Origin of the sequence: Microcoleus sp. PH2017_24_DOB_U_A (assembly GCF_020738205.1) — a bacterium.
GTDB lineage: Bacteria > Cyanobacteriota > Cyanobacteriia > Cyanobacteriales > Microcoleaceae > Microcoleus.
This window is the reverse complement of the sequence record NZ_JAEQCT010000056.1, coordinates 1-57,671: the sequence shown is the minus strand read 5'-3', so window position 1 is coordinate 57,671 and position 57,671 is coordinate 1. Positions and strand designations below refer to the sequence as shown.

Here is a 57,671-nt window from a genome sequence, read left to right as displayed (position 1 = left end):
GGCTGCGGATAGTGCGATCGTACTCAATCACCTGAATCAGTAGTTGCCCAAAAACTGTCTGCTGAAATACGCTATGGTAATTAAAATTAATACCTTAGACAGTTGTCAGTAAGGACAATCTCTGCACTGCACTTATAGCAATCTGCATTGCCTGCAATCAGTAAGTAAGTCATCGAAAAAAAAACCAGATTATCTTGTAAGGGCGGGTGCCGGTTAAAATTTTATGATAGAAGCGAGTAGAGTCGCCCTCTCACTCGCCCAACTCTTGTAATGTTTATTAGTAACCACCTACTGAGGCGGTGGAAATCCCTATTGCCTGTCCGAAGACAGGAAGGCCAGCAATCGCGATCGCCAACAGCCGGCATTGCTTCGCGCTCTCAAATCCGGTTAAAAAACTCTAATTAATACCAATCATGAAAAACATTGCTACTACGGAAATTAGAGGCTATCATCTGTTGTAGGGAAACGGCATTGCCGTATCCGGCATAGAGTTATGCAAATGAAAGATAATTTTTATATAATTAATCATTGTAGCAAGACTTTTTCAAATTGGTATAAGTTTGTAGTCACGAGGGAAGTCCTCAAAACTCTCAAAAGGCGATCGCCAACACTTTTATGATGAGTCAGGAACCGGATTTGAGACAACTCCCTCCTGTATCGCTCCAAGACTTTAAGATCTACTAATTTCCACGACCAATTTCAATTATTTTTAGGATGAATATGTTTCCTAAACCGCTGAATCGCTTTGCTACCAAAATTATCGGCAAAGCTCCATTACAAACTGTGCTCGTGCTTCCTTTTTTAGTGCAAATTGTTGGCACAGTAGGAGTTGTAGGTTGGCTGTCGTTCCAAAACGGTCAGCGGGCGGTTAACGATGTGGCCGCTCAGTTGCGGGGAGAAATTAGCGCTCGCATCAAAGACCGCATAGAAAATTATATGTCAATTCCCCACATTGTCAATCACCTGAACGTTCAAGGCGTAAAATTGGGGCAATTGAACCTAGAAGACAAACAAAAACTCGAACTTCATTTCCTCGAACAAATTCAATATTTTGATTCAATCAGCATCATTTATACAGGCAAAGAAAATGGAGACCACTCAGGAGCAATCCGCACTAAAGATCGGATTCTGATATCTGCTGCTGACAGATCGACTGGCAATAAATTAGCTCGATATACTGCTGACCCTCAAGGAAAACGCGTTAAATTAATCGAAATTTCTCCCGAAAAATACGACCCGCGAGTTCGTCCTTGGTACATAGCAGCGGCGCTAGCCAAAAAGCCTGTTTGGACTCCAATTTATACAGACTTCTTGACCAGAGAACTGGCAATTACTGCTTCTTTGCCTATCTACGACAATGATGGTAAGCTGTTAGGAGTAGCTGGCAGCGATTTGCTGTTTTCCAAAATCAAAGAATTTCTCGTCAGCCTCAAAATTGGCAAGTCGGGACAAACTTTTGTGATGGAGCGATCGGGGATGTTAATTGCCACTTCAAAGCCGGGTAAAGAATTTGCAGTACAAGGTAAAGAAGCAAAACGCATCAAAGCTTCAGCCAGCGAAAATCCGGTAATTCGCCAAACTGCACAGCATTTAGATAAATTCTACCAAAGCTTAGCTAAAATCAATAATTCTCAACAGCTTACCTTTGATGTTGACGGTCAGCGAAATTTTATTCAGGTAACTCCTTTTCAAGACGATCGAGGGTTGGATTGGCTGATTGTGGTAGTTGTACCCGAGTCAGACTTTATGCAGCAAATTAATGCCAATACCCGCACCACTTTTTTGCTGTCCGTTGCAGCTTTGATTGGGGCGACCATTCTTGGGATTCTGACTGCTAAATGGGTGGTGCGGCCGATTTTAAAATTGAATGCGGCGGCGAAAGCTTTGGCACGCAATGAATGGGATACAAAGCTCGCTTTGAATCGCGAAGATGAACTCGGAGAACTTGCCGCTGCTTTCAACAGCATGGCAGAGCAATTGCAGCATTCATTTACTTCGCTCTCGGAAAGCGAAAACCGAGTCAAACAATTTCTCGATGCAGTACCGCTAGGCATTTTTATTGTCGAAAAAAATGGTAAACCTCACTACATTAATCCTATAGGAGAGCAACTTTTTGGTCAAGGAATCATAGCAGCAGATGCCGAAAATTTGCGCCAAGCTTACAAAGTTTATTTAGCTGGAACCCAGGAAATTTACCCGGCGGAATACGACCCTATTTTAAATGCTTTGCAGGGCAAAAGTGTCACTGTCGATGACATGGAAATCTGCTCCAGTGACAAAACTGTTCCCCTACAAGTTTGGGGAACTCCTATTTACGACGCCCAAGGACATATTATCTATGGGATGTGCGCCTTTCAAGATATTACGGAACGCAAACAAGCGGAGCAACTGTTAAAAGAATACAACCAAAACTTAGCAGTCCAAGTTGCAGAACGTACCGCCGCTCTTGCCAAGGCAAAAGAAAAGTTTTCTAAAGCTTTTCGTTCTAGTCCAAATGCAATTACGATCACGAGAATCAGTGACGGTCGCCACATAGAAGTTAATGACAGCTTTTGCCAGATGATTGGCTACACGCACGACCAGATTATTGGTAAAACAGCCGTAGATCTAAATTTTTGGGCGAGTCTAGGAGAGCGCGATCGCATGATTCAAATGTTAAGAAACCAGACAGCCCTTCACAATTACGAGCTGAGATTTCGCAAAAAAAACGGTACAGAAAGAACGGCCCTGCTGTCTATTGAAACCATCGATATTGAGGGAGAAGCTTGTTTTCTCTCGATTTCGAGCGATATTACCGATCGCCAAAAAGCAGAAACCGCCCTCCGCGAAGCAGAAGAAAAATATCGCAACATTTATGAAAATGCTTTGAATGGCATTTTTCAAACTGCTGCTGACGGGACATACCTCAGCGCCAACCCCGCTTTAGCTGAACTCTACGGTTACGAATCGCCCGCAGAATTAATCGCAGCACAGCCGAATTTCAAGAACCAGCTTTACGTGAAACCCAACCGCCGCAGCGAATTTGTAGCGCTGATCGACGAGTACGGGATACTGTCTAACTTTGAATCGGAAATTTACCGCAAAGATGGTAGCATCATCTGGATTTCCGAAAATTGTCGGGCCGTGTGCGATCCCGCAGGAAATCTACTTTATCACGAAGGTTTTATTAAAGATATTACGGATAGCAAAGAAGCACAAATCAAAATGGAGCAGGCGAAAGAAGCCGCCGAAGCAGCCAACAAAGCTAAAAGTACGTTTCTCGCCAATATGAGCCACGAATTGCGATCGCCCCTGAACGCAGTCATCGGCTTTGCTCAAGTCATGATCCGCAGTAAAAATTTGTCTCCCGAAAATCAAGAAGATGTCGGGATTATCCTGCGGAGCGGCGAGCATTTGCTGACGTTAATTAACCAAGTTTTAGACTTGTCAAAAATTGAAGCTGGACGCACTACCATTAATGAAAAAAGCTTCGATTTATATCGAATCCTCGATGATTTAGAAGATATGTTTGCTCTCAAAGCTGAGGAAAAAGGCTTGCAATTAATCTTCGATCGAGATGCAGAAGTTCCCCATTACATTTCCACCGATGAAGTGAAATTGCGCCAAGTATTAATTAATTTGCTCAACAATGCAATTAAATTTACTTCACAAGGTGGAGTGTCGGTGCAAGTGAAAGGAGGAAAGCGGAATTTACACAAAAACAGCGCTGATGAAATGCCCGGCCGCTACTCGCTCCATTTTGAAGTTCAAGATACTGGTGCAGGCATTGCCACCGAAGAAATCCATCAGTTGTTTGAAGCATTTGTGCAGACAACAACGGGTAAAGATTCTCAAGAAGGGACGGGTTTAGGTTTAGCGATCAGCCGCCAGTTCGTGCAATTGATGGGAGGTGAAATTACTGTTAGCAGCGAGGTGGGCAAGGGTGCGCTATTTCAGTTTGATATCCAAGTTCATCTGGTGGAAGCTAGTGATATTGAAAGTAAAAAAGCTCTACGTCGAGTTGTTGCCCTCGAACCGAATCAGCCACCTTACCGCTTGCTAATTGTGGACGACAAACCTTTGAACCGCCAACTGTTAGTAAAACTTCTCAGTCCGTTGGGATTTCTGTTGAGAGAAGCGAATAACGGTCAAGAAGCGGTGGATATTTTTAGGGATTGGGAACCGCATCTAATTTGGATGGACATGAGAATGCCTGTAATGGACGGGTACGAGGCAACGAAACAGATTAAAACTACAACTGGCGGGCAAGCAACGGCGATTGTTGCCCTGACTGCTAGTGTTTTGGAGGAAGAACGGGCGGTGATTCTTTCGACGGGTTGCGATGATTTTATGCGGAAACCGTTCCGAGAGGAAGATATCTTTGCGGCCATGGGGAAACATTTAGGAGTACGCTATATTTATGAAGAGCCAACAGAGGTCAGTATGGGGGGTGCGGGGGAGTCTAGTCAGGATGTGCTGACACCAGAGGCGATCGCCTCTCTTTCTCCAGACTGGAGGGTTCAATTCAAGCAAAATATTTTGAGTGTAGACATGGAGGCGATCGCCAGTTCGATCGCACAAATCGGCACTATCAACCCCTCTCTGGCAGCCGCGCTTCAAGATTGCATTAATAATTTTGAATATGACAGAATTTTGACCACAATCGATCGCAGCGAACAATAGTAAATACCGATGACTTCAACTTTGCAGAACACCAATCGAGCTAATATTTTAGTAGTGGACGACACGCCACAAAACCTGCGGCTATTGGCAGAAATTTTGAGCAATCAAGGCTATCAAGTTCGCCCAGTTCCTAACGGCAAACTAGCACTATCTGCCGCTCAAAAAATGCCCCCAGATATAGTTCTGCTGGATATTATGATGCCGGATATGGATGGCTATGAAGTTTGTCAGCGACTCAAAGATTCTGAAGTAACAAAAGACATCCCGGTGATTTTCATCAGTGCGATTAACGATGTGATGGATAAAGTTAAAGCTTTTGCAGTTGGGGGAGTGGACTTTATTACCAAACCTTTTCAGGTTGAAGAAGTTTTAGCCCGAATCGAAACTCATTTAAAAATTTGTTCGTTGCAACAAAGTTTGCAAGAAAAAAATCAAGATTTAGCAACTGCTATCTACCAATTGCAAGCGACACAAGAGCATTTGATTCAATCGGAAAAAATGGCGGCACTGGGACAACTGATTGCCGGCATTGCCCACGAAATCAATACTCCGCTAGGCATCATAGGTTCATCTATTGATAATATTTCTAATTTTTGGGACGAAAATTTAGAAAAAATGCCTCAATTTTTTCAACAACTTTCTGAAGAAAGCCAAGCTTGTTTTTTAGCTTTGCTGCACAGATCTACAAATCACGAAACGCTATTTACTAGCAGAGAAAAGCGCAAAATTAAGCAGCAGTTGCGTAACGAGTTGATGGCAGGAGGCATTGAAAATGCTGAAGAAATAGCGGATAGTTTAGTTGACATGGAGATTTACGATCGCATAGAAGAATTGTTGCCATTTTTTAAATTGCCGGATTGGGAAGTGGTTTTCAATACTGCTTACCAGTTTGCGAGCTTTAAGAAAAGTATTAGCCTGATCCAAAGAGCGACAGCCAAGTCGGGAAAAGTAGTATTTGCCTTAAAAAGCTACGCTCATTTCGATAGCAAGCAAGAAAAAGTGCAGGCGAACTTGCATGATGGCATTGAAATGGTGTTAACTCTTTATCAAAATCAACTGAAACACGGCATAGAAGTAGTCAAAAACTATGGAGATTTACCGAAAATCATGTGTTATCCGGATGACTTAAATCAAGTTTGGACAAATCTAATTCACAATGCCCTGCAAGCAATGGATTATAAAGGTATTTTGACGATTGAAACTAAGCAGCAAGAGACAAATCTTGTCCTCAAATTTACTGATGACGGCAAAGGTATTCCCCCAGAAGTTATTCCCAAAATTTTTCACCCATTTTTTACGACTAAATCTGCGGGGGAAGGTAGCGGTTTGGGATTGGACATCGTGAGAAAAATTGTTGACAAACATGAAGGTACAATTGCTGTAGAGTCGGTACCTGGACAGACAAGCTTTACAGTCTCCCTCCCAATCTATTAAACTAAACTTACACCTGTTAAAAAAAGAATGCCACTGTCAGCAAGCACCAAACCCCGATTGTCATCAGTGATACCCAATCGAACATCCCCAATCCTCCAATGCCAAAATGGTATTATCCGCAGGGGCTGATTCCCGATAGCGACAGGGGCTGTCTCGCTGACAAACATAAGATTTATTGCGATTGACCGGGTTTCTTTTGTGAAGTTCTATTAAAATAAAATAGGGGACATAGATAGTGCATCCTCGCCCGAAATCAATAACATAGAAGCAAGTCATGTCGGTAAACCCATTAAAATAATAGCAGAGAGCAAAAGATGAATAAGCCTGTAATTCTTTGCGTTGACGATGAACCCGATATCTTGAAGACTCTCAAGATGCAGCTCAAGAATGAATTTAAAGATGATTATTTTTACGAATTAGCTGAAAGTGGTGATGAAGCTTTAGATTTACTGGAGGAGTTTCCAGCAGAAGCTGAGGTGATTGTGGTTGTTTCTGATTGGCTGATGCCGGGAATCAAAGGTGATGAACTGTTAATTAGAGTTCACCAAAAATATCCTAAAATCGTTAAGGTGATGTTGACGGGGCAAGCGGATAAAGAGGCTCTTCAGCGGGCAGTAAAAGAAGCCGATTTATACTGCTGTTTGTACAAACCGTGGAAAAGTAAAGAGTTAATAGATACGATCAAATCTGGGCTGGCAAAGTTATTATGAAAAAACCTGTGATTGTTTGTATTGATGACGAACCGGATGTTTTGAACAGTTTAAAGATTGAACTGAAAAAGGCGATCGGGGATCGGTGTATTATTGAAACGGCTGAGGGCGGGGAAGATGCTTTAGAGTTACTGGAAGATTTGCAGGCGGATGAATACGAGATTGCGTTGGTGCTTTCCGATTATATTATGCCGGATATTAAAGGGGATGAACTGCTTAAAAAAATTCACGAACGATCGCCCGATACGCTGACTATTATGCTGACTGGGCAAGCTGATCTGGAAGCTCTGAGCAATGCTATAAAGTATGCTAAATTGTACCGTTACATCCCTAAACCTTGGCATAATGAAGATTTAAAATTAACGGTAGTAGAAGCAATTCACAGTTACTTGCAAGACCAAAAGTTAACAGATGAAATCCTGAAGCGGCAAGAAGTAAATGCGGCGCTGTCGGCGAGCGAAAGCCGCCTGAACCAATTTTTAGCAGCTCTGCCCGTGGGGGTATCTGTTTACAATCCCGACGGCTCGATCGCCTATTTCAACCAAGCAGCGCGGGATTTGCTGGGTGCAGACACTATCCCGGAAAGCACTGCGGAACAATTAGCTGCAACTTATCAACTTTATGTTGCCAATACTGATGAGCTTTACCCGCCGGACAATCTGCCAATTTTGCGCGCACTCAAAGGAGAATTTGTCAAGGTTGACGATGTAGAAATCCGTCAAGATGGCAAAATAATTGCGATCGAGATCAATACTACGCCAATTTTTGACGCTAGGGGAAATATTGTTTATGCGATCGCAGCTTTTCAAGATATTACCGATCGCAAACGAGCCGAAAGAATACTAGCAGATTACCAGCACACCTTAGAAACCAAAATAGACGAACGCACAGAACAACTGCAACAAGCCGCCTTAGCTGCTGAAGCTGCAAACAAAGCTAAAAGCACGTTTTTGGCCAATATGAGCCATGAATTGCGGACTCCTCTCAATTCCATACTGGGGTTTGCACAAATCATGGAAGGCAGCTCCAATTTTACTGTCGAAAACCACGAAAATCTGAGTATTATTCGTCGCAGTGGCGAACACTTGCTGGCCCTGATCAATGAAGTTTTAGACTTGTCAAAAATTGAAGCGGGGCGGATGATACTTGACCCTAAAGACTTCGACTTATACCGCTTGCTTGACGATTTACAAGATATGTTTCAAATGCGGGCAAAGAATCAAGAGGTTCAGTTGCTTTTTCAGCGAGAAAATGACGTTGCCCAGTATGTGCGAACCGATGATGTCAAACTGCGGCAAGTGCTGATAAATATTCTCAGCAATGCAATTAAGTTTACGGAACAAGGTTCAATCGTTTTAAGGGTTTCACAATTAGAAAAATCGAGAATAGTTGACTTATTGAACAGTCCAACAGCTTGCATTGATACTACAAAAAGTATTAGAGAGTTTGCCACCGATAGAAGTGATGTGGCAACTGTTGTGCCCAGAGATGAGCCTGATGATTTAACTGACGATCGGGTAATTTTCCTTCAGTTTGAAATAGAAGATACAGGCGTTGGCATTGCTTCGGAAGAATTGGGGAATATTTTCAAGGCATTTGTGCAAACATCTTCGGGTCAAAGAACTCAGAAAGGTACGGGTTTGGGATTGACGATTACCCGTCAATTTGTCCGGCTGATGGGAGGAGAAATCGTCGTAGAAAGTGAATTAGAACGCGGCACAAGTTTTAAATTTGAGATTCCAGTAGGTGTGGTTGATGTTGCTAATATTCCCGCCCCAGAAATTAACCGCGAAGTTACTGGGTTGGAACCAAATCAACCCTGGTATCGAATTTTAATTGTAGACGATCGCGAAGACAACCGCCAACTTTTAGTCAAAATTCTTTCTCCCTTGGGTTTTGGAGTGCGAGAGGCTAGCGATGGCTGCGAAGCAATAGAAATGTGGGAAAATTGGCAGCCGCATTTAATTTTGATGGATCTGCGAATGCCAGTGATGGACGGCTATGAAGCTACTAAAGAAATTAGGAACAGAATACAGCAGCAAGAGCGACAAGAAAAGGGCTCTGTGATTCCGAAGATTGTTGCTTTGACAGCTAGCACTATTGAAGAAAAACGATCGTCTGCTTTATCTATAGGCTGCGACGATTTTATTAGCAAACCTTTCCACAAAACAGATATATTTGATACGCTTCACAAACATTTGGGGGTGAAGTATCTCTACTCTGACTCAACTGATTTTATCCTAACGGGCGATCGCCACAATCAATCTGACGCTCCATCTAATGCTGCGCTTGCTTATTTGCCTGCACTTCCCGCAGAATGGATAGAAAACATGAGGCAGGTAATACGTAGCGCTGATTTTGACTTAATTGCGAGGACGATCGAGGAATTAAGGTACGATCATCCTGAATTTACCGAAATCCTCCAGGATCATCTCAATAATTTTGACTACCAAAAAATTCTCACTTTAATTGCCGAGGCATAAAAATAGCATAGTAGAGGTGACAGTTGACAGTTGACAGTTGACAGTTGACAGTTGACAGCTACCCATAGCTGTCGATAGAAGAGGATTGAAGCAATGAATCATTCTACCGTTACCCAAAAAAGTTGGTAAAAAAATCGGTTGAAATCTGATTTTTTACCAAAATTGTAGCAGCAAAGAGAGAAGCAAAAAAAACTCCGGGAAGCAAAATCATGAAAAAACCTGTGATTGTTTGTATTGATGACGAAGCTGATGTTTTGAACAGTTTAAAGATTGAACTAAAAAAGGCGATCGGCGATCGGTGTATTATTGAAACAGCGCAAGGAGGAGAAGATGCTTTAGAGTTATTAACAGATTTACAGGCTGACGAACACGAAATAGCTTTAGTTGTTTCTGATTATATCATGCCGGATATCAAAGGAGACGAACTGCTCCAAATAATTCATGAACGATCGCCCAATACGCTGAAAATTATGCTGACCGGTCAAGCAGATTTGGAGGCAATCAGTCACGCTATCAAGTATGCCAAGCTGTACCGCTACATCCCCAAACCTTGGCAAAAGGAAGATTTGAAGTTAACAGTAGTCGAAGCAGTTCACAGCTATTTGCAAGACCAAAAGTTGGCTGATGAAGTTATTAAGGGGCGAGAAGCAAACAAGCAGTTGCAGATAGCCAACCAGGAATTGTCGGCAAGCGAAAGCCGATTGAATCAATTTTTAGCAGCTTTGCCTGTGGGGGTATCTGTTTACAATCCCGACGGCTCGATCGCCTATATCAATCATACCACCGAGCAGTTGCTGGATGCAGATACTGGGTTGGCAGACAGTATGCTAGGCAACAGTGTTGAACAATTAGTTGCAAGTTCTCAATTTTATGACGCCGAAAACGATCGGCTGTATTTCCCTGAAAATTTTCCGATCTTGCGGGCGCTGAGAGGGGAATATGTCAAGGTGAATGAAGTTGAAATCCTTCAATACGGGCTGACAATCACTCTAGAAATAAGTGCCAAACCTATTTTTGACAGCAACGGAAATATTGTTTTTGCGATCGCAGTTATTCAAGACATCAGCCAGCGCAAAGAATTAGAAAATTTCCTATCAAATTACCAGCGTACCTTAGAAGCTGAAATTGTAGAACGCACAGAACAATTGCAAAAAGCTGCCTTCGCCGCCGAAGCAGCAAACAGAGCGAAAAGTACCTTCCTTGCCAACATGAGTCACGAGTTGCGTACACCTCTCAATGCCATACTCGGCTTTACTCAAATCGTCGAACCCAGCCCGAATTTGACAGTAGACGACAGAGAAAATCTCAGAATTATTTATCGCAGCGGCGAACACTTGCTGACTTTAATTAATCAAGCTTTAGATTTGGCAAAAATCGAAGCGGGGCGGATGACACTTTTTCCGACTAACTTTGACCTTTACTGCTTGCTTGACGAATTGCAAGAAATGTTTGACCTGCGAGCAAAAAATCAAGATTTGCAGTTGATTTTCCAGCGCGATGCTGACATTCCGCAGTACGTGCGAACCGATGAAGTGAAGCTACGCCAGGTGCTAATCAATCTTCTGAGTAATGCGATGAAATTCACTCAAATCGGCGGGGTGTCAGTAAGAGTGCGCCGGAAGTTAGAAGGTATTTCAGCAGCGAATTCGATCGCAAATATAGCCAAAATAAGCGAGGAAGGGGAAATTGTCAGTCCCTTGAAAAATTCGACAGATTCAGATTTAGAAGCAAGCAATTATCCAGAAATTTCTATAATTTCCCGTCAGTCTGAAAGTAAAGTATTGGCAAAAACGGATAATTTAAATATTTCTAATTCTCTGTTTTTGGAGTTTGAAATAGAAGATACGGGAGTTGGTATTGCCCCAGAAGAAATGGGCAATCTTTTTCAAGCATTTGTGCAGACAGCATCTGGTCAAAAAGCTCAACAAGGTACTGGTTTGGGATTGACAATTAGCAACGAATTTGTACGGTTAATGGGTGGCGATCTAACTGTAGAAAGCCAGCTAGAACGGGGTACTATTTTTAGATTTGAGATTGAAGTTAGTGCAGTTGATTCCGCTGCAATTACTGTTCCAAAAAACATCCGTGAGGTGATTGGACTGGAACCAGATCAGCAATACTATCGAATTTTAGTTGTGGACGATCGCACAGACAACCGCAAACTGTTAGTCAAAATGCTTTCTGGCTTGGGTTTCGGAGTCGAAGAGGCTAGCAACGGCCGTGAAGCGGTAGAAATGTGGGAAAATTGGCAGCCGCACTTGATTTTGATGGATTTGCGAATGCCGGTGATGGACGGCTACGAAGCGACGATCGAAATTAGATCGAGGATACAGCGGAGAAAGGAAGAGGAACAAGGCGAGGGGAAGATGGATATTCCCAATCCTCAATTCCTGAACCCGAAGATTGTTGCTTTAACAGCTAGTACCCATGAAGATAAACGCTCTTTTTCTTTGTTGATGGGTTGTGATGACTTTATCAGAAAACCTTTCCGCAAAATGGATATATTTGATATGCTGAGCAAACATTTGGGGGTGAGTTATATTTATTCTGACTTGACAGGCTCTGATTCAATGGGCGATCGCAATAACCTATCAAATTCTTCTAATACTTTGTGTGCTTCTTTGCCCAACCTTCCCGCAGAATGGATAGATAATATGAGGCAGGTAATTCGCAGTGCTGATTTTGACTTAATTGGGATCACAATCGAGGAAATAAGGGCTGCTCATCCTGAATTTGCCGACATCCTTCAAGGTCATCTAGAGAATTTTGATTACCAAAAAATTCTCAACTTAATTCTCGAAGCAGAGAAATTCAATAGTACGGTTCATCAGTTGACAGTTGACAGTTGACAGTTGACAGCTACCTCTTCCGTCGATAGAAGAGGATTGGAACAATGAATCATTTTGTTTAATTTCCCCCTAAAAGGAAAGGCTTCAAACCCAATCTTTAGGCGTGAAGTTTGAAAAAAAAATATCTGGATGACTTATGGCTAAAAATAATAGATATAAGTGCTCGACTTTAGTGGTGGCAATATCAAAATTTTAGACTAGACTTGAATTGCAGTCATTCACAAACAATCTTGAAATCATCTGCATCGCTTACCAGTTTCTCTGTAAATCAAACCATGCAAAAGCTCTCAAATTTATCTGTGGTGTAAATCTCAAATCAACTTGCTGACCAAGAATTTCTTGATGGTACAAGCCCACGGATTTATCCGTGGAATTAATCCCAAATCGAAAATCTAAAATCCTCTCTTCCCCGGAATTTATCCGTGGGGTCAATCTAAAATCTAAAATCTAAAATCTAAAATCGATTGACTGGGGTGGTAAGGTAGTGAAACTGGCAAAAAAGCGAAACCAAACAACTATTTTTTGCCTTGGATAAGTAAATATTCAACAAAAAAAATGGCAAATAAATTTATGAAGAAACCTGTGATTGTTTGTATAGATGACGAGCCTGATGTTTTGGAAAGCTTAAAGATTGAGCTCAAAAAGGCGATCGGCGATCAGTGCATTATTGAAACGGCAGAAGGTGGAGAAGATGCTTTGGAATTGCTAGCAGATTTGCGGGCTGAGGAGCATGAAATAGCTTTGGTGCTTTCCGATTACATCATGCCGGATATTAAAGGGGACGAGCTGCTCAAACAAATTCACGAACAATCGCCCGATACCCTGACAATTATGCTGACGGGACAAGCCGATTTACAAGCTCTGAGCAACAGCATCAAGTATGCTAAGTTGTACAGATACATCCAGAAACCTTGGCAGGATGAAGATTTACAAATAACAGTGGTAGAAGCAGTACACAGTTATTTGCAAGACCAAAAATTAACAATTGAAACTATCAAGCGACAACAAGCCAACGAGGAGTTAAAGAGAGTCAATGCGGAGTTAGAGGTGGTAAACGCAGACTTGAAGCTAGCCAACGAGGAATTATCTGCGAGTGAAAGTCGGCTGAATCAATTTTTAGGAGCTTTGCCGGTGGGGGTATCTGTTTACAATCCCGATGGCTCGATCGCGTATTTGAATCATGCAGCGCAGGAATTGCTTGATTCACAAACTGTCCTCGCGAGGGCTGCCCAAACATGGCGTGGAATGGATCAATTTTATAACGGCGAGAGCGATCGCCTATATTTTCCTGAAAATTTTCCGATTTTACGGGCGCTGAGAGGGGAATCTGTCAAAGTTGATGATGTTGAAATCACTCAATACGGTTTGATAATTACTTTAGAGGTAACTGCTACGCCAATTTTTGACAGCAGCGGAAATGTTGTTTTTGCGATCGCAGCTATTCAAGACATCAGCGAGCGCAAAGAAGCAGAAAGAGTCCTAGCAAATTACCAGCGTACCTTAGAAGCTGAAATTGTGGAACGCACAGAACAACTGCAACAGGCTGCATTAGCTGCCCAAGCAGCAAACAGAGCGAAAAGTACGTTTCTCGCCAACATGAGCCACGAGTTGCGTACCCCCCTCAATGCCATACTCGGTTTTACTCAAATCGTCGAATCTAGCCCAAATCTAACAGCAGAAGACCGAGACAATATCAAAGTTATTCACCGCAGCGGCGAACACTTGCTGACTTTAATCAATCAAGCTTTAGACTTGGCAAAAATCGAAGCGGGCCGGATGATTGTTTTTCCGACAAACTTCAATCTCTACGACTTGCTTGACGAAATGGAAGATATGTTTCAACTACGAGCGAAAACTCAAGGTTTGCAGTTAGTTTTTCAGCGAAATACAGATGTTCCGCAGTACGTGCGAACTGATGAGGTAAAACTGCGCCAAGTGCTAATCAATCTCCTCAGTAATGCCATGAAATTTACCAGAGTTGGCGGGGTATCTGTAAGAGTGAGGCCTCTTAGGCAAGGCAGTTCGGCAGGGACAGATGTAGGGGATGTCATGGATGTAACAGATAGAAGTAATAGAGAAGAAGCAAGAGGACATGATTCAGAAGGCGAAATTGTCATTGCCGGTGAAAATCCTACAAATTTAGATGGTTCGACAAGTTACAGTCTGCCTGAGAGTGAAAAATTGACGGAGAATAATTTAGATTTGTCTGGTTCGTTGTTTCTGCAATTTGAAGTAGAAGATACAGGAAGTGGCATTTCTCCCGAAGAATTGGGCAAGGTTTTTCAAGCCTTCGTGCAAACAGAATCCGGTCAAAAAGCTCAAAAAGGGACGGGTTTAGGCTTGACGATCAGCAGCCAATTTGTACGGCTAATGGGCGGCAATATTACTGTGGAAAGCGAGCAAAATCGAGGTACGATTTTTAGATTTGAGATTGAAGTTGATGCAGTTGATGCCGCTTCGATTCCTACCCCGGAAATCAGCAGCCTGGTGATGGGAGTGGAACCAGATGGGCCATCCTACCGGATTTTAGTTGTGGACGATCGCAAAGACAACCGCCAACTTTTAGTTAAAATGCTTTCTCCCTTGGGTTTTGCAGTGAAACAGGCTAGCAACGGCCGTGAAGCGGTAGAAATCTGGGAAAACTGGCAGCCGCACTTAATCTTGATGGATTTGCAAATGCCGGTGATGGATGGCTGCGAAGCGACGATGGAAATTAGACTCAGGATACAGCAGAGACAGTCCAAGCAAGCAATGGGGGAGGAAATCAACGTCTCTGGTGTCGAACCTCTGATTCCGAAGATTATTGCTTTGACAGCTAGTACCATTGAAGGGAGGCGATCGTTTGCTTTATTCGTCGGCTGCGACGATTTTATTAACAAACCCTTCCGCAAAAATGATATCTTTGATACCCTTCACAAACATTTAGGGGTGAAGTATCTATACTCTAACTCAACGGATTTGATGTCAGCGGGCGATCGCCACAATCTATCTGACTCCCAGTCTAATGATGCGCTTGCTTATTTACCCATACTTCCCGCACAATGGATAGATCACATGAGGCAGGTAATCCGCAGTGCTGATTTTGACTTAATTGGGATAACAATCGAGGAAATAAGGGATGCTCATCCTGAATTTGCCGAAATCCTCCAGGGTCATCTCGGTAATTTTGATTACCAGAAAATTCTCAATTTAGTTGCCGAGGCGGAGGAATCTGATCGTGGAGATGAAGGCGGAACAAACTGAAAACTATCAAGCAGATATTTTAGTAGTTGACGATACGCCAGACAATCTGCGTTTGTTGATTAGAATCTTGCAAAAAAATGGCTATAAAGTTAGACCTGTTACTAATGGTTTTTCGGCTATAGATGCAATTCAGTCTAGCGTCCCAGATTTGATTTTGCTGGATATTATGATGCCGGATATTAACGGTTATGAATTATGTCAAAAACTAAAAGTACAACCGCAATTTAGCGAAATTCCCATCATTTTTATCAGCGCGTTAGAAGAAGGAATAGATAAGGCAAAAGCTTTTGAAGTAGGCGGAGCAGATTATATCACAAAACCTTTTCAGGTTAAAGAAGTATTGGCGCGAGTGAGCAATCAACTGACCGTGCGTTCTTTGCAAATGCAACTGCAAGAAAAAAATCAAAAATTGACCGATCAAAATGTCCAGTTGCACCAGGAAATTGCCGATCGCCGTCAGGTTGAAATGGAAACAAGATTGCTGCTGGAGGCAACTCAAGCTATTAGCAAATCTGACGATTTTGAGTCGGCTATAGATGTGATTTTAGGTTTAATTTGTCAAACTATTGAATGGAATCTGGGCGAAGCTTGGATTCCTAACAGTGACGGCGTTTTAAGATGTGCTAGAGGCAGGTACGTCAGCGATTTGAGTTTTGCCCAATTCAGACAGACAAGTTGGCAGCTAACTTTTGCTCCTGGTGCGGGACTCCCAGGGAGGATTTGGCAGTCGCAGCAGTCCGAATGGATCGAGGATGTTTCTACTGCACCGGAACAAGTGTTTCTGCGATCGGAAATTGCGGTAAATGTGGGATTGAGAGCGGCTTTTGGTTTGCCAATTTTGGCGGACAACCAAGTGTTAGCTATTTTGATTTTTTATCGCGAAAAAGTTCTGGAATCTCAGCCGCGTTTGCTGGAATTGGTGAGTGCGGTTGCTACGCAGCTCGGTTCGCTGATTCAGCGGAAACAAGCTGAAGCAGCGCTGAAATTGCAGCAAAAGCAAACAGAGAAATTGCTGCTGAATATTTTGCCTAAACCTATTGCTGAGCGCTTGCAAAAAGAGCAAAAGCTGATTGCGGATCATTTTGATGAGGTGACGGTATTGTTTGCTGATTTGGTTGGTTTTACAGAGTTTTCGGCTCACAAAAGTCCGACGCAGTTGGTAGAAATTTTGAATGGAATTTTCTCGGAGTTCGATCGGTTGTCTGAGTTGCACGGGTTGGAAAAGATTAAGACGATTGGGGATGCTTACATGGTGGTTGGGGGTTTGCCGACGGCGCGCCCGGATCACTCTGAGGCGATCGCACTTTTAGCTTTGGATATGCAGGTAGCTTTGAGAAAGTTTAATCTCAAAATTGGAGAAGGTTTTCAATTGCGGATCGGAATTCACAGCGGTTCGGTGGTGGCGGGCATTATTGGGATTAGCAAATTTAGCTATGATTTGTGGGGAGATACTGTGAATGTTGCTTCGCGGATGGAGTCGAACGGATTGCCGGGTAAAATTCAAGTGACGGCGAAGACTTACGAGCGTTTGAAAGAGCAGTTTATTTTTGAAGAACGGGGGCCTATCACGGTTAAAGGTAAAGGAACAATGCTGACTTACTGGTTGCTCGAAGAACAAACTCAATCTATTTAGGTTTGAGATGTCAATTTCAATTAATATTAAAATTAGATCTAAATCGCACTTTCTGGAGGACTCATCCTTTGCAAACAGTTGAAACAAAATCGCCGACAGCATTGAAAAGAGTCCTAGTTGTTTTAATATCGCTGGTAGCTGTAGCGGTACTGGCGATCGCAACTTTTACCCTAATTCCCGGAGAAAAAACCATGTTTGCTGGAAAAAGACCTACTAATATCGGCATTGTATCAGGAAAACTGGCAGCGTGTCCTGCTTCCCCCAACTGCGTCAGCAGCTTCAGTCAAGATGCCGAGCACCAAATTGAGCCTTTGGCTTACACTTCGTCGCCTGCTGAGGCTATGGCTAAGCTCAAAGGGGCGATCGAGTCCTCGGGCAAAACTAAAATTATCACCGCAACCGATAATTACCTGTATGCGGAGTTCACCAGTGCTTTGATGGGCTTTGTGGATGATGTGGAATTTTTGGTAGATGATGGGGCAAAGGTGATTCACGTGCGATCGGCTTCGCGTCTGGGACAGTCGGATTTAGGAGTTAACCGCAAACGCATAGAAATTATCAGAGCTCAACTAAATCCACTCTAAACTTAAAATTTATAGCTTTCCTGAAGCCTCTCTCCTGCAACATTCTGAAACTACAGGTACGTTGTTGGGCTTTAGCCCTCTTTAGACATATATAAAGAGGGCCGGGGCCCAACAACGTACCTAATTTTTATTTCGTTCCTCGCCATGACACTAGCCCTAACTGAACCGTATTGTGACTCAATCAGGTATTGAATAGCTGAGTGCGCTAGCACCGACACCGCGCTGTATTCCTATAGTATTAAACGCCCTATATTGAACAGTTCAGACTTTAGGGAGAGGGAAGTTAAGCCATTAATTTCTACTATTAATTTAAGTAGTAGAGCGACGAGGAAAAAACACATGGCACTTCAAAGAATTGCAGATTTTGAGCCTAATTATAAGGAAGAAATATTTGCTGGAGACGACATCAAGGGATTTGATGTTTATGCCGGCGACTCTGACGAAAAAGTAGGCACCGTTTATGACGCATTGGTTGATGAAACTGGCCGTTTTCGCTATCTGGTAGTTGATACCGGTATTTGGATTTTTGGTAAAAAAGTATTGCTGCCGATCGGTTCGGCCCGCTTCGACTACGGAGCCCATCGCGTCTACGCCACAGGCCTTCGCAGCAAAGCTCAAGCAGAACAATTGCCGGCTTACAATGAAATGGAACCCCTAGATTACGATCGCGAAGAACAAGTAAGAGGCGTCTACCGCAATCCAGGCACAGCAGCGACAAGCACTGCAACTCCTGCTAGCTACGATCGCAGCAGCTACAGCTACGATATCGATCGCCCCCTCTACGAAACCAACGAACAGAACCACCAAAATCTCAAGCTTTATGAAGAACGCTTGATTGCCAACAAAAACCGCGCCAAAACAGGTGAAGTAGCAGTTGGTAAGCGGGTGGAAACTGAAACAGCAAGAGCTTCAGTACCCATTGAAAAAGAACGAGTCGTAATCGAGCGAGTCACACCAGTCGAAGCTGGTAGAGTAGTTTCAGTCGGCGAGGCTGACTTCCAATCAGGGGAAGTTGCACGCATCGAAGTCTACGAAGAAACGGCCGACATTCACAAGGAAGCCTACGTGCGCGAAGAAGTCAACGTCAGAAAAGAAGTTGTTCGCAGCACGGTTGACGGGGAAGAAACCTTGCGCCGTGAAGAATTAGACATTCAGACTGACGGAACTCCGGTTGTAGATAATAAAACTATCTAAACCAACCGCAGGAAGTCTTGAATAGGAATTACGCATTAATCACATAATTCTCTCACCGCACAGGCTCGCACTTGGCGATCGCGCAATTCCTAGATGACGCAATACGCTTCAGTTAAGCCCGATTCCCCCTTAAGAAGGGGGGGAAAAGAGTATTCTTCAAGTCCCCCTTTTTAAGGGGGATTTAGGGGGATCTCCGAGGACTCAACAGTTTTAACCCAAGCGTATTCCTATATAACGGCGGGTGGAGTGCGAAACTTGCCGGTTTTGGCCAAAGTTTATGCACTTTCCCCGCCTTTACCAGAAAGAATTGGTTGAAAGCCCCAAGCTTTTTCGGGAGAAATTAAAATCAGACTATTCATTACTCCAATCCTCTGACTTCTAGGTAGAGGTCGGTTTCCTTCGGTCAACTGTCAACTGTCAACTGTCAACTGTCAACTGTTGAACAATTCGCCCCAATTCATAATAAAAATCCCTAAGCAGGAAAGTTTTAAAAATGAACGGTCAAGCATCAGCCGAAAAAGTAGCCACAGCCAAATCAAATACCCGTCTCAACCGGGTGCCGGAAAAAGTCAGGACTAAGCTAAAAAGTTTTACAGTAAAAGACAACCAAGGTCACTTGGTAGGCAAAATCAAAGATGTCTATTTCGATCCTAACGGTCAGCTAAACTTTGTGGTATCAGGGCTAGGTCGCGAAAACCCCCGCATTTTTTTAGTAAGTATCAAGCTGCTCAAAAAAGTAGATTATCATCAAAAGACTCTGTTTGTAAGTATTAAGTCCGATGCAGTCGATCTGCTGCCCGGAATTGGGGGAACGGCAGAGTATGAGTATTTAGGAAAATCCTCAGAACAGCTTGATGAAGTGAGCAATAGCGAGTCAACTAATCCCTCAACAGTTATGTCAAATCTAACAGATGCCGATCGCCAAAATGAACATTTAGAGACCGATGAGGATGACGAAAACTTGGATATTGTCGATCGAGAAGTAATTCGCCTGCTAGAAGAACGATTGGTAATCAATCGCAGCAAGCGCAAAGTCGGCGAAGTCATAGTCCGCAAAGAAATTGAGACTCGGATGGTACAAGTGCCGATCCAGTGGGAAAAGTTGATTGTCGAACAAGTCGGCGACGATCCGAAGGTTTTGGCAGAGATAGATTTGGGCGAGGGAAACATCACCGGTATAGATTTGGCAGAGATTAAGAGCGATCGCCAGGAACCGACAGTTAAGGCAGAATTTACGTCTGTGCAGAAAGCTAGCAAGATCTTAAATGCGATCGCCTCTCAACCCCGCCACGGTTGCGTCAAAGTCCGCCTAGAAATAGTTTTGGAAGACAAGCAACTTGAGGATACGTACCAAAAATGGATGACGGAAAGCCACTCAGATAAGTGAGGTACGTTGTTGGGCTTAAGCCCTCTTATACTTATCGTGTAGTAAACGGGGTCGCATCAAAAACTCCATTTACAGTCATACCTCATCTTTCGTTATAAATGTTATATATAAAGAGCGCTCAAGCGCAACTACGTACCTATTGTCTTAAGCAAACGGTATTGTCTTATATATAGCCTTTCTCAAAAAGATGAGGTATGACTGACAGCTTACATAACCCTTAAACGTATAGGGCCTTCTTCCCAACAACGTCCGCGAATCTTTCGCTTGATCCGCTATATATATGCAAGAGCGCTGAAGCGCAACTACGTACCTATTGAAAAATTTCATCGGGTTCACAAATATCTCTACTCTAATATCCGCCGGAACTCTGCAAACCCCCCTGGTCTGGATTTTTTAATTTTGAGCGATCGGCAAATCGACAAAATCTTACCAAATTGCGGTAAAATTGTGCTAGTCAAATTTAGAAATATTTGAAAATGCCCAGCACCATCTCCGACATTAATGTAAAAACGATCGCAGGCGCAGACAAGCAGCTAGGAGAGTACGCTGGCCAGGTACTCTTGATAGTTAACGTAGCTTCCAAATGCGGCTATACACCTCAGTACAAAGGACTCGAAGAATTGAGCCAGAAGTACGGCGCCGCCGGACTCCGCGTTTTAGGATTTCCCTGCAACGACTTCGGAGCTCAAGAACCCGGAAGCAACGCAGAAATCGTCAATTTCTGCACTACAAAATACGGTGTCAGCTTTGAATTATTTGACAAAGTAAGCGCTAAAGGCAGCCAGCAGCACCCCCTGTACGCTAAGCTTACGAATGCAGTCGATCCAAAAGGTGAGGTTTCCTGGAATTTTGAAAAATTCTTAGTTAGCAAACAGGGTGAAGTGGTTGCCAGATTCCGCAGCAGCGTGGGCCCAGATTCGCCGGAATTGATCGCTGCGATCGATCGAGAATTGGCAAAATAAGCAGTTCGCCAACGGATTTTTTAACCGATGTAACGGATGGATGTTTAGTTATTGTAGGGTGCGTCAGGGCTAAATGTTTTGCATACAGACTAACAATTTTCTCCCTGATACCAATTTTTTATGAGGCTGCTCCCGAATCTGATCCCCCCTAACCCCCCTTAATAAGGGGGGGACTGGAATCTTCTCAAAGTCCCCCTTCTTAAGGGGGATTTAGGGGGATCGGAATATGTGCAACTTCACATTAAATTGGTATGACGCACCCTACGGTTAATTAGCTTGTTTTTTCTTCTCTTCCTCATTGTTGAGAAGCAATCAACAATTAACAAATACCGGTGATTGGATTTAATTGGAGAACGTTTTAATTTAATGGAAAATACATCGGGATTAGATTTAGCCGTAGGTTTACTGGCGTTCGCGATTCTGGGAGGCGGGCTGGCCATGCTATTTGTAGGTATGGCATCGTTCCCTAAAGAAAAGTAACAATAATTGAGATTAAGTCCTCACGATCAAACTTTAAATGGGTTCGTAGTGAGGACTTCAGTCCTTATAGAACCCATTTGACATCTTTGAGTTTTTGGGTTTGGTGACTAGAAATATAGACAGAAACCAGTTTCTGAGATTTACGCTAATGTCGAGAAACCGGGTTTCTACGAGTTTTTGGGTTGGGTGACGAGAAATATAGAGAGAAACCCGGTTTCTCAGATTTACGCAAAATAGATCTCAAATGGGTTCTATAGAAATCTGAGGACTGAAGTCCGAACGATCGAACTCTGAGGAAATTTAACATCATCCAATTTTAACAGTAGCAATTGACAACCATGCAAACTACCGAAAGCACCGTCAAAATTGCCTTGGCGCCGGGGAACTTGCGCCGGGTTCACCATATCGCTTTAAACGTGCGCGATATGAAAGCTTCCTGCCACTTCTACGGTACAATTCTCGGCTTACACGAACTCACAGGTGCAGAAATTCCCGCAAGTTTAACCGAAATGGTGGCTGCTGGTAAAGTCGCTAATTTCATCACTCCAGACGGGACTGTGATTGACTTATTTTGGCAGCCAGATTTGGAACCGCCAAACCCAGATCCCCAAAAGGCTTTTACTCGCGCTAACCACTTGGCCTTTGACATCGATCGCGATTTGTTCGATCGCGCTCTGGAAGTGCTAAAGTCTAATGAAATTGCGATCGACAGCGGCCCCGTCACCCGCGCTACAGGACGCGGCATTTACTTTTACGATCCCGACGGATTTATCATCGAAATCCGCTGCGATGCAGTGGATGGGGAGGGTCGGCACGGGGGCACGACCCCTACATTTACTCTCCAATAATTATTGTGGAACAGGCAGGAAAGCCTGTTCAAGACTGGCTTTTAGGTGCGCGGTGCACACCCTACATTTACTACATTTAGAGTTGTTTCACTTGCCGTCTTTGCTAATAGGTTGCTTAGGCCAAGTAAACCGAAAAATTGCTCCCTCACCTTCGGCAGATTCCAGAGAAATAGTGCCGCCTTGAGATTCGACAATCTTCTTCACTAGCGACAAACCAATCCCAGTATTTTCAACTTTATCGCGAGCTTCCAAGGTCTGAAAAATCACAAAAACTTTATCGTGATATTGAGGAGCAATCCCCGGCCCGTCATCAGCTACAGCAAACTCGTAAAAATTCTCTAACTCCTTAAACGATATGTTTACGTAGCCGGATTCATTTCTATTGTGTTTAATGGCGTTGCTAATTAAATTAGAAAAAACTTGCTGCAACGGCAATCTTTCAGTCACAAAAGTTGGCATTCCCGGTTCAACTTTTACATCAAATCCTGACGGCGGCGCCAACGAATCAATAATTTCTGCTAATAACTTCTCAACTTTTACAGTTTCTGAAGCCAGTTGAATGCGTCCGACGCGGGAATATTGCAGCAGTCCCTCAATCAATGATTCCATACGGTGAGCTCTGCCGCGCAGCAGGTTCATTTGGTGCAGAGTATCCTCTGTCATCGAATCGCTGAGGTCTTCTTCTATCCAACTGCTGAGATTTGCGATCGCCCTAAGCGGCGCTTTCAAATCGTGAGAAACTACATAAGCAAACTGGTCTAATTCTTGATTCCGCTTTCTCAACACACTTGTCGTTTGAGCCAGCGAGTTCGCCGTCCACCTCAATTCTTCAGCGTGCAACCGCAACGATTCCTCAGCTTGTTTGCGTTCCCTAATATCTTCTACCACACCCATCAGCAATTGAGTGCCATTTTGTTCTTGCAGCAGCGAAACCGTCAAGTTGACCCACACTAACTCTCCGTCTTTGCAGACATAGCGCTTTTCTATACAGTAATTATCAATTTCTTCTGCTAATAATTGGCCTAAAAGTTCCAGTTCGTTTCCTAAATCTTCTCCAAAAGTAATATTCTGAAAATTTTTAGCCATCAATTCTTGACGGCTGTAGCCGACAATTTCGCAAAGTTTTTGATTAACTAACAGCAACTTGCCATCCACACTCGCTTGAGCCATGCCGACTGCGGCTTGTTCAAAAGTATCGCGAAACCGCTGCGCGCTTTCGGCTAAAGCTCTTTCTGAGCGCTTGCGATCGCTAATATCGTTGCTAATTTCCAAAATAGCCTGGGGTCGATCTCGATCGTCGCGCTGCAAAGTCCACCGACTCGCCACCGTAATTTTTGTGCCGTCTTCCTTGGTACGCACCAGTTCCCCTTGCCAATATCCCCGCTCGAAAAACACTTTTTGAATTTCGTCAAAACGCTGCCTCCATTCTGTATGCAAAAGCTCGTGAATATTTTTTCCTATTGCTTGCGAATTCCGCCACCCGTAGAGCCACTTCGCCCCCAAATTCCAATAAGAAATCACCCCGTTCAAGTCGAGTACCGCGATCGTATCGTTCGCAAAATCCAGCATTTGCGCTTGCTTGCGGAGAGTCTCCTCAGCTTGTTTCCGTCCTCCCACATCGCGGCAAATCGCAACAAACAAGCATTGATTTGCCAGACGCATTTCGCTGATGGCCAACTCCATCGGAAACTTGATGCCGTCGCTGCGAATTCCGACAGTTTCTTGCTGGTAAGTCTTCAGTTTAGCATCGGGATTTAAGACAAAATATTCGATCGCATAATCTCCCGCGCTGCTGTCTGGCTGCGGTTGAGCTATCAGTTGGCGCAGGTTCGAGCCAATTGTGCGATCGGCTTTTTCGCCAAAAATCCGTTCTGCTGCCGCATTAAAAGACTCAATATTGCCCGATTCATCTAAAGTAATAATCCCATCAGCCGCATTGTCTACCACAGCTTGAATGCGAGTTTTACTTTCTTGCAAGCCTGCTTGCCGCTTCCTCAATTCCTGGTCTAAACTATGAAATAAATACCAGGAAGCTGCTCCACCCAGACAGCCGACAAGCAAACCAGCAAATTGCAGGAAATTAATTAAATCTACCAATTCACGTACTCGTTCCTCTAAAGCCTTCTGGTAGGCTTGGCTGGCATCAGCAAACGCATCAATTTTTTCGCGCAGCTTATCCATCTTCAATTTATCTCGAGCTAACACCTGAATTATTTCCGGCGACTGCACTTTTGTTGCCGCACTATCGAGCTTATTCAGAGTGTTTTGCAATAAAATTATTTGCTGTTCGGTACTTTTTTGAATTTCTGCAAATCCCTGATCTGGCAGTTGATTTTCTGCCACCGCAATTTCGAGTTGAGCCAGCAGCGGAGGCAAACTCTTCTTTGCTTCTAAATATGGTGCTAGAAAATCGCGGCGCTTCGTCAACCCGTAACCCCGAATGCCCGTTTCCGCATCCACCACAGTGGTTAACAAGCGGTTGGTTCCGTGAAGTATTTCCTTATGAGTATCTGCTCGCTTTCTTATCTGTATTGCACTATCCCGGAGTCCTGCAATTGCGATCAGCGAAGCAAACAGACAAATCACGGGGATAGCAACGATGACTGTTCCCCGCTGGCGAATTGGTCGGTCTGTCCATACAAAGTGGACGAAGCGATCGAGCAAATACTTCACGGATATTGTGAGGAGAAAGTTTGCTGCCAGTATATCGCTTTTTGGCAATTTATGCTATGGAACAGCTTGTTTTTTTTATGTTTGGCGATCGCCCGGGCGTAACCGTAGAAACTAGATTATGCCCCGGCGATGGCTAGCTACTGACAGTGACAGAAGATTTTTTAGCAAGGTTTTTAAGCCCAAGCAAGGAGAAGGAAAAGCGTTTTTTCGGCAGCGAGATAGCAGGCACAGCAGAAACACTTGTTTCTACTTTACTTTCCTGTTCGCTTTCGGCTTTGGGTTTCAAACTAGAGTCTGTTTCGCAAACATTCTGAACTGCTGGAACTACAGTCCATTTGCCTGTAGTGGGATCGCGATAAGAAGTGAAAGGATTTATTTTTAGCGGTTGACTGCAAGGTTTAATCATCTCGATGCACTCCTTTAATTTTGAGAACTTGTGCACTGCTGTCGGTGGCATTGCTATCTCGGCAGTAGAGGCCGCAGTTTGAAGGTTCAAGGGAGAAGGCAAAAAGCCGAATTGTGTTTCTGGGTTCTTATGCCTTTGATAATTCCTGATTTCCTGTTAACTTTTGCCTTCTACTGGTTAGCGACGATAGCATTACTTTTACCAAATTGCCTTTGTATAAGCAATACCCCCACCCCCCCCCTGTGGCAGGTTGAGGTGCGGATTTTAAATGCAGGAAGGCGCTATATTCTGGTTGTGGCACAAGTTTGGGATAATAAAAGTATTCTAGGCTGGGAAAAAATGCGACTGTGTGATCGGCAACAGAGGTCGATCGCGATCGGTATCACAATTAACAGGGAATTGGTTATTGGTTATTGGTTATTGGTTATTGGTTGTTGGTTATTGGTTGTTGGTTATTGGTTGTTGGTTATTGGTTATTGGTTATTGGTTGTTGGTTATTGGTTATTGGTTGTTGGTTATTGGTTGTTGGTTATTGGTTGTTGGTTATTGGTTGTTGGTTATTGGTTGTTAGTAATGGCGAATTATTGCATCTTTTACCCATCCGTTAAATCTGTTAAATCCCCATCGCATGGGGAGCATCTCAGTTTTGCAAGAAACATTTTTTATCTTTCGTGCTGTCCCCGCACAGCAAAGCTTATACACGCACGCGAGCGGGGACGCTCGCACTATAAATAATGCAAAACTGAGATGCTCTCCATCGCGTGCTCGTTGCCTTCTTCCTTCTCCCTTCTCCCTTCTGACAACTGTCAACTGTCAACTGTCAACTGTCAACTGTCAACTGTCAACTGTCAACTGTCAACTGTCAACTGTCAACTGTCAACTGACAACTGTCAACTGTCAACTGTCAACTGTCAACTGTCAACTTTGACCTTTAATTGAACAATAAAAGTAGAGCCAACACCTAACTGACTCTCAAGAGTGATATCGCCGCCCATCATCTGGCAAAACAAGCGGCTAATCGCCAATCCCAAACCAGTGCCTCCGTACTTGCGAGTAGTCGAAGCATCCCCTTGCATAAAAGGTTGAAACAAACCCTGCTGCTGTTGTTCAGACATTCCAATCCCCGTATCAGATACCTGCAAATAAACCCAATCGCTATCGCCTGCTGGCTCGCGAGTGGCGCCCAGCAGCACCGTTCCACCTTCGGTAAACTTGAGGGCATTTGAGAGCAAATTAAACAAAATTTGCCTGACTTTAGTTAAATCTGCATACATTACTCCCAAATTTGGAGAGCAAGAAACTTCTAATTGATTGTGATTTTTTTCAACTAAAGGGTGCAAAGTTGCAACAACTTCTTCTATTAAATTGCCGAGGTCAAATTCTTCTAAGTAAACCTCCATCCGACCGGCTTCTATCTTAGAAAGGTCGAGAATATCGTTAATTAAAGTCAGCAAGTGTTTGCCGGCGTTACGAATTTTTTGGGTATCGGGGATGAAGTCATCGAGTCCGGAGTCCAGTGCTTCTTCTTCTAGCATTTCGCTGTAACCGATAATGGCGTTGAGCGGCGTTCGCAGTTCGTGGCTCATATTGGCTAAAAAAGTGCTTTTAGCTCTGGAAGCTGCTTCTGCTTTGTGTAAGGCTTCTTGCAAGGCGATTTCGGCTCTTTTACGATCGGCAATTTCGCTGCGGAGCAGTTGATTGGTGGCGGTGATTTGAGCGGTGCGCTGATCGACGGTCATTTCTAGCTGCGCTTTGGCTTTGGAGAGTGCTTCCTGAGCTCGCTGGCGTTCAAATCCTTCGATCGCCAGCGCGACTAAATTTGCTAAAGAATCGGCGAAGGTGCGCTCCTCCAGAGCCCACTGGCGGGGCGCGCCGATATGTTCTAGAGAGAGGATGCCCACGATCTGGCCGCCGAGCCTAATTGCTACATTTAAGATCGATGAATTTGGCTTGCTCTTATTCGGCAGCACACCGGAATGTTCGGCGATCGATGATAAGTGGCACAAGTTTGTTTCGATCGAGTTTTGAGTGTGCGGCGCCGGTTCTAAACCATTGTCTTCAGCTAGATTTTCGCCCGGCGCGTCGTTTTCTATATCTAAAATTGAAAATTTTAAATCGCTTGCTGATATGCACTGGCGGCTCAAATGATGCTCGTGAGTGCGATCGTACAAGTCGAGACAAACTAATTTGAGGTTGGGGATTTTAAATTGAGAATGATTGACTGACTCGTTATCGTTTCGGGGGGCCGCCTCTGTATCGAGAGATTCTTTTTGGTTGCGGGCGATCGCTCTGTGGGTAAAATTTAGCTGAGGATCGATCGGGTAGCCAGTTCCCAATCTGTCGTGGTTGTAAAGCCAGACGCTGACTTTTTCCACCTCCAAAGTGCGCGCAGCAGCCTCAGTAATTTCGCGAATTCCCACAGTCAGCGCACCGCTGTTGAGAGTCCTCTGCCGCCCTAGCTGCAACAGGGCCAGACTCTGCCGCCGGAGCCGCTTTTCGCTCTCTTGGAGAATGTTTTCTGCTTGCTTGCGCTGAGTGAGATCGTACAAGGCGCACAATGCCGTCGGCTGACTCTTAAACTGGAGGGACTGAACCGAGAGAATTGCCCAGAAAGGGGTTCCGTCTGATTTTTTGCAGTGGAGTTCGTAGTTTTGCAGGTATCCGTCTTGGGCGAGGGCTTCGAGTACCTTTGGGCGATCGGCGGGGTTGAGGTAAAAGTCTGGGGTACAGCAGCCGATCAATTCTTCTAGGGGTATGTTTAGCAGAGAAGCCAATTGAGCGTTTGCATACAAAATTAAGCCGTCCGAGAGACGAGAAACCAATACCGGAACGGGAGTTGCCGAGGCGATCGCCCGAAACTGCTGTTCGCTTTCGCGCACGGCCAACTGAGCTTGAGAGAGCAAGTGAGCTTCCATCGTATCCGAATGTTGGGTGGTAGTCTCCAGCAAGATTTCTAGATCGGACTTTTCGCGTTTCAAGTTTTCTAGTTCCGCACTCAGTCGCTGAACGTCCAAAAGTAGCTGTTCTCTCGATGGTTCTTCCTGCATAGCAATTGAAAATTGGTAATTTTTAGTCTGAGAGGGAAGTTTTTTACAGTTTGGTGCTAACTTAACTATGACTTATTCGCATTAACTTCAGGTGCTCTCATCCTGGTTCCCCAAGGCGGGATAGGTGAACACCTTTACCTTGTGCGATTTACCGAAAATCTGGGTTTAAAGCCCCGTCATAAGCTTGACGGCTACCAACGGTAGAATGCGGGTTCTGGGTTCCAGTATCTGTGAAATATTAACGGTAGAATGAGGCTTTGGGTCGCTGCTCAAAAAACAGTCCGGGGTATTGATATAGGCAAGTGTAATATAAGATAGGAGGTAAGACAATGCTAGTTTTTGAGTTCAAAACATATGGGAAATCCAGTCAGTTCGCGGCAGTAGATGAAGCAATTCGTACTGCCAAATTCATTCGCAATAGTTGTATACGCTATTGGATGGATAATCAAAAGGTTGGTCAGAACGATCTACAAAAATACTGCGCTGTACTGGCTAAAGAATTCCCATTTGCTTCAGAACTCAACTCAATGGCTAGACAAGCTAGCGCAGAGAGAGCATGGTCTTCTATCTCCCGATTCTACGATAACTGTAAACGGAAAGTTACGGGTAAAAAAGGGTTTCCACAATTTCAGAAAGATTGTCGTTCTGTTGAATACAAGACATCTGGTTGGCAACTTGCTTCGGACAGAAAATCCATAACTTTTAGTGACAAAAAAGGAATTGGAAGGTTAAAACTGAAAGGGACGCGGGATCTAAACTTCTATCAAATTAGCCAGATTAAACGGGTGAGATTGGTAAAAAGGGCGGATGGTATATACGTTCAGTTCTGTATTGATTTTAACCGAACGGAGAATACAAAACCAACCGGAAATACCATAGGTCTAGACGTTGGTTTAAAGGAATACTACACCGACTCTAACGGATTGATGGTTGGAAATCCTAAGTTCCTCCTCCGGAGTGAAAAAGTTCTTAAACGTTCAGGGCGACGTGTCTCTAGAAAGGCAAAAAATTCAAAAAATAGAGGCAAGGCTAGACAGATTCTAGGTAAGCGACACCTCAAAATAAGTAGGCAACGTAAAGACCACGCTGTAAAGTTAGCGCGGTGCGTAGTTCAGTCCAACGACTTGATAGCTTACGTAGGCGCTTCGCCGTGCCGAAGGCAGATTTGAGAATCAAAAACATGGTGAAGAATCACTGTCTGGCTAAGTCTATTAACGACGCATCTTGGTATCAATTTCGTGTCTGGCTTGAATACTTTGGCAAAGTATTTGAGAGGGTAACGGTGGCGGTAAGTCCGCAATATACCAGCCAAGAATGCTCCCTTTGCGGTGTAATTGTGAAGAAAACGCTATCTACTAGGACGCACGTCTGTAAGTGCGGTTGTGTAATGGATAGAGACGAAAACGCAGCTAGAATCATCCTGAGTCGAGGATTAGGTACGGTAGGGCATACCGGAACCTTTGCACTTGATGCAAGCAACGCTTTAGGAGATGAAGCCTCTACTCTTGTTGGAGAAATCCTGCTCGAGCAAGCTACATCGTAGATTAAAGAATCCCGCGGTACGGCCGGGGAGTGTCAATAATCCAATTCTAAGTGTAAGGAAGGCATCAGCCGCTGCAAGTTCTTGAGCGATTTTCCCTGCCATGGTATCTGTTTTGAGCCTTGTATGCTGATTTGAATATTTTTTAGCTGGCGCACTTTGATCACAAATTTTGATATAATGTTAATTCCTGAACTATTTAAAAATTCTAGTTTTCGCAAGTCTAGAGTAATCATATTAGGCGAGGAGTCCGTCACTTCGTTGAGCAGATCGACGATCGGCGCGTATTCTTCCATCTGGCTGATGCGAAACGAGCCGCAGCAGGTAACTGTTTGGGTAGCGCGATCGTACTCAATGCTGTAATCTTTGGTCTCAATATCCATACTTTTGTCACTTGTCGGTTATGAACGGTAAAGGGGCTTTGGCTGCGGGAGCGAGGATGGAGAGTCAGTCTATGTTAGATTTAAAAATTGAAGAATGAGAGATTTACCAAAAGATTGGGTCTAAAGCCCCGTCCTTATAGGACGGCTTTAATTGCGGGTGTAAAGATTCATAAATCAGTTTATTTATACTCACAATAGTTTATAAACATGATAAAATAGTTCCATGATTGTACTAGAGTTTAGGTTGAAAGGCAACCCACAGCAATACCGAGTCATCGACGAGATGATCCGCACAGCTCAGTTTGTCCGAAACAAAGCTCTTAGATATTGGATCGACAATCAGGGAGTCAAACTACTTGACCTCTACAAACAATGCGCCATCATGGCGAAAGAGTTTGAATGGGCAGGAAAACTTAACTCAATGGCGCGTCAAGCGATGGCCCAACGTGCCATTTTTGCTATTCAACGTTTCTTCTCTAATTGTAAAGCTAAGAAGCCAGGAAAAAAGGGATATCCGCAATTCAAAAAGCACACTCGTTCCGTAGAGTATAAGACATCAGGTTGGAAGCTTTCTACCGATAAAAGATGTCTGACTTTTACGGACGGTTTTGCTGCGGGAACATTCAGGTTGCTCGGTAGTCGAGACTTGCATTTCTACTCACCCAAGGAAATCAAACGAGTTAGGGTAATTCGTCGTGCCGATGGTTACTACACTCAGTTTTGTATAAATGTAGAGCGGACAGAATCAGTGATTCCGACTGGTAAAGCTATTGGGATAGATGTGGGATTAAACCATTTCTATACCGATAGTAGTGGGGAGACCATGACAAATCCTCGGCATCTTCGTAAAAGTGAAAAAGCTTTAAAGCGGTTGCAGAAACGAGTTTCACGGAAAAAGAAAGGTTCTGGTAATCGAAAGAAAGCAATCAATAAGCTAGGTAGAAAACACTTGAAAGTTAGTAGGCAGCGCAAAGACTTCGCCATTAAGACGGCGTTGTACGTGGTGAAATCTAGCGATTTCGTAGCTTACGAAGACCTTCAGGTGAGAAATATGGTGAAAAACCATAAACTTGCGTTGGGAATTAGCGATGCAGCGTGGTCACAGACTTGATCATTATTTGCAATACTTTGGAAAAGTGTATGGTAAAACAGTAGTTGCTGTAGCACCTGGGTACACTTCCCAAGATTGCTCAAGTTGTGGAAATCGTGTCCAGAAGTCGCTATCCGTCAGAACTCATATTTGCCTGTGTGGCACGGTGTTAGACCGCGACCATAATGCAGCTTTGAATATCCTAGCGAAGGGATTAAAGCAATCAGGAATTATTTTAAATACGGTGGGGCACACCGGAATTAACGCTTGGGGACAGACCGACCTCTACTCGTTGGTGGTGGCATCAACGAGCAAGTTGACTGATTGATCCAAGAATCCCCGTGCGTTCACGCCGGGGAGTGTCAATACTCCACAGATGAATCTGGGAGCAGAGGAACCTGATTCTAAAATTTGGGGCGACTGGCGACTCCTGTCGGGGAATTCTATCCGTGTTTGGGCGGGGGGCACGCTGGCACGATCCAAACTGGGCCGTTTGCCTTTGTTTGTGTAACTTGCACTGGATATACTGCCAACTGTATCATTGTCAGAGGGCAGTTAGGAGTGTTTTTGGGGATTGATCTGTTGCGAGGCAATTTGAAATAAATCATCCAACTGTAGACCAGCTCTAAACCCTGGTAGTCATCAATTATTCCCAATCTCAAATCTTCTATACTACTATGCAAAACTTGTATAAGTTGTCAATCATAAATTCGGGGGAAGAGAGGATTTTCGATTTTCGATTTGGGATTGATTCCACGGATAAATCACGTGGCGGGTACCACAGGTCGAAATTCGCTTGTCAAGGTTGATGAGACCTGGTTTTGCTGAAGCTCTGCGATCGATCGCTTCTGTTTTTTCGATCGAGTTGCCATTGACAAAATCACCAAAATGTGAGAGATATTTCATATCTGGTACAGCAGTGAGTTGGAGAATATTTAATGGCAACTTCAGAAATTACAGAAAAGCTTTTGGCTGCTAAAAAAGCTAAGGGAATTAGTTTTGCCGAGTTGGAAAAAGTTTTGGGTCGCGACGAAGTTTGGATTGCGGCGGTTTTTTACCGTCAAGCTACCGCATCGTTGGATGAAGCCGAAAAAATTGTCTCGGCTTTGGGATTGGATGGCGAGACGGCTGCGGTGCTGTGCGAACCTCCGTTAAAAGGTTCTTTGGATGCAGCAGTTCCGGTTGACCCGTTGATTTATCGCTTCTATGAAATTATGCAGGTGTACGGGATGCCGCTCAAAGCAGTGATCCACGAAAAATTTGGTGACGGGATTATGAGCGCGATCGACTTTAGTTTGGATGTCGAGAAAGAAATAGACCCAAAAGGCGATCGAGTGAAAATAATTATGTCGGGAAAATTTTTGGAATACAAAAAATGGTAAGCCAGTTTGGTTTCGGCAGAAGGCTTGCTTTCGGGACTTATGTAGAAGGCCTTGCCTTCGTCAGAATTTTTTATTATTCCCAAGGACTAAGGTAATATAGGGGTATGAAGCGGTCGGACTATGCCAAGAAAGCAGGAGTTTCCTATAATACTGCTCGCAGATGGTGGAAATCTGGTCAGAGCGAGGGCGATCGGCAAGGAAAACCGAGAAGTGAATTTTAGAGTTGCAGTCGAGTTCAGCTAGCAAAGGAGAAGAAGAATGAGATTGGTAGAGCGTCACATTATTGATAAAAGTCACAGTTTCTCTAAGGAGTGCGACGATTTAGCATGGCGTTCCAAAAATCTCTACAACTATTGTAATTACTTAGTGAGGCAGTCTTTTGTTTTAGAGAATACTTATCTTGATAATTGCCAAATCTATCATGAAGTTAAATCTCATGAATCCTACAAGGCGCTTCCTGCCAAAGTCAGCAATCAAGTCCTGATTAGTCTGCATCGAAACTGGAAGTCATTTTTTGAGGCTATGAAGGAATGGAAACAAAATCCAGGCAAGTTTTTGGGCAAACCTAAATTGCCGAAGTACAAAGATAAGCTCAAAGGACGTTTCTGCGTTGTCTATGAGAAAGGAGCGATTAGCAAGCCTGCATTAGTCAAGGGATTAGTAAAGCTTTCCAAGACAAGCATTGAATTTCCCACTAAATGTCAAAATGTTCAACAGATTAGAATCATCCCGCAATCAGGTCAGTATGTCATCGAGGTAGTCTATGAAATAGCATCAAAGCTTAACCAGTTAAACTTCCAGCATATTGCAGCAATTGATATTGGAGTCAGTAACTTAGCGGCAGTAACTTCAAATCAGAAAGGGTTTAATCCTTTATTGATTAACGGCAAGCCACTCAAAGCACTCAACCAGCACTACAACAAGCAGAAAGCTAAGCTGCAATCTCTGCTCAAAGGTAAAGCTCAAACATCAAAGCGAATTCAGCAATTATCCGCTAAGAGAAACAATCAAGTTGATGGTTACTTGCATAAGGCTTCTCGCTTAATCATTAATTATCTGCTCCCGAATGAAATAGGAACGCTGGTTATCGGTAAGAATGATTTATGGAAGCAGGAGTCGAGTCTGGGAAGAAGAAACAATCAACAATTTGTTTCTATTCCTCATGCAAAGTTTGTGGAGATGCTGACTTACAAAGCTGAGTTAGTTGGAATTAAAGTAATTCTCACCGAAGAAAGCTACACTAGCAAATCAAGTTTCTTAGATAATGACCCAATCCCAACTTATGGAAAGAAGGACTCAGCACTCAAGTTCAGTGGACGTAGGATAAAGAGAGGACTCTACAAGTCAGCAGACGGAACAATAATCAATGCTGACGTAAATGGTTCTTATAACATACTCAGGAAAGTATTCCCAACAGCACTTGTGTATAGGGATAGTGGGTGTGCAGTTCGCCCGATTCGGATAACACCGAATGAATTTAAAAAAGCATGACAGGATATTTGTCCATGTTTTTGCTAACTGTTAACTTAGAAATAGAGTCCGCGAAGCTTGACTGGTTTTGGTGTCAGATCGGGAAACCTTTCTAGGGCTGAGCACTCGATCGAGCCCGCTGCAACTTCCCCAGTCAAAACAAACAACCGCAACCGTAAAGTAAGAGGCTAAATATGTCAAAATATGACTCCCATCTCAGATGCTCCTTTTGCGGTAAGTCGCAGGAGTACGTCCGCAAGTTAATAGCTGGGCCCGGCGTCTACATTTGCGATGAATGCGTGGAATTGTGCAATGAAATTTTAGAGGAGGAGTTCTTTGACTCTAGCAAAACAATTGGTCAACAGATTCCCCAGTCAGAGGTGCGAGAGTCTCAGGGACAAGGATCGAAACGCCAGAGTCGATCGAGCAAATCGAAAATTGTTCTAGCTCAAATTCCCAAACCCACAGAAATTAAACAGCATTTAGACAACCACGTCATCGGCCAGCACTCAGCCAAAAAAGTCCTTTCTGTAGCAGTTTACAACCATTACAAGCGCTTGAGCGTAGACCAAGCCAAAGACAGCGGCAAGTCTTCCCCCGACAGCGATGTCGAACTGCAAAAATCCAACATCATGCTAGTCGGGCCGACAGGTTGCGGCAAAACCTTGTTAGCGCAAAGTTTGGCACAAATGCTCGAAGTTCCCTTTGCGGTAGCTGACGCGACGACGCTGACAGAAGCTGGATATGTCGGCGACGATGTAGAAAATATTTTGCTGCGGCTGTTGCAAATGTCAGATTTTGATGTGGAATCTGCACAGCGCGGGATTATTTATATTGATGAAATTGACAAGATTGCTCGCAAAAGCGAAAACACTTCGATCACGCGGGATGTATCGGGAGAAGGAGTGCAGCAAGCGCTACTAAAAATGTTGGAAGGAACGGTGGTTAATGTGCCTCCGCAAGGCGGTCGCAAACATCCTTACCAAGATTTTATTCAAGTTGACACGAGCAAGATTCTATTTATTTGTGGCGGTGCTTTTGTCGGTTTAGAAAAAATAGTAGAACAGCGTTTGGGTAAAAAATCTTTGGGCTTTATTCAGCCAACAGAAAGCGACAGCAACTCGACTTTGCCGGCAAAGGATAAGCGGGCGGCTGATATTTTGCAGCAGGTACAGCCGGATGATTTGGTTAAGTTTGGTTTGATTCCTGAGTTTGTCGGGCGGATTCCGGTGGTGACGGTGATTTCGCCGCTGGATGAGGCGGCTTTGATGCAGATTTTGACTGAGCCCCGGAATGCGCTGGTGAAGCAGTATCAGAAGCTGTTGAAGATGGATAGCGTGGAGTTGGAATTTGAGCCGGATGCGCTGCGGGCGATCGCCCAGGAGGCCTACCGTCGCAAAACCGGCGCGAGAGCTCTCCGCAGCATTTTGGAGGAGTTGATGCTGGATGTGATGTACGAGTTGCCTTCTCGCAAGGATGTGGCTCAGTGTACGATTACGAAGGAAATGGTCGAGAAGCGATCGACTGCCGAGTTGCTGTGGCATCCCGCATGGCGGCAACAGCACGAAACAGCTTAATTTGTAGTTTGTAGGGTGCTTGTGGCGCACCCTACAAGCTTGGCAAATTTACTTTATGACAGTTAAAAAAATGTCAGTCAATGTAGTTAAAGCCAGTAAAAAATCGAGATTGTCAGTATCCAGTTTGCTGCCGAGGATTGCAATTTACAGCGCGCTTGTGGCTGGCATCATGGCGTCATGTTACGATTTCAAACTCAATACGATCGCCCTGCCCTCGTCCCCGCCAAGGGGTAAGACATTTTTAGAAGGCAGACAGTATATTACAAGCATCAATAGAGGGCAGCAAGCTTACTATGCAGAGTACGGTCAATTTAGCGATTCCATTGCAAAATTGGGTCTGGGACTTAAAGAACAGACCAAGAACTATAATTACACGATCGTCTCATCAATGGGTCCGGTTCAAACTAGGCACAATCACCGCGAACCAGCACAATTTGAAAGCGCGATCGCGAGCGCCAAACCTACTGATAGGAACCCCGAGAGATCCTACACTGGCGCAGTATTTGCTTACAAACAAAAGGGTAGCAATCTAATAAAAACTATTAGTGCTATATGCGAGAGCGATCGGGAGAACGCAAGTTCTGCAGAAACTTGGAGTCCGCCAACTTTTGACGGCAAAGAAATTCACTGCCAGCCCGGAACAAGGTTACTGCCCGGTTAACTTCCAGCCCGGAACGTTAATGTAAGACCTTGAAACTATTTTGCGTCACTTTTTGACCGTCTAAGTAAAATTGAAACTGCCAATTGCCAGGTTTGTCATCTTGTTTAAAATTGTACCAGCACCAAGTATTTAATCGATCGCCCGTCGTTTTTAAATAAGATTGACTCTGGGCTGCGAATAGTCCTTCAGGGTTGACAACCTTACAATAACTTCTATATTTTCCTTCTGGCAAGTTAGTAGCACTTACACTAAAGTAGACTTTCTTTTTTTGTTTCAAAGACCAAACATCTCTAGTTTTTTTCGATTCTAATTCGTCAGTTAACATCACTTGAGTCTGAGGATTTAACTTTACTGCGTTGATTATTCGTTTGAGATTGGCTGCTGTTTGAGGTTCGGGAAATTTCCAGAGTAAAGGAATAAAAATAGCAGCAATTGCTGTTAATAATCCGACTGATATCAGTGCGAGTTTTGACTTGTTACGCTGCTGAACTACCTCTAGGGGAATCAAAGCATTGAGGGCAGCATCCGCCGAAGGATAGCGGTGTTTGAAATTAGGTTCCACCATTTTTTGCAGCCAGTCAAGAAACTCTGGAGTTAGCTGCGGCAAGCGATGTTTAAAATTAATCGGCCCGGTATCGTCCATCAAGCTGCCAATTTCGGTAGAATTGATGCCGATTAGCAAGCAAATTAGCGTCGCGCCGAGGCTGTATAAATCGGATGCGACTGTTAGCTGGCGGTTGAACATTTGTTCTGGCGGCATAAAGCCCAAAGTGCCTTTGACAACGCTGCTGGCGGCCACTTCTCCCCCCCCGATTCTAGCAAATCCAAAATCGACAAGGCTGACATTTAGGCGATCGTCCACCAAGATATTTTCCGGCTTTAAATCTCTGTGGATAACTGGCGGCACCCGATTTTGCAAGTATTTGAGTATTTCTAACACAGAAATAGCAATTTGCTTAGTTTTTTGCGGTGTTTGCTGCGGCGAAGTTGCGAGGGAATTGGCATCTTTGTATTCCTGTACCATGCAGAAACCCGATGCAGTTTGGAAGGAATCTAAATAACGGGGAATGTTGGGGTTATCGAGTGCGCGCAAAATCTGAATTTCTTTTTCATAAGCTTGATATTCCGCCCAATTAGCACCAGTCTGGGCAAATTGAAATTGTTTGACAACGACGGAACGTTTAGTATTAATTTCGGTAGCAAGATAAGTAACTCTACCGCCCGCCCGGTTGTGTCCGAGTTCGCGAGTTATTTGATAGCCGTAGTTAGAAAAATCAGGAAAATCATTCATAGGTTTAGTAGTAAGAATTTCATTCATTAAAAACAGTAGAATATCGCCGAACAGTTGGTTAAGGTTTAATTAAATTTGGTTCTGATTTGCGATAGTTGGCAAGGATTCTTTTTGGTCGAAAAACAATGAGTTCAAGTAATGGAATAGCAGTAACTGATAGAAAGGCGATAGTCACTCCTCCGACTGCCCACATTTCCATTGGTTCAACCCATTCTATTTGAGTAAAAAGATTTACAAATACTCGCAATACTACTCCTAAGCTAGTACAAAATCCGGCAGTGAGAAAGGCTATATTGACAGCATCTACCTTAATAAATTTTTGGATCGTTAGCTCGGAAATTAGATTGTAAACCATCGAATTAGCTGTTGTGTAAAAAATAGGAGCAATCAAAATAAAACCTAGGATTTTTAGACCACTTTCATCCCAGATTAGTTCCATAAAACTATACGATACACAACCTAATGCAGATAACAATAAAAAACGGAATAAAATACTTACAGGTCTATTTATTTTACCCAATAAATGTCCAATTAAAGTTAAGACTGGAGCTATCGTTATCACAGCAAACGCACTAAATAATTGATGAATTGTATTAGCGTCACCGCTTATTAAATTAAAAAAAACTAAAATAACGACGGTCACAATATATAATATCAATCCAATTAACCAACCATATAACGATCCAAACCAATTAGACTTAAGTCGATTTAATTTTGCCGTGATTGTGATTTCAGCCAGAGCAAATCCATATAAGGCACTGGAAAAAATACCGCTAGTAGTTAAATAGTTGTAGCCAGTTAAATTGAGATATGCAATCAGGTTCAACAGAAAACCAGCCACAACAAAGCAGCACATAAAATTCAGTCTTCCCTTATACAAGAAAGTAGTTTTTTTGGGTATGGGTAGGGGAGAAGTTGTGACTTGCAATTCAATTGTATAAGTATCCGGCTCAGAATTTGCGTGCAATACAAGCTGACGATTGTAAGTTGTATCAGCTAATAATTTACCAGTATCAATTATGATTTTGCAGTCAACCTCATTGCTTTCAAAATTCTGTGGTTCAAAGGAGATCCAAGGGTGGTCATAAGGTGTGTGGGGCGGGTCACTCGGATGCGGTGCGACTTCCCATCTGCCGCAAAGTATTGTATCTGGAATTGGGTTGCTGATTGCGAGGGATTGTGTTAATATTTCTCTATAGTCTGTAGCAATACTATTTAGCCGATCGCGCTCAAGCCTCACTTTCGGCAAACTGCTGGCATCAAGAGACCTCAAAGCCGTCAAAGCATCAGCCGCCGACTTGTATCTATCTTGAATTCTCGGCGCTACCATTGTTTCCAGCCAGTTCATCCAACCCTGCTGCAAGGGCGGGACTAAATGCCGAAAATGAATGCTATAATTATCGTCGATCAAGTTGCCGACATCCACAGATTTTGTACCAGTCAACAAACAAATTAGCGTCGCGCCCAAGCCGTACAAGTCGGATGCTTCTGTTAATTGCCGGTTAAACATTTGCTCCGGTGGCATGAATCCCATTGTGCCTTTGACAACGCTGCTGGCGGCGATGTTTCCGCCTCCCAAGCGCGCAAAACCGAAGTCTACTAGGTAAACATTTAACTCGTCATCGATTAACAAGTTTTCCGGTTTGATGTCGCGGTGGATTACGGGCGGTTTTTGGGATTGCAGGTAAGCTAAAATTTCTAAAGTGGCGATCGCAATTTGTTTAATATCCGGCGGCGAGAAATTACGGGCGATCGCACTTTCGGCATTTTTGTATTCCTGCACCATGCAAAATCCGCTGTCAGTCCCGAAAGCATCGAGATAGCGGGGAATTCCAGGGAAATCCAAACTTTCGAGAACTTTGATTTCCTGTTCGTAAGCTTCGTATTCTGTCCAGCTAGCACCTAATTGGGCGAATTGAAATTGCTTAATTACAACGAAGTTTGTTGTGTTAATTTTTGTGGCGAGATAGGTAACGCGGCCGCCCAAACTGTTGTATCCGAGTTCGCGGATTACTTGATAGCCATGGGTGGAAAAGTCGGGAAAAGCTTTGTTCATAAGGTTTGTAGTGAGGACTTCAGTCCGCAGAAATATCAGAGGACTAAAGTCCTTACTACGAACAGGGTTAATTTATGTGGTTAGATATTAAAAATCGCTGTTACCAAGATAACTTTTTTGGGAAAGGGTGGCAAGTGTGATAGGATTTGAATTCGCGATCGGTTCTAGCGGGGAGCAGCCGCCAGAGGAAACGGGGAAAGTTCGGTGCAAGTCCGGCGCTGTCCCGCAACTGTAATGAGGTTTGTAGTAAGGACTTCAGTCCTCTACCTCTAAAGTCAGAATGCCCGCCGATATCTAACTCACTTTTGAACGCATCTACGAGGTATGGATGATGAATGGAACTAAACGAAACACGGTTGTACGCACAAAACACTGTCTTTTGGTTTGCACTGCTTGCGCTAGTGTTTGGAAAGATGGCAAGCGCCAAGGTAAAAGTGGCGGCCAACAATTTATGGAAGATTTATCTAAACTCGCTAAAGATTGGGAGTTGTCTGATGAGTTTGAGATTCAAGAAGTTGAGTGCATGAGTGCTTGCAGTCACTCTTGTGCGGTCTCTTTTGCTGCTGCTGGAAAGTATACTTATCTGTTTGGTGATTTGCCTCCAAATGAACCGGAAAGTGTCGAAGCTGTACTCGAATGCGCGGGTCAATACTATGCTAAACCGGATGGTTTGTTGCCTTGGTCTGAGCGTCCTCAAGCTCTGAAAAAAGGTGTGTTGGCTAAGATTCCACCACTGGGAAATTAGAGATAAGGAGCGAAAAATTGGCGTTGCTGAACTTGAGTATGAATTCACATTTTTTACCCTTGAGTAAAACATAGACTTTTTGGGTATAACTCAATTCATACTGTCAATCAGCAATGCGATTGTGTGCTTAGGTAAAGGTTCGTAGTGAGGACTTGAGTCCTCTGTTTTGATGAGGACTAAAGTCCTCACTACGAACCTGTCGTTGATGCTTGCATTCTCAACCAGCTAAATACTTGTTCGGCGGTGATATTCAAGGGAATGATTTCGGGTACGGGAACGACATCGCTACCTTCGCAGAATTGCGGTTGTTGATTGGGTAAAAATGCTAAAATCGATCGATCGCCTGGATCGACTAGCCATCCCAACTGACAGCCATGTTCGAGACAGTGAATAATTTTTTTAGTTACGCGGTTTGAGCTTTGTTCTGGCGATAGAATTTCGATCGCCCAATACGGTGCAATTAGCACATTGTCTACTAATTCGCCACTCTCATCAAATTGAATTTGTTCCCACAATAGTACAGAAATATCGGGAACAATCGAGCGCCCGCCAAACGTACACCGCAACTCTGGAAAAGCGTAAGCTATCTTGGGTTCCTCTACCACTTCATTAATGGTACGCAGGAATCGCCCCTGGAGACGAGAATGCTTTGTTTTAGGCATAGGTTTTTGGATGATTTCGCCCTCAATGTATTCGCTGGCTGGTTTAGTTTCTGGCAGTTTCAGAAATTCTTCAAGGGTAATGCGCTCAGTTGCGATCGTCATAAATAAATTCCTCCATGCTAGCGATCTTCAGTATAAGCGAAACAATATTTATCTGGGATACAACTGGTGTTAATTTGCCTAATTTTTGGGAACAATCTGCTGTTTAAATTCAAACACGTTAGGATTTTTGGGGTCATAAAAAGCCCGCAACCAATGCACGTTTGGAGAACCAAAAGTTTCAACTCTGGTAAAGTTTAGCAGTCTGGGGAGTTGAGTGTCATCGTCAAAACGAGGTAAAGGTTTGTCGATGCGGAAATAGTGAGTATCGCCATGCACGAATACGACTTGTCCGGGAAAATTGCGGGTTTCTGTTTCCAGAGTTGCGATAAAATCGTTGTAGCCGGTTATTCTTTTGTCGGTTCGATCGAGTTCAAAGCCCGGATTTGCTTGTGCAACTAATATGATTCCTTTGCTGTTGCTGCGTTTTGCTGAAGCAAAAGATTCTTTAATCCAGGCTAAATTAGCGAAATTGCGATCGGCATATTCTTTATCCTGTTCGGGAGTCCGGCCAAAATTGTTGTTGCTTCCCGGCATATTTATCGCCAAAAATGTTATCCCGTTATAAATCCAGCGGACATTTTCACGATATTTAGCAAACTGCGAATTTTCGCTTTGGCGGGTGAGAGTTAAGGTACGTTTCCCCAAACTTTGAGTGCCTTTGTTGAAGATTTCCCGCAGTTTAGCAAGTCTTTCTATGGGATTGTTGTAACTGGCGTTATTTGAACGGTGACAGTCAGTCCATTCGTTATCACCATAGGCGAGAATGAAGGGCATTTCAAATTTATTAAATAACTGCTGGCGGCTGACAAAAGTTGCATCATCGCAGACAGATCCACCGCTTTTGATATCGCCGTCGTGAATGACAAAGGCTGCGGGCGATCGATTGATATCTGCAATCAAATTCGGAAATTTTGCTTCTTGTTCTGCGCTGTAAGGCAAATCGCCAATTAAGGCAAATTCAAAAGGTCGATCGCTCGAACTCTGAGCGTAACTCAAAATACCAAAACCCGTAATTGAGAAGAAAACAATAAAGGCAATAATGAGATATTTTTTTGTCATTTATTTGGGTGTAACTAATCGAGTCATTATAAATTGCGTAATCCGAACAAAGAACCCGGGCTTTTTAAGGAAGATTGAGAGTTTTTAGCCAATATTTTTGTTGAAAAACTTAGTTTCCAGCCAACGGTGTGCAAGGCATAATGATGATATCATAGATGCCGATAAATCACTCTTAAAAGTTATGACTTTTCGTCGGTTGCTTTCGGTAATTGCCGTGTTTTCGATCGCAAGCTGCGACATCCAAGCGCCAAAAACCAATATACAGCGTACAGAAAGCCGTAGCTTGCGGGGCGGGACGCCATCGCCAATTGCAACACCTGCACCGGCTAAACCCAAGTCTGAGATTAAAGAAGCGCAACTAATTGCTGTCGGCGATATCATGATGCACATTACTCAAACAATCTCGGGCTACGATGCAAAAAAGCAAACATACAATTTTGACAGCTTCTTCGCACCAGTTAAAAGTATCCTGTCAAAGGGCGATTGGGTAACGGGAAACCTGGAAACACCTTTAGCGGGCGAAGATGCGGGCGGATATACGGGATATCCGCTATTTAACGCACCAGTGCAATTACTGGATGCTGCGAAAAAAGCTGGATTTAATATCTTGACAACCGCGAATAATCATGCTTTGGATCGGGGAGAAATAGGGGTAATTAGGACGATCGCAAATTTGGGCGATCGCAAAATTGCATCAACAGGGACAGCCAAGTCTAAAGCAGCGGGCGATAGGATTTTGATCGTCACCAAAAACAACATATCGCTAGCCATGCTAGCCTACAGCTACGGCACAAACGGCATCCCGATACCCAAAGGCAAAGATTACCTAGTTTCGCTAATCGACGAAAAACAGATAATCAAAGACATCGCCAAAGCCCGAAAAAAAGGAGCAGATGCGATCGCAATTTCCCTGCATTTTGGCGACGAATATCAGCGACAGCCAAACACCCAACAAAAACAATTAGTTGAAAACATTTTAAAAGCCGGTGCAGACATCATTCTCGGCAGTCATCCCCACGTCGTCCAGCCTTACAAAATATTTAAATTCAAAGGAAAGAATGGGAAAACCAGAAAGGCCGTAGCAATTTATTCAATGGGAAACTTCATCTCGGGGCAGACCAAAGATTATACAGACTTAGGCGTAATTGTGCAAATAAATATCCGCAAGAAATTTCCCGAAAAAACCACAGAAATTATCAGCATTAAAACAATTCCGACTTGGGTACACCGCTATACTTTGAACAATAAATCTAAGTATCGCATTTTGCCGTTAGAAACAACCGTCACTCAGAAAAAAGATGCGCTGCTAGCAACTTCGCAGTATCCAGTTTTAAAAGCATATCTACAAGAAATGAACAATCATCTTAACTCATTGAATAACAAAGATAAGACGGCGGTTGAAACCGCGCCTAGACAAACAAATTCCGCCTCCGCGGAATGAAGAAAATAACGCGACAATATTTCGTTGTTACCCGCAGATTCAGAAAAACCTGGTTTCTTGATTGCGGTAGCCGAGAAACCGGGTTTTTTTCGACAATATTTCGTTGTCACCCGCAAATTTATAAAAAACCCGGTTTCTTTAGTCGGAGTGCGTAAGTTGTGATTTTCACTTCAACTGCTGAATTAGCCAATCAATCGCCCCCGACACATCAGCAACCCGCTCAACATTAGGAATCGGAGTCCGCTGCACCATTACAACACGAATACCCAACTCCCTAGCGGCGATAATTTTTGGATATGTCGCTGCACCACCGCTGTTTTTGCTAACAATTGTATCAATCTGATATTCCAAGAGCAATTGCCGCTCGTCTCCCAATGAAAAAGGCCCCCTTGCTAATAATAATTCACCATGAGGAACAAGAGTATTTGGTGCCGGAGGATCGATCGCCCGCATCAAACACCAAACATCCTCCAAACCCGCAAACTCCGCCAATTCCTGCCTCCCAATCGTCAGAAACACCCGCCGAGAATGCCCTGACAAAGCCCTTGCAGCCTCCGAGTGGCTGGCGACTTCAATCCAGCGATCGCCCTCCACGGCCTCCCACGCAGGGCGCACCAGCATCAAATGAGGGACATGACACTCAGCCGCAGCCACCGCAGCATTGGCTGAAATCTGCGCTGCAAACGGATGAGTCGCATCAATTAAAAAGTCGATCGGGCTACAACGCAAAAACTCAGCCAGCCCAGCCGCCCCACCAAACCCCCCAATCCGCACCGTACCCGTTTTTGGGGTCAAAGGCTGTTTAGTCCGCCCTGCAAGCGAAGATATCACCTCGATATCAGCAATTTGAGCAGCTCTGGCAGCTACTTCAATAGCATCACCCGTTCCGCCCAAAATTAATAAGCGTTTTTTCATAAAATTACTTTTAACTGATAAGATTTAACCAACGACCGCAATTTAGGTTAATAATATATTTAAGCTGTTCTGTATTTAAATTGTTCTGTGTCAAAAACAAATCAAAGTCTTGTGGGATGGGCTTCTAGCCCGTCCCAAATACTCAATTTAAATACGCAACAGCTTAGTAAAGTTTCAACTGCCACCAAAGATGATTCGCTCACTTTTCACATTTTTTACAGTATTAATTGTAACCGGGTTAGTTTGGTTGGGAAATATCGCGCCCGCCGCCGCACAACTACAAGCAACAGAGCTCACCCCTCAGCAGCAGGAATTAGGAGAACTTGTTCAGAAAGCTTTTGAGGCTACAAACGAAGGCAAATTTCCCGCCGCAGAAACTTTGTGGACAGAAATTATTGACAAATTTCCCTCACAAGCCGCCGCTTGGAGTAACCGAGGCAATTCGAGAGTCAGCCAAAACAAACTACAATTAGCAATTGCTGACTACGAAAAGGCGATCGAACTAGCTCCGAATGCTCCCGATCCCTACCTAAATCGCGGCACAGCCTTAGAAGGTTTAGGACGCTGGGAAGAAGCGATCGCCGACTACAACCACGTGCTAGAATTAGACCCCAAAGATCCAGCCGCCTACAACAACCGAGGTAACGCCGAAGCAGGTTTAGGCAAATGGGAAATAGCAATTAAAGACTACAGCAAAGCCTTTGAATTAGCGCCCGAATACGCCTTTGCTCGTGCCAATCACGCCCTCGCACTTTATCAAAACGGGCAAACCAAAGAAGCAATTCGCAACATGAAAAACATTGTCCGCAGATATCCCCAATTTGCGGATATGAGAGCAGCCCTCAGCGCCTGTCTTTGGGAGGCTGGACAGCGCGGTGAAGCTGAGAGCAATTGGGTGGCCGCAGTCGGTCTCGATTCCCGCTACAAAGACCTCGATTGGGTGGCAAAAACCCGCCGCTGGCCGCCAGTTGTAGTTAGCGCTTTAGACAAATTCTTGAACTTGAAATAAGATTAGACGGCGGTTCATTAGACGGCGGTTGATTAGACGGCGGTTGAAACCGCGTCTACACAAACCAAACCCGCCGACGCGGGTTGAAGATTATACGGCGGTTGAAACCGCGTCTACATAAACCAAACCTGCCGACGCAGGTTGAAGATAAAACGGCGGTTGAAACCGCGTCTACACAAACCAAACCCGCCGACGCGGGTTGAAGATAAAACGGCGGTTGAAACCGCGTCTACACAAACCAAACCTGCCTCCGCAGGTTGAAGATAAAACGGTTAAAATTATGTTATTTTCTTGAGTCCGCGGAGGCGGACATCGTTTGTGTAGACGCGGTTTCAACCGCCGTCTGAGCGGACATCGTTGGTGTAGACGCGGTTTCAACCGCCCTCTTTCTTAAGTCTGCGGAGGCAGACATTGTTTGTGTAGACGCGGTTTCAACCGCCGTCTAATTCTCCAATGTACCGACGCGGTTTCAACCGCCGTATAATTCTCCAATTCGTGCAGCATTCAACTCCTCGATATTCCTAAAAATCGCCGCAGCACCAGCTTTTTTCAGCGCCGCAGCATAGGCTTCACAGCGAGCAGAATCATCCAAAACGTGAGGTGGCAAAATTCCTGCACCCAGCCAAATCCGATTCGGTTGCAATTCCCGCGCCTTCACCACGGTGTAAATATCGGCAACCGTATCTCCGGCGTAAATCACGGGCAAATTGCTTTCTAAACCGTGCCGATTTTCCAACTGTTCAATTGTCGAGAAAAGTCCAGTCGGATCTGGTTTTCCCGGTGCATCTTCCATCGCGACTAACACGGGGGAATTTAAGCCGAGTTTCCCTTCCAAAACATAAGCTGCTTCATCGTGCATCGCGCCACTAAAAAATCCCCAAGCAACGCCTCCAATTGTTAGATTTTCCAGGTAAGCTGGATTTAACAGCAGCGGTTCGTCACAAATGTAACCAGTCCAATTTTTATCGTCATTCCCGCGATAGCGACTTTGGAAAAAAGCGACTAATTCGTCATATTTGAAATCGAGTTGATTTCGCGATCGCCCAATTCCATCAAAATAACGGCAAACTAACTCCAAAGACGCTTCCCAGTCATTATTCCACACACCCTCAGACTTCAGAGAGTCGATATCGATCGAATTCGGGCGAAAAGCACCAGCCGTGAAATGTTCTACCGCATCTGCGATCGCCCTTCGATAGGAACCGGACACATCCCGCACCACACCATCAATGTCAAAAACTAAAATAAATCTGCTCATAACTTAATTATCCCTGTACCTGGGGCGAGTGAGTGGACAAATTTTATTGGTTTCGGGCCCCTAAGCAGCGGGAAACCCAGCCCTTCGACAAAACTTTTAATCGCCGATGAGCCATTATTGAACAGAATGTGCTACGCTTAGCGATTGTAGAAATTTTTAATAAGTTCGATCGGAACCCTGGAGGTTTGCTTGTCCAAGTTCATCTTAAAAGTTCTCTGGCTAGAAGAGAATGTTGCCCTCGCCGTTGACCAAGTTGTCGGTAAAGGAACTAGCCCGCTGACAGCTTATTTTTTCTGGCCGCGCAAGGATGCGTGGGAAGAACTCAAAAACGAACTCGAAGCCAAACACTGGATTGCTGACAACGATCGCGTCGAAGTCCTCAACCAAGCTACAGAAGTAATCAACTACTGGCAAGAAGAAGGCAGACGGCGCCCGATGACTGAAGCTCAGTCAAAGTTCCCTGAAGTGACTTTTACCGGCAGCAACTAAGCCTAGCTTTCAGTTGCTACCCAGATAAATTGCCTGTGATGGCTAACAGGAGAACGAGAGAGGGGGAGAAGGCGAGAGGATTTGCTTTTTCCACCTCGTCCTGAAAAATACACTTTAAATGCGCTACAGCCGATCGAGGTATTGCCCTTTTCAAGGGCGGTGAGGTATGTCAGGTAATGGGTAATGGGTAATGGGTAATTGGTAATGGGTAATTGGTAATTAGTAATCACTTGAGTGCACTAACTTAAGAAGCGCTATATTAACTCGAATTTTCAGACATAATCGGGTTCTGGGCCTGGTAGATTTGAGATGAGAGATTTAAGATTTATCCAAAACAAAGCTCAAAGTAGATAAGGGCAAAAATATCGTATCTACAAGATACTATTGTTTTTTACTAACAACTGACAACTAACAACTGACAACTGGCAACTGTCAACTGTCAACTGTCAACTGTCAACTGTCAACGGACTTCTTCCCGGAACTTATGGGCGCCGAAAGCACGATCGACCAAACCGAACAAATGCCGCTGGTAGTCAATCCCGACATTCTCCAGCAAGCCATCCTCTACAAAATTAACACTCGCGTCACCGCACGCGGAGAATTAGTTTTCCCCTGCGTACCAGGCATGGCAGACCACTATCTCAAGTCAATTGAAAAGCTATTTAGTACCCTCGACAGACCCCTCCCAGAAGACCGTAAAGAGGAACTCAGAAAGCTTTTAGCGACTAAATTAGAACAGGGCTACCGCACTTCAACAGCATCGATGATGATTCTGCAATACGAATCAGTGCAGCCGCCACAAACCGGTTTAGCTTGCAAAGTAATTGTCACTACTTCAACAGTAGGAGAACAATATAAAAGCTGGGTTGACACCAGAGAACCGCCTCTATTTGGTTCCCATCCCGATGCAAAATTGATGGCAACGGCTGCTAAATTGGGAAATCCCGATCGCATCCGCATCTTAGACGTGGGGGCCGGTACCGGGCGCAATACCTTACCGCTGGCGAGATTGGGCTATTCTGTAGATGCGATCGAGCTAACCCCAGCTTTTGCAGAACAATTGCAAACAGCCGCCACCGCCGAAAACCTTCCCGTCACAGTAACAGAAGGCGACGTGCTCGATCCCTTAATGCGGATGAAACCAGCCCGCTACCAACTTGCAGTTGCCGCCGAAGTCATCTCACATTTTCGAGACATCGATCAAGTACGGCTTTTCCTTGCCAAAATGTGCGATTTCCTCTGTCCCGGAGGCGTGTTGCTCTTCAGCACATTCTTAACCGTCGGCGACTACCAGCCAGACGCCCTCGTGCGACAAGTTGCACAACTTTCCTGGTCTACTTTATTCACGCCCCAAGAGCTCGCCGCCGCCATGGAAGGCTTACCCTTAGTCCAAATATCCGACGAATTGGTGTGGGAATACGAACGCCACCACCTGCCAAAAGAAGCCTGGCCGCCAACGCCTTGGTTCCCGAGTTGGGCCACAGGTAGAGATGTCTTCCCGATGGCAAATGGACGGCCGCCCATGGAATTGCGCTGGATTTTGTGCCGTCGCAGCTAATACTATTTTCGATTTGAGGTACGTTGTTGCGCTTGAGCGCTCTTTATAATCTTAGGAAAGAGCGCTTTCATTGCAACAACGTACCTTGATTTAATGGTATTTCTTCTGTAAAACCTAGATCCACCCGGAGCGCTGAAGCGCAACTACATACCTTCGGAGCGCTGAAGCGCAACTACGTACCTTCGGAGCGCTGAAGCGCAACTACGTACCTTTTTTTATTGTGATTGTTCCGTCTCGGACTGATTTATAAGCTGCCCCAGCAATCAAAACCTTTGAGATAGGCTGATAGTTCCATCAAGTCTTTTTATTTCCACAGCATAAAGCCGACTTGTTGTCAAATGTTACGGAGCCGACACACAAAAATTTACAAATATATATATTAAAATGTAAACATAGCGAAGTAAAATCGCCCGTGGGTGAGAAACCCGGTTGCTGATTAGATCCTATCTTGGCAAACCTGTGATTGCTTGCGATAAATTGGGTCGATCTGGCGTTGAAATTACGTAAAATTCGATACGCTATCTAAAATCGGTGCAACTATACTTAACAATGAATCAACAAAACCTATTCCTCCAGATAGACGACGCTTTAGGGGAAGAGGATTAAACCATAGATTAGCTCGCTAATTGGCGAAGCTCCTGAGACACAAATATGCTTTTAACACGTCCACTACAAGCGTTTGGAGCAATCTTCGGGCACAAACCTTTCACAAAAAGATCGATCGAGCAAAAAAACAGTAAAAATTATTTAGAGGGGAATAGTTATCCCGCTCCAAACCAACAACTAGACTGGTATATCATCCAACTGGAAACGCTGATGAGTAACGCAAAATCTAACTGCACCGATGGAGAGATTGCCGCTTGGCTGCGGGGATTGCTGACAATTGCTTGGGCTGACGGCAACTTTGACGAAAACGAGCAAAAAATGATTGCTAGCCTGACTCAGGATGAACTAAATCCGGTATCTTTTGAGACCGGTTTTGAACCGATTACCGCAGAGGAACTAGCTGCTGTATTCGGGACAGGTACCGCCAACGGGGAGAATTTTTTGAGAACAGCAGTCATGGTAGCCTTAGCAGACGGTACTTACTCTCTGAGCGAAGACGAGGTACTTTACAAGTTTTGCACAGCTTTGGGTCATAACGTGGAGGCGATCGAATCTCTGCGACACACGATCGAAGACAGCAGCGCGCAGCCGCAGGAATCAAGCAGCCAAACAGCCGTTGATTATGCAGCAACACCGCTTTCTGGGCGGCCTCAACCTCAGCAGAAAAATGTCCTGACACCCGTGAAAGACTGGCTTGACGGCTGGGAAGTTCACGATCCGAGAGTGGCACGTTTTGTCTGCAAAATGATTCCACCGCAGTGTCCGTTTGAGCGAGATGTCGTATTATTCGGCCGCAAAATCGTCCACATTCCACCGATGTGCAAGCTTAACCCGCTGTACGAACAATTGGTGGGGATGCGCTTTCGAGCTCTCTGCTATTTGGCAGATGATTGCAAGGAAGATGTATCGTCATATTGTTAGGGGAATTGGGCATTGGGCATTGGGCATTGGGAATGGGGAATGGGGAATTGGTAATTGGTAATTGGTAATTGGTAATTGTCAATTTTGTGAGATTTTCGATTAATGACTGTATGCTATGAACCAATGACTCCTAATTAGTTGAGTAGGATGGTGAATTTCTGTTTTGTAAAAAGCATTTTTTCTTTGAGTGCTGTCCCTGCTCGCGTGATTATATAAGCACTAGAACGGGGACAGCACTACATACAAAAGTAAAACACATCCTACTCCCTACTCGGGAGTAGGATGTGTAATTCACACCAAAAGATAAACATTTTACTTGGATCTGGTATCATAACTAATGACTACTGACTAATGACTACTGACTACTGACTATTGACCAATAATTATTGATTAAATTATGCAATTTATCGATCGCGCAGATGTTCAAGTCGCAGCCGGCAAAGGCGGCGACGGTATGGTAGCTTTTCGCAGAGAAAAGTATATACCGGCGGGCGGGCCAAGCGGCGGCACCGGCGGGCGGGGCGGTTCTGTGTTTATGGTGGCGGTGGAAAGCCTGCAAACGCTGCTGGATTTCCAGTACAACCGGATTTTTAAAGGCGAAAACGGGAAGAAGGGCGCGCCGAAGAATATGACTGGTGCTTCAGGAGCCGATCGCACGATCGAAGTTCCCTGCGGTACAGTAGTTTACGATGCGGAAACTCAGGCAATTTTAGCAGATTTGGTGACGCCAGGACAGACTTTTTGTGTTGCCAAAGGTGGTAAAGGCGGTTTAGGAAATAAGTGTTTTCTGACAAATTCTAACCGCGCTCCAGATTATGCGTTACCGGGAAAAGAAGGAGAACACAAGTTTTTGCGCTTGGAATTGAAGCTGTTAGCTGAAGTTGGAATTATTGGTTTGCCGAATGCTGGCAAATCTACGCTAATTTCTGCTTTGTCGGCGGCGCGTCCAAAGATTGCAGATTATCCGTTTACAACTTTAATTCCGAATTTGGGCGTAGTCAAAAAACCAACCGGCGACGGTACTGTTTTTGCTGATATTCCAGGATTAATTGCCGGGGCTCACGAGGGCGCGGGTTTGGGTTATGAGTTTTTGCGGCACATTGAACGGACTCGGTTGTTGCTGCATTTGGTGGATATTACTGATGAAGATCCGATCGCAGATTACGTCACAATTCAAGAAGAATTGAAAGCTTACGGGCGAGGTTTGGGCGATCGGCCGCAGATTTTGGCTTTTAATAAGGTAGATGCGATCGATCTTGAGGATGAGGAAATTGGAAATGCGATCGCGCGATTGCAGGAAATCAGCGGTGCTCCGGTGTTGATGATTTCGGCTGTGAGTCGAGTTGGGTTGGATGAGTTGATGCACCAAGTTTGGCTGAAACTCGATGAGATGAATGAGGTTGAAGCGGAGGCGCTGTCAGCAGTCGGAGTCTTGTAGCCCTTATTTCCTGACATAGGGATTGAAACCGTTATCTGTGAAGATTGACACAATCAAAAACAGCAAAAAAACCAAAATTCCCGATCGGGGATTTTGCATTATTTTTGGCAATTGATATCAGAAACCAGTTGTATTAATCTTTGCATAATTCCCAGAAACCGGGTTTCTTCCGAAATCTCTGGCCACCAACCTAGGTTATCTGAGAAACCCGGTTTCTTAATCTTTGCATAATTCCCAGAAACCGGGTTTCTTAACTAAATGAACGCGATTATGGCTTGACAACAATAATTCCCTTACCTGGGCCCGAGAAAATTTCAACGTGAGCGACTCGCCCAGTCCCAGAATAAAATCTGACTTCGGCTTTCGCTTCAGAAGGCATTGATTTCCAACCACCATTAGAGGCAACTAGAATAGTTTTTAATCCATCATTCCAGTCAATTATAATTTGGTTGGGACTCTGCTTGATCGAACAGCCTATTGTTTGAGCCTGCGTTTGATTCTGTCCGTAAAAACTGCATTTAGAGCTATAATTTTCACCAGAATTTCTCGTCTGGGCTTGAGTATTGGTACAGAAAGCTATTGTCGAACCTAGTAGCAAATTAGCCACTAAAAATGTTTTATAAAATAAAGATAACTTAAGTTTCATAGTTGGGCGCTCCAGATACAAAAATGCGGTATTCGTTCAAAATTCAGACAGTGAAATTGAAACCAGGATAAAAATTCAACAAACCTTGTTAACTCTCAAATCTTCTTAATGTCCTCCCAACACCAGAATACAACCAACATTAGCCGATCGCACATTCCACTCAAACTCAACAATACAAACAATCGCAGCAACCATAATATCGGATAATTGGGAAGCAATTAACCTCCGCCACCAGCATGAGTATTGACCAACTAAACACAGACTACAGCATCGCCGGCCACCTCACCTTCGCCAGCGGAAACGGCGGTTTCCCGATGATTCACATCGACAACGGCCAAGCCAAAGCCTTGATATCTGTGTATTCCGGCCAAGTGCTCTCCTTCCAACCAGCCACCGAAACCGCAGATTTGATGTTCCTCAGCGACAAAGCCTACTACGCCGAAGGGAAAGCCATCAAAGGCGGTGTACCCATCTGTTGGCCTTGGTTTGGCCCAGATCCCGAAGGCTTGGGCCGCCCAGCCCACGGGTTTGTCCGCAATCGCCTCTGGAATGTCGTCAACACCGGTACAACTCCTGACGGCGCCACCCAAGTCACCCTAGGCCTCAAGGATACCGAGGAAACTAGAGCAATTTGGCCCCAAGCTTTTGAACTGGCGATCGCAATTACGATCGGCACCACTCTCACAGTAGAATTAATCACCCGCAATCTCGGCGACAAAGCATTTCCCCTCACCCAAGCCTTCCACACCTATTTCCTAGTCGGAGACATCAACCGCGTGCAGGTGTTGGGTTTAGAAAACAGCCAATATCTTGATAAAGTTGACGGTGGAGTCGAAAAAACTCAAGTAGGTGCAGTCGTAGCTGTCGGTGAGGTCGATCGAATTTATCTCGATGTCACCAACGAATTCGTCATAGACGATGCCGCCCTCAATCGTCGGATTCGGATTAAATCATCTGGCAGTAAATCCGCCGTAGTATGGAATCCCTGGGTGAAAATTTCTGCAAGCATGGCCGACCTTGATGATAGCGATTATCAGCGTTTAATCTGCGTGGAAACGACCAATGCGGCGACGGATATTGTCGAAGTCCCCGCGAAAGGCGAGTTCCGCTTAGCGGCAGTTTACAGCGTTGAGCATGATTAAGGATTGAGAGCTTAATCTCAGCGGTGATGGGGCTAAAATTCCCAGAGTTGGATTGAAAAACTCTGTCACCGTAATGCCTAAGTCTTACCCTCAGAGATATTGCTATAATGAGATATCAAGATAAGTTATGGAAAAATCAACAGCTAATATCGTTTAAGCTTGGATCGGAATGATTTAACCGCAGAGAGCGCAGAGAACACAGAGTCAGAAAAGAGAGAGATGAATAATTCTAATACCAATGAATTTGATATAATATCCGAATATACTGAGTGGCAAAGTACCGAGTGGCAAGACTATTCATTAACGCAACTTTTCTACGAAGATGATGAAATTGAATATTCCTTGGAAGATGCTCAAGAAATCTATCAAATTAATCAATTTAAATCTACATAATGGATACAAATAAAAGACCATTCTTTGTCGTAAAATAAACCTCAAAGAACAAAAAAGTGATTTTTCTTATTGGCAAACTCAATCTTATCAAGCCAGACTTAAGGCATTAGAAGAAATTCGTCATAGTTATCACCAATGGAAATACAAAAATACTGAATCAAGACTTCAAAGAGTTTATACAATTTCTCAACGATAATCATTAATTACTATGGCAAAAGACATATTTCATAACACCGTCAAAATCGCTCTTCAAAAAGAAGGTTGGCAAATCACCCACGATCCTTATCAACTGCGCTATGGTATAGCTGATATCTACATTGACTTAGCTGCCGAAGTAGAAGTAAAAAGCTTTATTAGTGGCTCTAACATTTCAGCATTTCACACGGCTCTTGGTCAATTTCTAAACTACCGAATTGCCATAGAAGTTTCTGATGAACCAGGGCGTATTTTGTATCTAGCAGTACCTAGAGATGCTTATCAAACCTTTTTACGTTTTGAACCAGCAAAAACAGTCATTCAGCGATATCAGGTTCGGTTAATTGTTTATAATCCAAATAGTGAGGCTATTGAACAATGGATAGAATAAATGAGTATCGCCAAATTGTTTGTCAATTTCTCGAAGACTTCGCCAAAGACGACACCCAAGCTCAGTTAATTTTTGACCATTCACGCGATCGCTATTTGGTGATACATCATAGTTGGCGCGATGAATATCGCATATATGGTTGCGCCATGCACTTAGATATCATCGAGGGCCAAGTTTGGATTCAGCAAAATAGCACCGAAGTCTTCATCGATCAAGAGCTAATTCAGCGCGGTGTCTGTAACAAAGATATCATTTTGGGATTTCGCTCACCCACAATTCGCAAACATCTTGCAGCTATCCTAGACAGTCAAGAAAGTGATACAGTTTGACAAGGCTTTTAACAATGGGCAATTGATAATTGGATCGAAAGCGGGTTTAACTCCCTCACCTATAATATGGATTGTTTGAGGGTAGGGTTTGAATCTCCATCAAAAAAATTCACTGTCAACTGTCAACTGTCAACTGTCAACTGCTATACTTACCATCAATGATTATGCAAAACTATAACTGGAAAAAACTCCAAAATGGCTCAGATATTCGCGGTATCGCCCTCGAAGGGGTTCCCGATGAAAAAGTTAACCTCACTCCCGAAATTGCGACAATTTTAGGTCAATCCTTTGTCAGTTGGCTGGTGCAAAAAGTCAATAAACCTGCGGAAAAGTTGATAATTGCGATCGGGCGTGACAGTCGCCTATCCGGGCCAACTTTAATGCAAGCAGTCATGGATGGTATAGCCTTAGTTGGTTCTACAGTATATGACTTTGAAATGGCATCAACTCCCGCCATGTTTATGAGTACAATCACTCCAGGTTTTGAGTGCGACGGCGCGATTATGCTGACTGCTAGCCATTTACCTTTTAATCGCAACGGCTTAAAGTTTTTCACCGCTAAGGGTGGATTACAAAAAAAAGATATTACCGATATCTTAACATTTGCCGAAACCAATGAGTTTAAAAAAGCTGCCGTTTTCGGTACTATTACCAAGCATGATTTCATCTCAGTTTATGGCAACCAATTTGTCGAAAAGATTAGGGAATCAGTCAATCATCCCGATAATTTTGAGCAGCCGCTGACAGGCTTGAAAATTGTTGTGGATGCGGGGAATGGTGCGGGCGGATTTTATGTTGATAAAGTCTTAAAGCCTTTGGGTGCTGACACTACCGGCAGTCAATTTTTAGAACCGGATGGTACATTCCCGAATCACGTGCCGAATCCCGAAGATAAACAGGCAATGCAGTCAATTTGTCAAGCGGTAATTGCCAATCAAGCTGATTTTGGGATTATTTTTGATACGGATGTCGATCGCAGTGCGGCTGTGGATCAATTTGGCAAGGAACTGAATCGCAATCGGTTAATCGCGTTGATTTCGGCGATCGTCCTACAAGAGCACCCAGGCTCTACCGTCGTTACGGATTCTATCACATCCGATGGTTTAACGCAATTCATCGAACAGGATTTAAAAGGAATTCACCATCGCTTTAAACGCGGTTACAAAAATGTGATTGACGAGTCGATTCGCCTCAATGCAGCGGGACAGGAATCGTGGCTGGCGATTGAAACTTCTGGACATGGCGCTTTGAAGGAAAATTACTTTCTGGATGATGGCGCTTACTTGGTGAGCAAATTATTGATTGAGTTGGCTAAATCCAAATTAGCTAATCAATCTTTGCCGGATTTAATTGCGAATTTACAAGAACCTGAAGAAAGTGCAGAGTTTCGGATTAAAATTGGTGTGGATGATTTCAAAGCTCAGGGAAATTTGGTAATTGAGAAACTGCAAGAATTTGTCTCAACCCAAGCCGACTGGGGAATTGTACCCAATAATTACGAAGGTTTGCGAGTTTCCTGCACGTCAGCTAGCGAATCGGGCTGGTTTCTGCTACGCTTGTCACTGCACGATCCGGTGATGCCTTTGAATGTTGAGTCGAATGTTAAGGGTGGTGTTGCTCAAATAGTCGATCGCCTTTTAGCTTTTTTCCAAACAACAGAATCTCTTGATTTGTCGGCACTATCGAGTAGATAAAGAAGACGGCGGTTGAAACCGCCAGAAAGATAAAGAAGACGGCGGTTGAAACCGCCAGAAAGATAAAGAAGACGGCGGTTGAAACCGCGTCTACACAAGCAAAGTCCGCCTCCGCGGACTGAAGAAAATAACTGAAGAAAATAACGCAATTTTCACCGTCAATTCTTCAACCTGCGGAGGCACGTGCAAGTTTGTATAGACGCGGTTTCAACCGCCGAGTTTTCTATTAATAAACCAAACCCAAGGAGGGATTTTATCATGTGGCTTTTAATCATTAAATGTTCTGCGGAAAGCTGGACTCTCAATTCCAAAGCTTTCAAAGTCATTGCTGACAAATATCCGGCTACGCCTCTTTCTTCCAAAAAGATGAAAGGCGACGGTGAACGCATCATGGAATATAAACTGGAAAATGTCAATGATGTAGAGGATTTTATGGAAGAATGCTTGACTTTAGAGGGTTTTACCGCCACTTTTGAATCTCTGTAAATCTCAAATCAAAAAGGTACGTAGTTGCGCTTCAGCGCTCTTTCATAGATTAGGATGAAAGAGCGCTAAAGCGCAACAACATACCTCAAATCAAAAAGGTACGTAGTTGCGCTTCAGCGCTCTTTCTTATATTAGGATGAAAGAGCG

General features: G+C 44.1%; 43 protein-coding genes, 2 pseudogenes and 1 riboswitch. Of the genes and pseudogenes, 33 read left to right on the top strand and 12 right to left on the bottom strand.

Annotated elements, in window-relative coordinates:
• The first annotated feature begins 714 nt into the window (after positions 1-714).
• From JGK07_RS16985 to JGK07_RS16925, 13 genes are all read left to right on the top strand, one after another.
• Positions 715-4,662, top strand: a complete 3,948-nt coding sequence (locus tag JGK07_RS16985; RefSeq protein WP_366516872.1) for a PAS domain S-box protein — start codon at positions 715-717, stop codon at positions 4,660-4,662.
• Between the two features lie 9 nt (positions 4,663-4,671).
• Positions 4,672-6,096 (top strand): response regulator, encoded by a 1,425-nt coding sequence (locus JGK07_RS16980; RefSeq protein WP_293181200.1) that lies wholly within the window; start codon positions 4,672-4,674, stop codon positions 6,094-6,096.
• Positions 6,097-6,410: 314 nt separating this feature from the next.
• Positions 6,411-6,806, top strand: coding sequence for a response regulator (locus JGK07_RS16975; RefSeq protein ID WP_293181203.1), 396 nt, complete (start codon positions 6,411-6,413; stop codon positions 6,804-6,806).
• Positions 6,803-9,289: a response regulator gene (locus tag JGK07_RS16970; RefSeq protein ID WP_293225022.1), complete on the top strand. Its 2,487-nt coding sequence runs from the start codon at positions 6,803-6,805 to the stop codon at positions 9,287-9,289. Before JGK07_RS16975 ends, JGK07_RS16970 begins: the two co-directional genes overlap by 4 nt.
• Positions 9,290-9,498: 209 nt before the next feature.
• Complete coding sequence (locus JGK07_RS16965) at positions 9,499-12,138, top strand: response regulator (protein ID WP_293181209.1); 2,640 nt, start codon at positions 9,499-9,501, stop codon at positions 12,136-12,138.
• Between the two features lie 555 nt (positions 12,139-12,693).
• The gene (locus JGK07_RS16960) at positions 12,694-15,381 is read left to right on the top strand and encodes a response regulator (RefSeq protein ID WP_293181212.1); all 2,688 of its coding nucleotides are present in this window, start codon (positions 12,694-12,696) and stop codon (positions 15,379-15,381) included.
• A complete protein-coding gene (locus JGK07_RS16955) occupies positions 15,356-17,014 on the top strand; it encodes an adenylate/guanylate cyclase domain-containing protein (RefSeq protein WP_293181216.1) in 1,659 nt (552 codons plus the stop codon). The genes JGK07_RS16960 and JGK07_RS16955 overlap by 26 nt, the downstream gene beginning before the upstream one ends.
• Before the next feature lie 68 nt (positions 17,015-17,082).
• Positions 17,083-17,598 carry a DUF1499 domain-containing protein gene (locus tag JGK07_RS16950; RefSeq protein ID WP_293225020.1) on the top strand — a complete coding sequence of 172 codons (516 nt, stop codon included), beginning with the start codon at positions 17,083-17,085 and terminating at the stop codon, positions 17,596-17,598.
• A 339-nt stretch (positions 17,599-17,937) separates the two neighbouring features.
• Complete coding sequence (locus tag JGK07_RS16945) at positions 17,938-18,792, top strand: DUF2382 domain-containing protein (protein ID WP_293181222.1); 855 nt, start codon at positions 17,938-17,940, stop codon at positions 18,790-18,792.
• 493 nt (positions 18,793-19,285) lie between these two features.
• The gene (locus JGK07_RS16940) at positions 19,286-20,179 is read left to right on the top strand and encodes a DUF2382 domain-containing protein (RefSeq protein WP_293181225.1); all 894 of its coding nucleotides are present in this window, start codon (positions 19,286-19,288) and stop codon (positions 20,177-20,179) included.
• Positions 20,180-20,655: 476 nt separating this feature from the next.
• Entirely contained in the window at positions 20,656-21,141 is a 486-nt protein-coding gene (locus JGK07_RS16935; protein WP_293181228.1) for a glutathione peroxidase, read from the top strand.
• Positions 21,142-21,477: 336 nt separating this feature from the next.
• Complete coding sequence (locus JGK07_RS16930) at positions 21,478-21,621, top strand: hypothetical protein (RefSeq protein ID WP_293181231.1); 144 nt, start codon at positions 21,478-21,480, stop codon at positions 21,619-21,621.
• Between the two features lie 338 nt (positions 21,622-21,959).
• A complete protein-coding gene (locus JGK07_RS16925) occupies positions 21,960-22,469 on the top strand; it encodes a VOC family protein (protein ID WP_293204968.1) in 510 nt (169 codons plus the stop codon).
• An 87-nt stretch (positions 22,470-22,556) separates the two neighbouring features.
• Here JGK07_RS16925 and JGK07_RS16920 read toward each other — a convergent pair whose 3' ends face one another.
• Positions 22,557-25,190: a PAS domain S-box protein gene (locus tag JGK07_RS16920; protein WP_293225018.1), complete on the bottom strand. Its 2,634-nt coding sequence runs from the start codon at positions 25,188-25,190 to the stop codon at positions 22,557-22,559.
• Between the two features lie 85 nt (positions 25,191-25,275).
• Positions 25,276-25,599, bottom strand: a complete 324-nt coding sequence (locus JGK07_RS16915) for a hypothetical protein (RefSeq protein ID WP_293181240.1) — start codon at positions 25,597-25,599, stop codon at positions 25,276-25,278.
• A gap of 78 nt (positions 25,600-25,677) precedes the next feature.
• On the opposite strand from JGK07_RS16915, the gene JGK07_RS16910 reads away from it, so the two are divergent.
• The gene (locus tag JGK07_RS16910) at positions 25,678-26,283 is read left to right on the top strand and encodes a hypothetical protein (protein WP_293181243.1); all 606 of its coding nucleotides are present in this window, start codon (positions 25,678-25,680) and stop codon (positions 26,281-26,283) included.
• A 176-nt stretch (positions 26,284-26,459) separates the two neighbouring features.
• Here JGK07_RS16910 and JGK07_RS16905 read toward each other — a convergent pair whose 3' ends face one another.
• The gene (locus JGK07_RS16905; RefSeq protein ID WP_293192290.1) at positions 26,460-28,595 is read right to left on the bottom strand and encodes an ATP-binding protein; all 2,136 of its coding nucleotides are present in this window, start codon (positions 28,593-28,595) and stop codon (positions 26,460-26,462) included.
• A 329-nt stretch (positions 28,596-28,924) separates the two neighbouring features.
• Here JGK07_RS16905 and JGK07_RS16900 point away from each other — a divergent pair.
• Positions 28,925-30,138, top strand: a pseudogene (locus tag JGK07_RS16900) (transposase).
• A gap of 32 nt (positions 30,139-30,170) precedes the next feature.
• Here the strand turns inward: JGK07_RS16900 and JGK07_RS16895 are convergent.
• The gene (locus JGK07_RS16895; protein WP_293181249.1) at positions 30,171-30,518 is read right to left on the bottom strand and encodes a hypothetical protein; all 348 of its coding nucleotides are present in this window, start codon (positions 30,516-30,518) and stop codon (positions 30,171-30,173) included.
• A 223-nt stretch (positions 30,519-30,741) separates the two neighbouring features.
• Here JGK07_RS16895 and JGK07_RS16890 point away from each other — a divergent pair.
• Positions 30,742-31,936 (top strand): annotated as a pseudogene (locus tag JGK07_RS16890) (transposase).
• Between the two features lie 374 nt (positions 31,937-32,310).
• Here the strand turns inward: JGK07_RS16890 and JGK07_RS16885 are convergent.
• Positions 32,311-32,553, bottom strand: a complete 243-nt coding sequence (locus tag JGK07_RS16885; RefSeq protein WP_293216658.1) for a hypothetical protein — start codon at positions 32,551-32,553, stop codon at positions 32,311-32,313.
• Here JGK07_RS16885 and cynS point away from each other — a divergent pair.
• From cynS to JGK07_RS16865, 4 genes are all read left to right on the top strand, one after another.
• Complete coding sequence (cynS, locus tag JGK07_RS16880) at positions 32,547-32,990, top strand: cyanase (protein ID WP_293181252.1); 444 nt, start codon at positions 32,547-32,549, stop codon at positions 32,988-32,990. The genes JGK07_RS16885 and cynS overlap by 7 nt on opposite strands.
• Positions 32,991-33,248: 258 nt before the next feature.
• The gene (locus JGK07_RS16875; RefSeq protein ID WP_293181255.1) at positions 33,249-34,481 is read left to right on the top strand and encodes a transposase; all 1,233 of its coding nucleotides are present in this window, start codon (positions 33,249-33,251) and stop codon (positions 34,479-34,481) included.
• Positions 34,482-34,654: 173 nt separating this feature from the next.
• A complete protein-coding gene (gene clpX, locus JGK07_RS16870; RefSeq protein WP_293181258.1) occupies positions 34,655-36,037 on the top strand; it encodes an ATP-dependent protease ATP-binding subunit ClpX in 1,383 nt (460 codons plus the stop codon).
• A gap of 55 nt (positions 36,038-36,092) precedes the next feature.
• Positions 36,093-36,698, top strand: coding sequence for a type IV pilin-like G/H family protein (locus JGK07_RS16865; RefSeq protein ID WP_293192283.1), 606 nt, complete (start codon positions 36,093-36,095; stop codon positions 36,696-36,698).
• Positions 36,699-36,714: 16 nt separating this feature from the next.
• Here the strand turns inward: JGK07_RS16865 and JGK07_RS16860 are convergent, their stop codons facing one another.
• Together JGK07_RS16860 and JGK07_RS16855 are read right to left on the bottom strand one after the other, a co-directional pair.
• Complete coding sequence (locus JGK07_RS16860) at positions 36,715-37,989, bottom strand: serine/threonine-protein kinase (RefSeq protein WP_293192281.1); 1,275 nt, start codon at positions 37,987-37,989, stop codon at positions 36,715-36,717.
• Between the two features lie 58 nt (positions 37,990-38,047).
• Positions 38,048-40,045 carry a serine/threonine-protein kinase gene (locus JGK07_RS16855; protein ID WP_293192279.1) on the bottom strand — a complete coding sequence of 666 codons (1,998 nt, stop codon included), beginning with the start codon at positions 40,043-40,045 and terminating at the stop codon, positions 38,048-38,050.
• A 142-nt stretch (positions 40,046-40,187) separates the two neighbouring features.
• A riboswitch (cobalamin riboswitch) is annotated at positions 40,188-40,352 on the top strand.
• A 21-nt stretch (positions 40,353-40,373) separates the two neighbouring features.
• Here JGK07_RS16855 and JGK07_RS16850 point away from each other — a divergent pair.
• Positions 40,374-40,790 carry a DUF1636 domain-containing protein gene (locus JGK07_RS16850; protein ID WP_366516969.1) on the top strand — a complete coding sequence of 139 codons (417 nt, stop codon included), beginning with the start codon at positions 40,374-40,376 and terminating at the stop codon, positions 40,788-40,790.
• A gap of 188 nt (positions 40,791-40,978) precedes the next feature.
• On the opposite strand, the gene JGK07_RS16845 is transcribed toward JGK07_RS16850, so the two are convergent.
• Both JGK07_RS16845 and JGK07_RS16840 read right to left on the bottom strand, forming a co-directional pair.
• On the bottom strand, positions 40,979-41,554 hold the full coding sequence (locus JGK07_RS16845) for a Uma2 family endonuclease (RefSeq protein ID WP_293181267.1): 576 nt from the start codon (positions 41,552-41,554) through the stop codon (positions 40,979-40,981).
• 78 nt (positions 41,555-41,632) lie between these two features.
• Complete coding sequence (locus JGK07_RS16840) at positions 41,633-42,613, bottom strand: metallophosphoesterase (protein WP_293192277.1); 981 nt, start codon at positions 42,611-42,613, stop codon at positions 41,633-41,635.
• 181 nt (positions 42,614-42,794) lie between these two features.
• Between JGK07_RS16840 and JGK07_RS16835 the strand changes: the two genes are divergently transcribed.
• Positions 42,795-44,054 carry a CapA family protein gene (locus JGK07_RS16835; RefSeq protein WP_293242521.1) on the top strand — a complete coding sequence of 420 codons (1,260 nt, stop codon included), beginning with the start codon at positions 42,795-42,797 and terminating at the stop codon, positions 44,052-44,054.
• A gap of 165 nt (positions 44,055-44,219) precedes the next feature.
• On the opposite strand, the gene JGK07_RS16830 is transcribed toward JGK07_RS16835, so the two are convergent.
• Positions 44,220-44,969: a cobalt-precorrin-6A reductase gene (locus JGK07_RS16830; protein WP_293181277.1), complete on the bottom strand. Its 750-nt coding sequence runs from the start codon at positions 44,967-44,969 to the stop codon at positions 44,220-44,222.
• A gap of 190 nt (positions 44,970-45,159) precedes the next feature.
• Between JGK07_RS16830 and JGK07_RS16825 the strand changes: the two genes are divergently transcribed.
• Positions 45,160-45,978, top strand: coding sequence for a tetratricopeptide repeat protein (locus JGK07_RS16825; protein ID WP_293181280.1), 819 nt, complete (start codon positions 45,160-45,162; stop codon positions 45,976-45,978).
• Between the two features lie 469 nt (positions 45,979-46,447).
• On the opposite strand, the gene JGK07_RS16820 is transcribed toward JGK07_RS16825, so the two are convergent.
• Complete coding sequence (locus tag JGK07_RS16820; protein WP_293211253.1) at positions 46,448-47,236, bottom strand: TIGR01548 family HAD-type hydrolase; 789 nt, start codon at positions 47,234-47,236, stop codon at positions 46,448-46,450.
• Positions 47,237-47,413: 177 nt separating this feature from the next.
• Here JGK07_RS16820 and JGK07_RS16815 point away from each other — a divergent pair, with 177 nt between their 5' ends.
• From JGK07_RS16815 to obgE, 4 genes are all read left to right on the top strand, one after another.
• Positions 47,414-47,725 (top strand): 30S ribosomal protein PSRP-3, encoded by a 312-nt coding sequence (locus tag JGK07_RS16815; RefSeq protein WP_293181450.1) that lies wholly within the window; start codon positions 47,414-47,416, stop codon positions 47,723-47,725.
• 484 nt (positions 47,726-48,209) lie between these two features.
• Entirely contained in the window at positions 48,210-49,283 is a 1,074-nt protein-coding gene (locus tag JGK07_RS16810; RefSeq protein ID WP_293146515.1) for a class I SAM-dependent methyltransferase, read from the top strand.
• A 651-nt stretch (positions 49,284-49,934) separates the two neighbouring features.
• Complete coding sequence (locus JGK07_RS16805) at positions 49,935-50,810, top strand: Mo-dependent nitrogenase C-terminal domain-containing protein (protein ID WP_293197132.1); 876 nt, start codon at positions 49,935-49,937, stop codon at positions 50,808-50,810.
• 397 nt (positions 50,811-51,207) lie between these two features.
• Positions 51,208-52,248 carry a GTPase ObgE gene (gene obgE / locus JGK07_RS16800; protein ID WP_293181292.1) on the top strand — a complete coding sequence of 347 codons (1,041 nt, stop codon included), beginning with the start codon at positions 51,208-51,210 and terminating at the stop codon, positions 52,246-52,248.
• A 268-nt stretch (positions 52,249-52,516) separates the two neighbouring features.
• On the opposite strand, the gene JGK07_RS16795 is transcribed toward obgE, so the two are convergent.
• Positions 52,517-52,894, bottom strand: coding sequence for a hypothetical protein (locus tag JGK07_RS16795; RefSeq protein WP_293192273.1), 378 nt, complete (start codon positions 52,892-52,894; stop codon positions 52,517-52,519).
• 236 nt (positions 52,895-53,130) lie between these two features.
• Here JGK07_RS16795 and JGK07_RS16790 point away from each other — a divergent pair, with 236 nt between their 5' ends.
• From JGK07_RS16790 to JGK07_RS16765, 6 genes are all read left to right on the top strand, one after another.
• Positions 53,131-54,036, top strand: coding sequence for a D-hexose-6-phosphate mutarotase (locus tag JGK07_RS16790; RefSeq protein WP_293211250.1), 906 nt, complete (start codon positions 53,131-53,133; stop codon positions 54,034-54,036).
• A 219-nt stretch (positions 54,037-54,255) separates the two neighbouring features.
• Positions 54,256-54,429 (top strand): hypothetical protein, encoded by a 174-nt coding sequence (locus tag JGK07_RS16785; RefSeq protein ID WP_293181301.1) that lies wholly within the window; start codon positions 54,256-54,258, stop codon positions 54,427-54,429.
• Positions 54,430-54,637: 208 nt separating this feature from the next.
• The gene (locus JGK07_RS16780; protein WP_293290966.1) at positions 54,638-55,015 is read left to right on the top strand and encodes a XisH family protein; all 378 of its coding nucleotides are present in this window, start codon (positions 54,638-54,640) and stop codon (positions 55,013-55,015) included.
• Positions 55,003-55,344 (top strand): XisI protein, encoded by a 342-nt coding sequence (locus JGK07_RS16775; RefSeq protein WP_293192269.1) that lies wholly within the window; start codon positions 55,003-55,005, stop codon positions 55,342-55,344. The genes JGK07_RS16780 and JGK07_RS16775 overlap by 13 nt, the downstream gene beginning before the upstream one ends.
• Positions 55,345-55,508: 164 nt before the next feature.
• Positions 55,509-57,038: a phosphomannomutase/phosphoglucomutase gene (locus JGK07_RS16770; protein WP_293192267.1), complete on the top strand. Its 1,530-nt coding sequence runs from the start codon at positions 55,509-55,511 to the stop codon at positions 57,036-57,038.
• Between the two features lie 258 nt (positions 57,039-57,296).
• Positions 57,297-57,524 carry a hypothetical protein gene (locus tag JGK07_RS16765; protein ID WP_293181313.1) on the top strand — a complete coding sequence of 76 codons (228 nt, stop codon included), beginning with the start codon at positions 57,297-57,299 and terminating at the stop codon, positions 57,522-57,524.
• The last annotated feature ends 147 nt before the right edge of the window (positions 57,525-57,671 follow it).

Coding starts and splice junctions, on each gene's coding strand:
- JGK07_RS16875 (WP_293181255.1), top strand. CDS start 33,249: ATGAGATTGGTAGAGCGTCACATTATTGATAAAAGTCACAGTTTCTCT.
- JGK07_RS16780 (WP_293290966.1), top strand. CDS start 54,638: ATGGCAAAAGACATATTTCATAACACCGTCAAAATCGCTCTTCAAAAA.
- clpX (WP_293181258.1), top strand. CDS start 34,655: ATGTCAAAATATGACTCCCATCTCAGATGCTCCTTTTGCGGTAAGTCG.
- JGK07_RS16935 (WP_293181228.1), top strand. CDS start 20,656: ATGCCCAGCACCATCTCCGACATTAATGTAAAAACGATCGCAGGCGCA.
- cynS (WP_293181252.1), top strand. CDS start 32,547: ATGGCAACTTCAGAAATTACAGAAAAGCTTTTGGCTGCTAAAAAAGCT.
- JGK07_RS16975 (WP_293181203.1), top strand. CDS start 6,411: ATGAATAAGCCTGTAATTCTTTGCGTTGACGATGAACCCGATATCTTG.
- obgE (WP_293181292.1), top strand. CDS start 51,208: ATGCAATTTATCGATCGCGCAGATGTTCAAGTCGCAGCCGGCAAAGGC.
- JGK07_RS16770 (WP_293192267.1), top strand. CDS start 55,509: ATGCAAAACTATAACTGGAAAAAACTCCAAAATGGCTCAGATATTCGC.
- JGK07_RS16915 (WP_293181240.1), bottom strand. CDS start 25,599: ATGCCACCGACAGCAGTGCACAAGTTCTCAAAATTAAAGGAGTGCATC.
- JGK07_RS16905 (WP_293192290.1), bottom strand. CDS start 28,595: ATGCAGGAAGAACCATCGAGAGAACAGCTACTTTTGGACGTTCAGCGA.
- JGK07_RS16945 (WP_293181222.1), top strand. CDS start 17,938: ATGGCACTTCAAAGAATTGCAGATTTTGAGCCTAATTATAAGGAAGAA.
- JGK07_RS16855 (WP_293192279.1), bottom strand. CDS start 40,045: ATGAACAAAGCTTTTCCCGACTTTTCCACCCATGGCTATCAAGTAATC.
- JGK07_RS16835 (WP_293242521.1), top strand. CDS start 42,795: ATGACTTTTCGTCGGTTGCTTTCGGTAATTGCCGTGTTTTCGATCGCA.
- JGK07_RS16860 (WP_293192281.1), bottom strand. CDS start 37,989: ATGAATGATTTTCCTGATTTTTCTAACTACGGCTATCAAATAACTCGC.
- JGK07_RS16810 (WP_293146515.1), top strand. CDS start 48,210: ATGGGCGCCGAAAGCACGATCGACCAAACCGAACAAATGCCGCTGGTA.
- JGK07_RS16965 (WP_293181209.1), top strand. CDS start 9,499: ATGAAAAAACCTGTGATTGTTTGTATTGATGACGAAGCTGATGTTTTG.
- JGK07_RS16820 (WP_293211253.1), bottom strand. CDS start 47,236: ATGAGCAGATTTATTTTAGTTTTTGACATTGATGGTGTGGTGCGGGAT.
- JGK07_RS16825 (WP_293181280.1), top strand. CDS start 45,160: ATGATTCGCTCACTTTTCACATTTTTTACAGTATTAATTGTAACCGGG.
- JGK07_RS16850 (WP_366516969.1), top strand. CDS start 40,374: ATGATGAATGGAACTAAACGAAACACGGTTGTACGCACAAAACACTGT.
- JGK07_RS16960 (WP_293181212.1), top strand. CDS start 12,694: ATGGCAAATAAATTTATGAAGAAACCTGTGATTGTTTGTATAGATGAC.
- JGK07_RS16805 (WP_293197132.1), top strand. CDS start 49,935: ATGCTTTTAACACGTCCACTACAAGCGTTTGGAGCAATCTTCGGGCAC.
- JGK07_RS16830 (WP_293181277.1), bottom strand. CDS start 44,969: ATGAAAAAACGCTTATTAATTTTGGGCGGAACGGGTGATGCTATTGAA.
- JGK07_RS16895 (WP_293181249.1), bottom strand. CDS start 30,518: ATGGATATTGAGACCAAAGATTACAGCATTGAGTACGATCGCGCTACC.
- JGK07_RS16980 (WP_293181200.1), top strand. CDS start 4,672: ATGACTTCAACTTTGCAGAACACCAATCGAGCTAATATTTTAGTAGTG.
- JGK07_RS16865 (WP_293192283.1), top strand. CDS start 36,093: ATGACAGTTAAAAAAATGTCAGTCAATGTAGTTAAAGCCAGTAAAAAA.
- JGK07_RS16785 (WP_293181301.1), top strand. CDS start 54,256: ATGAATAATTCTAATACCAATGAATTTGATATAATATCCGAATATACT.
- JGK07_RS16970 (WP_293225022.1), top strand. CDS start 6,803: ATGAAAAAACCTGTGATTGTTTGTATTGATGACGAACCGGATGTTTTG.
- JGK07_RS16765 (WP_293181313.1), top strand. CDS start 57,297: ATGTGGCTTTTAATCATTAAATGTTCTGCGGAAAGCTGGACTCTCAAT.
- JGK07_RS16940 (WP_293181225.1), top strand. CDS start 19,286: ATGAACGGTCAAGCATCAGCCGAAAAAGTAGCCACAGCCAAATCAAAT.
- JGK07_RS16795 (WP_293192273.1), bottom strand. CDS start 52,894: ATGAAACTTAAGTTATCTTTATTTTATAAAACATTTTTAGTGGCTAAT.
- JGK07_RS16910 (WP_293181243.1), top strand. CDS start 25,678: ATGCCTTTGATAATTCCTGATTTCCTGTTAACTTTTGCCTTCTACTGG.
- JGK07_RS16840 (WP_293192277.1), bottom strand. CDS start 42,613: ATGACAAAAAAATATCTCATTATTGCCTTTATTGTTTTCTTCTCAATT.
- JGK07_RS16985 (WP_366516872.1), top strand. CDS start 715: ATGAATATGTTTCCTAAACCGCTGAATCGCTTTGCTACCAAAATTATC.
- JGK07_RS16775 (WP_293192269.1), top strand. CDS start 55,003: ATGGATAGAATAAATGAGTATCGCCAAATTGTTTGTCAATTTCTCGAA.
- JGK07_RS16790 (WP_293211250.1), top strand. CDS start 53,131: ATGAGTATTGACCAACTAAACACAGACTACAGCATCGCCGGCCACCTC.
- JGK07_RS16925 (WP_293204968.1), top strand. CDS start 21,960: ATGCAAACTACCGAAAGCACCGTCAAAATTGCCTTGGCGCCGGGGAAC.
- JGK07_RS16845 (WP_293181267.1), bottom strand. CDS start 41,554: ATGACGATCGCAACTGAGCGCATTACCCTTGAAGAATTTCTGAAACTG.